Consider the following 57,671-nt stretch of genomic DNA (forward strand, 5'->3'; position numbering starts at 1 on the left):
CTGGGATGCCTTCAATCGTATCGGCCGATAATGTCGAATTGGGTTGGACGATCTCTGCCGCCCCTTTAAGGTGAATTACCCCATTCTTGTCTCGAACAATCAGATCACCACTTAAGTTTGTTGTTTCGCTGTTAGTGGCTTGCCAGCTGTTAACGTAGCTTCCCTGACAATATTGATTGAGCTGAGTTTGTTGCTCGGCAGTTAGGGATTCTCTGGGTGTCCAGTCCCATTGATCTACTTGCGCATGCGCAATAGGCAATATGAAAAGACTTTGAAAAAATAAGGTGTAGGTGCGTAAATGCTTAAACATGCAGGGTATACTTGTACCAATAGTTATTGTCCGAAATCGGATACTGCCCATAAGCGGGTCCACGTGTTGAGACAAATGATAATCTAAGCAGGCCTATAGGGGCTACCGATTCTGGAGAAATATCTTTATGTGGAAAATTGTTTGTGCAATTTTGGGTTATATATTAGCAGGCTTTTTAGGTGGGTTGCTTGGTTTTATTGTCGGCGGAGTTATTGATAAATCGCAGGCTGGAGGTACTTTCGGTGCGATTCGTAATGGCGCGAATGTTCGCCTTCAGCAAGAAACTTTTTTTCGAACATTATTTCTTTTGATGGGGCGACTGGCCAAATCAGATGGTCAGGTATCTGAAGCTGAGATTCAGTTGGCGCAGTCTGTGATGCAGCGTTTACGATTATCGCCTGCTGCTCAAGAGCAAGCTAGGCAGCTGTTTAACGAAGGTAAATCGGCTAATTTTGATTTGACCGTTGTTTTAGATACGTTTAAGCAAGTGGTTGGTCCAGGAGACTTGACGCGAACATTGTTAGAAGTGCTGTTAGTCTCTGCTTACGCTGATGGGCATTTTAGTGTTGAAGAAAAATCGTTTGTGTCTCAGGTTTGTGCTCATCTTGGTGTAACGGCTGCGGAATTTGAAGCTTTGCATATTCAGGTTAAGCAACAAGCTCATTTTCGACAAGGTTATCAATCTTCTGCGGATAGTGCAGGGTCAAAAGATTTGCTTAAGGCTGCCTATGAAGCTCTTGGTGTGACCGCAGATATGAGTGATGCTGATATTAAAAAGGCTTATCGTCGTTTAATGAGCAAGAATCATCCTGACAAGTTAAGTGCTAAAGGTCTTCCTGATGAAATGATAGAGTTAGCAAAGGAGCGGACTCAGGAAATTCAATCGGCCTATGAAATGGTCAAAAATGCTCGTAAATAGCAAGTAAGGCGAATCTAATATCAATCAACAGGGCTTTTATAAAAAAGCCCTTTTTTTATGTTGGGAAGCCGCTTTTGCTGCGTTATTTGGGTGGTATTTTGTTTTAGAAAACCACGTACGCGCTGAATGAGTAATTGTTTGCTGTTTTTGCCAGTGACTCTGTCTGGTATTGCGTCTAGTTGAATATAATCAATATCGCCTTCTGTCCTTTGGTTTGCAGCTTGTTTTCGCCAAGTAGCAAACCGCTCACTGCCATTGTTGTTTATGTAATAGTCCAGCGTTGGTTTAGCTATCTGGCGAATTTGCTGGGCGTTAGCGTAATCTGACATTGTGGTAGGCGATTCAATATCGACTAGTACTAACGCTTCGCCTGACTCTGGGTTGTTAGCTAAAAATGCAAGGGCGTAACTAGCACCAGTTTTGTAGCCAAGTAATACAAATTGCTCGATACCATCTGCCCTAGCCATATTCATAGCTGCTTCAATTCTTGCAAAGGTATTGGCTTGGTCTGGTAGCTCTAATGAGTCTTGATTATTTATATTGTCTGTTGAGATGATCTGTACAGGCGCTGCACGTTTTATGATATCCGGCACTTCTATGGCCAGCGTGCACCAACTATATTCTGGCAGCGCATTGCGCAATGGGGCAATAGCATCTGGCCAGTCAGGGTGTTCATTGTCCGAATGCAGTAAAATGACGCAGCCTTGTGTAGAGGGGGTCAGCGATGGATTGTATAGAGTTAAAAAAGACTCACCATTTGCTTCCAAGGTTTGTATTTGGTGGTCTAACTGTCTTAAAGCCAAAGAGCTTTTTAAATGCTCTATTCGCGATGCTTGTGGTTTAGGAAGGATGTATTCTTGGTCTGCCGCTTGTGGGGATGCGGGTTCAGGATTAGCATTATCGCCTGAAACTTGTGGCTCTTCCGCCAATAGGACAGGCGTGTTCAAGGAAAGAAGTGCAATGATAACGTAGAGTATGGCATTAATTTTCTTCATTGTTTTTCAATACTTCTTATAAAGGCCTTGTTAAAATGCGGTCTACATTTTCATTATGAGACCTTTATTGTGTCACTGCTGGAGTCAGATATGAATGATTTTATCATCGCCCCTTCTATCCTTTCTGCCGATTTCGCTCGATTAGGCGAAGAGGTCGACAATGTATTGAAGGCCGGAGCCGATATCATACACTTTGATGTGATGGATAATCATTATGTTCCTAATTTAACGATTGGTCCTATGGTCTGTAAAGCTCTGAGAAAACATGGTGTGACCGCAGAAATTGATGTTCATTTGATGGTGAAGCCTGTTGATCGAATGATCGGTGATTTTATTGAAGCTGGTGCTTCTATCATTACTTTTCATCCAGAAGCCAGTGAGCACATTGATCGCTCATTGCAGATGATTAAAGATGGTGGCTGCAAAGCCGGTCTAGTTTTTAATCCAGCAACCCCTCTACATTATTTAAAGCATGTGTTAGATAAGATTGATATGGTTTTATTAATGTCAGTTAACCCAGGGTTTGGGGGGCAGTCTTTTATTCCAGGTACTTTGGATAAGCTGCGTGAAGCTCGTGCTTTGATTGACGCCAGTGGCTACGACATTCGTCTTGAAGTAGATGGCGGCGTTAGTGAGAAGAATATTGCAGAGATAGCCCGAGCCGGTGCGGACACTTTTGTTGCGGGCTCGGCTATTTTTGGCAAAGAGGATTACAAGGCTGTTATTGATACCATGCGCAAAGAATTAGCGAGTGTATGTTAATGAAAACACCTAGCTATTTTTCAAAATGGTTTGAAGGTTGGCCTGAGCTGGTTTGTCTAGATCTTGATGGAACCTTGGTTGATAGCGTTCCTGATATTGCTGGCGCGGTAGATGCTTTTTTGGCTGAGTTTGGAGCTCCGCTTGCAGGTGAAGAGCGAGTTCGAGGTTGGGTTGGCTTTGGTTCGGTCAAATTGATTGAGCAGGCTCTTGAGTGGGCACAAGTTGATCCTGCTAAGCGGGAAGAGGCGTATCGTATTTTTCTAACGCACTATCATGCCCATTTGATAGATGGGACGAAGCTGTATCCAAACGTTAAAGCCTTGCTAAAGGCTCTTAAACATAATGGTGTGCCAGTGGCTTTAATTACTAATAAGCCCAGTGCTTTTGTGAAGCCTATGTTGGATCATTTCGAACTCACTGAGCAATTTGGTTGGCTGTTGGGGGGCGACACCTTAGAAGAGAAAAAGCCATCCGCTATGCCTTTACTGCATTGCAGTGAGTCTATTGAGGCTTTGCCTGAAAACTGCCTAATGATCGGGGATTCCATTACAGATTTTAAGGCCGCAAATAATGCTGGCTTTAAGTGCGCCTTGGTGACCTATGGTTATCATCAAGGTGTTGATCTTGCTGGATTAGGAGCTGATGCGATCATTGATGATTTAGCCGAGTTGTTGGTCTGATTTAATCTTTGGTGAGAAAAATAAAGGGGCCACACTGTTTTAAGTTTGGCCCTTTTTTTGTGCTTAAGTTTGTATCTTGATGGATTATTTTGAGTTCTGCTTGTTCGCAGACTGTTTTGTTGATTCTTGTTCTCTCTGTGACTGCTTTGCTGAATTTTGCTCAGGTGAGTTTGTTTGCTCTGACAACAGTGTCATTTGACTATCATTCGCCATATGAACCGTATGGGTCGGAAACGCAACTTCAGCGTCATGTGATTCAATAATCTGCATGGCTTTGAAAAGTACATCCTGTTTAACGTCATGAAAAGTTCGCCAATCTACGGTTTTTGTGTAAGCGTAAATGAAGAAGTCTAGAGATGATGGGCCGAATTGGTTGAAATTCACCATATAGATTTCGTTGGTGTCTAGATCTTCATGGTTGGAAATCATCTCTTTTATCTCAGATAGGATAGTTGAAAGAAGGCTAAAATCACAATAGCGGACACCGATCGTCTCGTTGATACGGCGATGAGACATACGAGATGGGTTTTCGACTGAAATTAACGAAAAAGTCGAATTAGGAACATATAAAGGGCGTTTATCAAAGGTGCGAATACGGGTTTGGCGCCAGCCTATGTGCTCTACGGTTCCTTCAATGTTTTTGTCAGGGGAGCGAACCCAGTCGCCAATAGCAAAGGGGCGATCTAAGTAAACCATTAACCCGCCAAAGAAGTTGGCCAGTAAATCTTTTGCGGCAAAGCCTACGGCAATACCACCAACACCGCCAAATGCTAATACCCCAGAAATGCTGTAACCTAGAGTCTGTAGCGCTACTAACACGGCAGTAATAATGATGGTTGCGCGTAAGAGCTTGCTGATTGCGCTAGCGGTTGTGTAATCAACCTTGTTAGCGATTTTATTCGAGCTTGTTAAGGTGCGCTCGCTTTCGGAGATGCAGCGTAAAATGAACCAAGTTAGTAGGGCAATAATGCCGACTTCACGGGTCGCCTTAATGAAAGATATGAAGTTAGGGTCTAGCTCTTTACCAGATATCTCTGCCGCGACACTTAACCCTGCTAACCATATGAATACACCGATTGGCTTTTGTGCTGCGTGAATTAAAACGTTGTCCCAAGGTGTTTTGGTCTTTTCTAGCTGTTTATCTATGCGCATTAAAATGCGAGTGGCAATAAAGTTGATGGTGAGAGTGATTAGTACCACTAAAAAGACTCGAACGATCCAGTGCATCTTAGTATCACCAAGACCTAAATATACTTGCATTGTTTCCCAGTTCATTTTTATTACTCTATATCTTTTATGTTCGTGAATGGCTTGGATTAAATGTTAGGCCTGTTGCGTTAAATAAGTAATAAGGTTCCTAGCCCTAAGAAGGCAACAAACCCCGCGATGTCTGTTACCGTAGTTAAAATAACGGAGCCAGAAAGAGCGGGATCAATACGTAGTTTGTCCAGTAGTACTGGGATTAAAACGCCTGATAAGGCAGCCATGATTATATTGACGATAATGGCTAAGCCGATCACCATGCCAAGCATTGGGCTTTCGAACCACCATAAGGTGACTACGCCAATGACAATGGCCCACAATATACCGTTTAGACTGCCGACTTTTAACTCTTTGGATAATAGTGACTTTAAATTGCTGCGAGTAATCTGTCCAAGTGCTAAGCCTCGGACAATTAGCGTGAGAGTCTGGCTACCAGCGATACCGCCCATAGAGGCAACAACAGGCATTAATACCGCCAGTGCAACAACTTGTTGCAGGGTGGCTTCAAACAGCCCGATAAAAGCCGAAGCTAGGAATGCGGTTAGCAAATTGATGCCAAGCCAGATTCCACGGGTTGCGGCGCTGCGTTTTACTGGTGCAAATAGGTCAGATTCTTCGTTCAGACCTGCGGTCGACATCTGCTGTGCTTCATGCTCTAAACGCCAAGTTTCCATGGCGAGCCCTGCGTGAAAGCGACCTAATAAAATTTGGTTGTCATCCACAACGGGTAGAGCAGAAAGTGATGAGCGTTCAAGTTGCTCCGAGGCTTTTGTAAGTTCGGTGCTAGCGTTGATGAATGAGCATTCTTCATCAATTAGACTAGAGATAGCTTCATGGCCTTGAGCTTTAAATAGTTGGTCGAATTTTACGCAACCAACCCAGCGCCCTGTTCTATTCACCAGATAAATCATGTCTGTGTAATTTGGTGTGCTTTTTTTTAGGAGCCTCATTACTTCAGAAGTCCGAATGGACTGAGATGCAATCAATAACTCGTGATCGATCCAACGACCAACAACGTCATCATCGTAAACGATACCTTGTTGGTAATATTCACGTTGCTTGGTGTCCATTTGCTTCAGCGCAATGTCTACGAGTCGATCTGGTAGAGAATCGGTTATTTCAAGTAAATCTTCCGCATCAACATCTGTGAACAGTGTTTCTATCTCTGAATCATCAAGCTCCTTGAGCAATAGTTGACGAGATTCGCCACGCATCTCAACTAGGATGTCCAGTCGATTGGCTTGTTTGATGTTTGCCCATGCTTGTCGTCGTTGCACAAGTGGTATGGATTCAAGTGCTAGCGCTACATCGTCTGGCGTTAGCTCTGAAATAGCGTTGTTAACGGACTCGGGAGAGTGTTCGTCATGAATGAGGGTTTCTATGAGGGCGGCGACTTGGCTATGCACAGAGCATCCTTAAAACACTGAAAAATGATATTTACAATAACATGCTTTTTAGTGTCTGACATAGCTGAGCGTAGATCAAGCAAGACTTTGTTTTTACAAGATTTTATTGAAAACCTTTCATATTTTTGAATAACTTTGTCAAATTGTGATGATTAATTCCTCGGCTGGGGTGCTGTTTGGGTGACTTTGAGAGTACGCTCTGGCGAGACAGGATCTTTCTGACAGTGTAGAATTTAGCGCACTTAAAATGCAGGTTCGTGTTACTTGTAAATGTGTTTTGTTTTTTGTGCCAGTTTCTGCGGATTATGGCATTGGTATAGGTCAGCATTATTTTATAGGCGCGTCCCTTCTTTATGTTATTGATGATCGATAATTATGATTCTTTTACTTACAACCTTGTGCAGTATTTTCGTGAGTTGGGTGCGGATGTGCGAGTGTTTCGTAATGACGAAATTAGTGTTGAGGAAATTGAGCGCCTTGCGCCTTCTCATTTGGTGATCTCTCCGGGCCCTTGTACGCCAAATGAAGCGGGGGTTTCTATGCCTGCAATAGCGGCATTTGCAGGAAAAATTCCTATATTGGGCATTTGCTTAGGCCATCAAAGTATTGGTCAGGTCTTTGGTGGGGAGGTGATTCGTGCTAAAAATGTCATGCATGGCAAAACATCCTTGATTTACCATCAAAATACCTCGGTATTTTCTGGATTGCCAAACCCTCAAACCGCAACACGTTATCATTCTTTAGTGGTGTCTGCTGACTCTTTGCCGGACTGCCTTGAAGTGACGGCGTGGAGTCAAAATGCGGCTGGTGAACGAGATGAAATTATGGGGATTCGACACAAAACGCTTGCCGTTGAAGGGGTGCAGTTTCATCCTGAGTCGATTCTGACAGAGTCAGGTCATGCTTTGTTGGCCAATTTCTTAACGCGATAGTTTTAACAAGATAGGAGAGGCTGGTGGATATTCAAAGAGCAATTGCTGCAGTTGTTGAGCGCCATGATTTGAGCGGCGACGAGATGCGAATAGTGATGAATGACATCATGACGGGAAAGGCCACTCCAGCACAAATAGGCGGTTTTTTAATTGGCCTTAGAATGAAAGGTGAGACTGTCGAAGAGATTACGGCAGCAGCGCAGGTGATGCGAGAATTATCCAGCAAGGTAAACTTGAACCTTGAGCATGTTGTTGACACTTGTGGTACGGGTGGCGACGGTGGGAATTTGTTTAATGTGTCTACCGCGTCTGCTTTTGTTGTTGCTGCGGCTGGCGGTAAAGTGGCAAAGCATGGTGGCCGCTCTGTTTCTTCTAAGTCTGGTAGTGCTGATGTGCTTGAGCAGGCTGGTATTTACCTTGGACTCAATGCGGAGCAAGTTTGCCGTTGTGTTGAAGAAATTGGTTTGGGCTTTATGTTTGCCCCTAATCATCACTCTGCGATGAAGTACGCAGTGGGGCCTCGAAAAGAGATGGCGGCACGTACTATTTTTAATTTGCTTGGCCCTCTAACAAATCCTGCAAATGCAAAGTGCCAGGTAATGGGAGTGTTTCACCAAAAATGGGTTCGTCCTATTGCTGAGGTGTTAAAGGCTTTGGGTAGTGAGCATGTTATGGTTGTGCATTCAGAAGATGGTTTGGATGAGATTAGTATTGCTGCCCCAACCTATGTAGCAGAGCTAAAAAATGGGGAAATTCTAGAATATAAGATCTCTCCTGAAGATTTTGGTATCCCTTTACAATCAATTGATTCGATTCAGGCTGTAGATGCGACGGAAAGCTTAGCTTTAGTGAAAATGGCATTGGATGGCAAGGGGAAAATTAATCCCGCTAGAGATATTGTGGCTCTTAATGCTGGTGCGGCAATTTATGTCTCTGGTATTGCAGACACGTTAGCTGAAGGTGTGAATATTGCGGAAGATGTGATTGGTGGTGGTACGGCCAAAGTTAAAATGTCTGAGCTTGCTAGTTTCACGCGTTGTTTTATGAGTTCTGACTCACTGTAGAAAATAGGAGCAGTAGCCTAATGCAAATAGAAACCCCGACAATTCTTAAGAAAATTGTGGAGCGAAAGTATGAGGAGATTGCTGAGCGTAAATCTCATACGCCGTATGGAAACTTAGAGGTCGCGGCCTCAGTAGCAAATGTTCATAACGCGCCACGTGGCTTTGCTCAAGCCTTAAGGCATAAAGTTGCCATAGGAAAAGCGGGTGTCATTGCAGAAATTAAGCAAGCCTCGCCTAGCAAAGGAATTATACGCGCCCCCTTTATTCCTGCCGATATTGCTCGTTCCTATGAGCGATCTGGAGCAGCTTGTTTATCTGTTTTGACAGACAGTGACTTTTTTAAAGGGCATGAAGATTACCTAGTGGAAGCTCGTGCAGCTTGTAAGCTGCCAGTGATTCGAAAAGACTTTATTGTCGACGAATATCAGGTGTTAGAAGCGAGGGCGATAGGTGCTGACTGCATTCTTTTAATTGCAGCTTGCCTTGATGGTGAGAAATTGCGTGAGCTGGATCGAATGGCGCGAGATCTTGGAATGGATGTGCTTGTTGAAGTACACAATCGCCCTGAATTGGAATTGGCTCTGGAGTACACTGAGACAGAGTTGTTTGGTATTAATAACCGTGATTTACATACGTTTGAGCTTAGTTTGAATCACACGTTTGAATTGATGGGTAGTGTGCCTTCCGATCGTCTTATTGTTACGGAAAGTGGAATCCATACTCGAGATGATGTTGCGATCATGCGTGAAAAAGGCATTCATGCCTTTTTGGTTGGTGAGGCCTTTATGCGTGCTGACGATCCAGGTGAAAAATTGGCAGAACTGTTTCAGTCTTAGTGGTGATGGTTTTAGTCTTGGCAAATTGAAGTAGGGTTGAATAATGAAGACAAATGTAAGTTGGCAAGAAGATGTGCATTTTACCGCTGAAACTGGCTCTGGTTTTAAAATAGAGATTGATGGTAATCAGACTGCTGGGCCAAGACCAATGGAGCTTTTACTTGCAGGTTTGGGTGGCTGTACTTCTTATGATGTAGTTGGGATTCTTAAAAAAGCCCGTCAAGATGTGACGTCATGTGTGGCTCAAATTGATGCGGATCGAGCGGATGCAGTTCCGGCTGTATTCACAGAGATTCGAGTGCATTTTGTTGTGACAGGTCGCAACTTAAAAGAAAGCGTGGTGGCGCGTGCAGTGAAATTATCGGCTGAGGAATATTGCTCTGCTTCTTTGATGTTAGAAAAAGGCGGAGTGAAGATAGTTCATAGTTTTGAAGTGGTTGAAGCTGAGTAAGACGACAAACTAAAAGCGTGGATTTAGAAAGAGCCGTAAGGCTCTTTTTTTGTGTCAGTTTCTAGATGTTTGGTGTCCCCACCAGGACTCGAACCTGGAATAGCTGCTTAGGAGGCGGCCGGTATATCCTGTTTACCTATGAGGACGTATTTGAAGAAGTGTTTTATACATTATTTGGGTTTGGAATACAAATGTATGGTCAATACGATGTTGATTTGTATGGTTTTTTACGCTCTACCAAGTGTGTGTTTGCTACTTATTGGGTGTGTCGAGCCTCTGGAGGTATAGACTTTATTTTTAGTGCTGTGGCCCTGTAGTAATTCAAAAAGATGCTTATTACGCTTTTGAAGTGTGTTGAGTACGCGTGCGTTAGTGTTGTTCTTGGTTTTGCACTTGTTGAGGAGTTCTTCGCACTCTTGCATGAGTAGGCGTACATTATCTAATGAACTGTCTTGAAGGTTAAGCCAGCTTTTAAATTCTTCTTCGGTTGGTTTTTTTCGGTCTACGATGTCAAATTTAATGAGAATGTTGACTCTTGTCTCATTAAGTTGATTCATTTCATCAAGGAGGGTTTGTTTCTGTTCCGCTATGCTAATGATGGTATCGCTGTCTAATTCGCCATAAGCAGAGCGTTCTTCATCAAGAAGCGCAGATAGTTTTTCTAATACCTCTTTGCTTCTGATGAATATTGGGGCGATAGGAATCATAAGGCAAACCGTTTGCTCGATGCATTGAGTTCATAGCTTAGAATAATGAATCCATAGAAGCCATGTTATTTGCTAACTTTTGCGTGTCGATTTTGTACTCGCCAGAAGCTATTGCGCTTTTAATTTGCTCTACTTTATCCATATCAACATCTGGTAAGTTGTTGATTTTAGATTGCTGGCTCTGTAGCGTTTGAGCTGTACCGCTTAATTTCACGGTATCTTCAGCAAGTGTGCCACCGCTTTGTACTGGGGTGTTTTTTGCTGTTACATTGCCCGCTACATCGTCTTTCTGCGATCGCTCACTTTTGTTTATCGTGTTCTGATTTGATAGACCTGTAAAATGTATTGCCATTGGGTTTTCCGCCCTTAAATAATTTGCCTGTCTATATTGTCGGCAGAGTCTAGAAGAACTTTAGTAAAAACTTTGGTGTAAAGAGTTTATAAGTTAAGCTGCCGAATAATCCTTATTCAATAGTTTACAAGAACTTCACTGTTAGTTACAACTTTGCCGTATATAATTCGTTCAGAACTTGTATTTTTAACTCGAATTTGTTGGCCTTTTACACCATTTTCTAAAGCAACGCCGTTCATCCTTACTATAATAGTGCCACTGCTTGCGGTAATGAGTACAAGGTCTCCTTTTTTTACCAGGGTTGGCAGGCTAGTTAGGTCATCTGTAATAAAGGTGTTGATCCGTAGGTTTCGAGAGGCAATGAGGCCGTAAGGTGGCTTTTTTAGTGTGAAGACATCGCCTCTTAGGGTGGATATGTCGACCTCGCCAACATCTGTGTTGGATTGGCTGATAACTTGTCCGCGGTTTATTGGTGTGGTGGTCTTGATCGCGGGGATCGAGATACTTTGTGTAACTGGTATGTAGGATTTCCAAGTTGGTGATTGGCAACTTATTTCATAGTTTGTACGTTTGATAGCGTCTGGTCGTTGATTATTTATTTGAATTGATCCACTTTCGCAGTCCGGCAGATAGTTTAAAGCGGCGAGGTTGTTTAGTGAAATACTGATGGCTGCATCAGGGTATATTTCTGACAATCGAGGAATCTCTACTTGGTTGATATAGAGGTTAATTTGCTCTTCTATGGAGGCTGCAAAAGTTAAACCTGCTTGGAAACAAATGAAGGCTATACTTAGCCTTATGATTCGCATGATTCGCTCTCTTTGTTTATTATTGCGTGATTAGTAAGATAGTTAGTAAAAAAATCGAATTCACTTTATCATCGGACGATGCATTTTAACAATTTTGAGGTAATACCTCAGTATATGTTTATACATTTTGGAGGCGTTTATGGCTGGAGTTTTGGATACTGTTAACCAACGTACACAGCTTGTAGGGGAAAACCGACTTGAATTGCTGTTGTTTCGCTTAAATGGTAAGCAGATTTACGGTATTAACGTCTTTAAGGTAAAAGAAGTACTGCAGTGCCCTAAATTGACCACTATGCCTCATAGCTCACCAGTCGTTAGAGGGGTGGCTCATATTCGTGGTGGCACGATTCCTATTTTAGATTTGGGCTTGGCTACAGGTGCAAGTCCTATTGAGAATATTAGTCAGTGCTTTGTTATTATTACTGAGTATAACCGCCGAATTCAGGGGTTCTTGGTGCGAGGTGTTGAACGCATTGTGAATATGAATTGGAGTGATATTCAGCCACCTCCAAAAGGCCTATCAAATGACAACTACTTGACGGCAGTTTGTCAGGTAGATAAAGAGATGGTTGAGATTATTGATGTAGAGCAAATTCTTTCTGAGGTTGCACCGACGCGCCAAGATATTTCAGATGGCATTGTTAATAATGGCGTCACTGAAAATGCCCAGAAGCATCATATTCTTATCGTAGATGATTCCTCTGTTGCCCGTAAGCAGATTAAGCGTTGTATGGAGCAAGTTGGCTTTGCAACAACCGTATTGTGTGATGGACGAGAGGCGCTGGATTATCTTCAGGCTTTGGTGGCAGATGGAAAAGATGTAACGAAAGAGTTTTCAATGGTCATTTCTGATATTGAAATGCCAGTGATGGATGGTTATACATTAACGACCGCCATTCGTAATGATAGCCGCTTACAAGATCTCTTTATTCTTCTTCACACTTCTTTAAGTGGTGTCTTTAATGAGGCAATGGTTAAGAAAGTTGGTGCTGACGGATTTTTAGCGAAATTTCAACCTGATGAGCTTGCCCGATTGGCAATAGAAACTGTTCAGGTGCAATCGGAATAACATTTAGTCTCTCTTTAGATAGGCTTTATTTATTGAATCTGGAACGTATGGAGTTTTAATGCTCAGTAGTACAAATACAATTACGCCGAATGGTTATATCAGGTTCAGGGACTATCTGCAGAAAGTTTGCGGAATTTCGTTGAGTGATAATAAGCAGTACTTGGTTGCCAGTCGTTTGGGGAAAATCTTAGAAAGAGAGGGTTTTTCTAAAATAGAGCAGCTTGTAGATGCTTTGGAAAAATTTGGTGGCTCCAAATTGAAAGAAGAAGTCATTAATGCAATGACGACAAATGAAACCTTATGGTTTAGGGATACTCACCCGTTCACTATTTTGAAAGAGAAGGTGTTGCCAGAAATGACGGCATCCCCTTTGAGAATATGGTCGGCCGCATCCTCAACTGGTCAAGAACCTTACTCAATTAGTATGGTGATTGAAGAGTTTAAATCTTCTCGACCAGGTGTTTTAAAGGCAGGTGAAAAAATAGTTGCCACAGATATTTGTACTAATATTTTGAAGCATGCCAAGCAAGGTGAATACGATAGTTTGGCAATTGCTCGAGGTCTCGGTGCAGATCTACAAAAGCGTTACTTTGACAAGATAAATGATGCTACTTGGAAAATTAAGTCGAATTTAGGCGCACGCGTTGAGTTTAAGTATTTGAATCTAATTGAGTCTTTCTCAATGTTAGGCAAATTTGATGTGATTTTTTGTCGAAACGTACTGATTTATTTTACCGTCGATCTTAAGTTAGATATTTTGAAAAGAATGCATGCCTCTTTAAAGCCGGGAGGGTATTTGTTTCTTGGTGGCTCAGAGGCGCTAAGTGGTCTTTCTGACTATTTCGAAATTGTGCAATGTCACCCAGGGATTGTTTACAAAGCTAAGGCTTTATAAGTTACCTTAATTTTTTGCTTTTCAAATAGCCTGTCCTGTTTATGGATGGGCTTTTTTGTATCTTTTGTCCTACCTTTAAGTTTGCCGCTTTTTGCCGTTTAGCAGTATTTTTTATGTAAATCATTGAAAAACATAAGCTTTATTTATTGGCATCATAATTGCTTTATATGTTTTATATTGATTAAAACTCGTTTTTATTGAGGGTTAAATGGCTATTTCTTTTTCAAACGCATTTGCAGGACATGACAAAACGCTTGAGTTCCGAAGCGCGAGAGCTGCCGTGCTTGCAAATAATATTGCGAATGCGGATACGCCAAACTACAAGGCGAGAGATATCTCGTTTGATTCTCTTTTAAGCGATGAAAGTAATAAGTTGAAGCTTGCAGGTACTAATTCTCGCCACATGGCTGGAGAAGGGGTTGCGGGTGAGCCTGAGGGGTTGCTTTATAGAAACGCTAACCAACCTTCTTTAGATGGTAATACAGTGGATATGCAAAGAGAGCAAGCTGAATACGCACAGAACTCTATGCAGTTTGACACTAGCTTTATGTTTTTAGACCGAAAAATTAGCGGCATGAAAAAAGCACTTATTGGGAACTAATAGCGATGTCTTTGAGTAATATTTTTACAATTTCTGGATCTGCAATGAGTGCTCAAACTGTACGTTTGAACACAATAGCGAGCAATATGGCTAACGTCGACAGCGCGGCAAGCTCAGCAGATCAGACATATCGTGCCCGTAAGCCGGTTTTTTCACAGATGATGAATGACAGTATGCGTGAGCGTGGCTGGGGAAATGTTAAAGCAGATAATAGCGGTGCAGGTGTTGGTGTGAAAATTGATGGTATTGTGGAGTCTGATGCGCCTTTACAGCCGCGATATGAACCAGATCATCCAATGGCCAATGACGACGGTTATGTGTTTTATCCGAATGTAAATCCGATGGAAGAGATGGCTGATATGATGTCGGCTTCTAGATCTTTCCAAACGAATGTAGAAATTATGAACTCCGCAAAAAGCATGATGCAGAAAATGCTAACGCTTGGGCAGTCATAGGAGCTGATATATGGCAAATATCTCTGATACAAAAGGTCTTGGTGGTCTGATCTCTCAATATGGGACGGATGCCGCTAAGTCAAAAGCTGGTATTGAGAAGCCTGAAGTAACAAAGGAAGAGGCTGCATTAGCAGATCAAAATGTCTTCTTGAAATTATATATAGAGCAATTAAAAGGTCAGGATCCAACGGCGCCACAGGATACCAATGACATGGTGGCCCAAATGTCTCAATTTAGCTCTCTAGAAAGGCTAACGAGTATATCTGATCAGCTGGAAAATATGGCGACTTCATTGACCTCCAATCAAGCATTGAGTGCTTCGACGCTGGTTGGTAAGTCGGTTTTAATGGAAGGTAGTAAGGCGAAAGTAACGGAAGGCTTGGAAGAGGTGCCGCTAAGGGTTGTCATACCTGAAAACTCTCAGACTGCAACGTTGAAGATCTTTGATGCAGATAGCCGTCTTGTGCGTACAGCAACACTTAATGGTGCCGACTATAAGTGGGATAAAAAAGATGATGACGGAAATGTTTTGCCGCCTGGGGAATACCGTTTCTCAGCTTCCTCTACAAATGATAAAGGGGAGGTCTCTGCGATGAATACTCGTTTGCCTGCTCGTATTCAGGGGGTCACCATTAATGGTGAGAATGGGACAGCTTTGAATGTAGAAAACCACGGCAAAATTAAACTCACAACTGAATTAGAAATATTAGGGTGATTGGAGAGCATTATGGGATTCAATACTGCACTATCTGGCATTAAAGCGTCTGCCGATTATTTAAGTGTTACGGGTAATAACATTGCTAACGCCGATACGACGGGCTTTAAAAAATCGCGTATTGAGTTTGATGACCTCTACAATACAAGTGTTCTTGGTGCTGGTAGCGGTAACAGTATTGGTTCTGGTGTCAGTGTGAGTAAGGTTTCTCAAGAGTTTGCTCCTGGTAACTTGTCCTATACAGACAATAACCTTGATCTGGCTGTTGATGGTACTGGGTTCTTTGTTTTGGATGCGGGTGTGGCTCAGTCTTACACACGAGCGGGTAACTTCAAACTGGACGAGAATGGCTTTCTGGTGACAAATACAGGGAGTAATGTTCAGGGTTATAACGCTGTAGATGATGTTGTTGGTGGGAATTTGGAAGACTTGAAAATTCCTACGGACCGAATCGCTCCAGAAGCGACATCCGCAATGGAATTAAAAGTGAATTTGAATTCAGACAGCAAGGATGTGCCGCCATTTATTAGTGCCGACTTCGATCCAATGAATCCGGATTCCTATAATTATACCCAGACACAAGGTGTTGTTGATGCTAACGGTCAAACGCACGTTGTTACCTATTACTATTCTAAGAGTGAGTTGCCTAATACTTACAAAGTTAATGCGACAGTAGACGGTAATATGACTGATGACGCTGGTGTTCCTTTCTTGGCAGAGACTTTTGCTACGTTTAATACAGCAGAAGGTGGTGTCGATTATAATGGCGACGGTACTCCAGAGCAGCCAAATCAGCTTCTATATATTGGTGCGACTGAGCCTGGGGCTGGAGATATCGCGGCTCTAACTCAAAACCCTGTGACGGTTAATGGTACCTTAGGTGGGGTTGCGATTACGGCCACGCTTGCTCCTGGGGATGTGCGTAATAATAGCTCTGTTGCCCGTGAGGCATTCGATCCTTTAAGCGTTGAATCGTATACCTATGGCAATACAAGGACGGTATACGACTCTTTGGGTGGTGCTCATACAATGGGGTATTACTTCATCAAACAGGGCGAGGACAATAATTACGAACTTCGCGTCACTTTGGATGGTGAAGAGAGTTATACCGATCCGCTTACTGGTAATGACACTCGTTTTTTGAAAGAAAATACAACTGTTAGTTTTGATGCTGCAGGTAATTTGATGGGCACATATCGTGGTATCGCTCCTTATGATATTGCGCAACCTATTGCTTTAGAAATTACAGGGTTGGACCCATCTAATCGCGGTAAGGTTGTTGAGTTGGATATGTTTGGATCAACTCAATTTGCGCTGGAGAACACAGATACGTTTGAACAAGATGGGTTCTCGGCAGGTGAGTTGCAGGGAGTTTCATTCGATGATGACGGCATGCTAACGGCAACTTATACCAACCAACAAACGGCAACACTTGGCCAAGTTGCTCTGGCAACATTTGATAGTACGGATGGACTTGTCCCTAACGGCCATTCTGCATGGCTTGCAAGTAAAGGTTCTGGGCCAGCTGACATTGGCCGTCCTAATAGCGGTACGCTAGGACGAATTCAAGGTGGCGCGTTAGAGGAATCTAACGTTGACCTTACGTCTGAATTGGTTGCGCTCATTGAGGCGCAGCGTAATTACCAAGCAAACAGTAAGACATTAGAAACAGAAAATACTGTGACTCAGACGATAATAAACCTTCGTTAATTTTCTGGAGAGAGAAGATTTAGGCCGGATCAGCAATGCTGTTCTGGCCTTTTTTTTGCCTTTTATAAAGGGATTTTTTATGGTTTTGATAAGTTGGTATGCTTTTTGAAAGGTGTATTATCTAGTGGTTATTTTTTTCTGGGAGAATCGTAGTGGATAAGGCTTTATATTTGGCAATGAGTGGCGGTGTTCAAACGATGAATGCGCAAACTATTCACGCTAACAATCTTGCAAATGTCAGTACGACTGGCTTTCGCTCAGATTTTGAACAAGCCCGCTCCATGCAGGTCTATGGGGATTACTATCCTAGCCGTGTTTACGCGATGACAGAAAACCCAGCTACACGCTATACGCAAGGCGATATGATACAAACTGGCCGAAATCTAGATGTTGCTGTATCCGGTGATGGTTTTATTGCTGTCTATGACGATAGTGGTCAAGAAGCATATACCCGTGCAGGAGACTTTCAGATTAATGCGACAGGCCAGTTGGTAACCGGACGAGGTTTGCCTGTTGCTGGGGTGGGAGGGCCTATTTTTTTGCCGCCTGCGAACAGCATTAATATTACCGCGGATGGTTCAATTTCTATTGTTCCGCAAGGTGGCGCTGATAATGAAGTGGCAGTGCTGAACCAGATTAAGTTGGTCAATCCAGATAGACAGAATTTACGCAAAGAAGAAGATGGTTTGCTCCACACCAGAGATGGTCAGGAATATGAGGCAGACCCTAATGTTCAGTTGGTTAGCGGTTTCATTGAAGGCAGTAATGTTAATGCTGTGGAAGAAATGACGCACATCATGAATTTATCTCGTCGTTTTGAGATGAATGTCAAAATGATGGATACCATTCGAAATAATGCAGACTCTTCGGCAAGAATATTACAGCGTACATCATAAGTATGATGGCTAAACACATATCAATGAATTAAGAGGTTTTTATGAATTCGGCATTATGGGTTAGTAAAACGGGTTTGAGTGCAATGGATAAGCAGTTGAACGTTGTGGCCAACAACTTGGCGAACGTTTCAACCACAGCTTTTAAGAAAGATAGAGCAGTATTTGAGGATCTAATGTATAAAACTGTTCGAGCACCTGGTGGGTTAAGTGCTCAAAACGCCGAATTGCCTTCAGGCTTGCAATTGGGTACGGGTGTGAAAGTTGGCGCTTCCCAAAAAGATTTTTCTAATGGCGACTATAATATGACCGATCGTCAGCTTGATGTTGCTATTCAGGGTAAGGGCTTTTTACAAGTGCTACAGCCTGATGGCACGATTGCTTATACTCGCGATGGTAGTCTTCAGTTGAACAGTCAAGGTCAGCTATCAACATCAGGTGGTTTGGTTGTGGAGCCTGGTATTCAAATTGATCCAGATACCATCGAGATCATGATCGCAGAAGATGGAATAGTTTCTGTACGTAAGAATGGTGATACAGATGCGCAGCAAGTGGGTGCTATCAATATTGCAGGGTTTATTAACCCTACAGGATTAAATGCTGCGGGACAGAATATATTTACTGAAACCAATGCGAGTGGGCCGCCGTTAGTTGGTGTACCTGGAACAGATTCATTGGGAACGATTGCTCAAGGTATGCTTGAGGCTTCTAATGTTAATTCGATCGAAGAGCTTGTTAATATGATTACGACACAACGAGCTTATGAAATGAACTCAAAAGTCATTGCTTCTGCAGACGGCATGATGAGCTTCGCAATACAGCAGTTATAGTAATATGTGGAAGATGATGAAGATTAAATTTGCCTTATTAATTTTATTTAGTGTTAGTTTGTCTGGTTGTCTCACTTGGGATGTCAATCAGCAAGCGGTAGCTAATGCGGCGGCAGCTGGAGCGGCGGCTGCCGTAACGGAAGCTGTCATTGATGCTGTAGCTGATGAAAATGATGAGGATGAATCTTCATCGGAAGAGGCTCGAGCTGGCTATGTGCCTGATCCGAATGACCCTTTAAATGGTCCTAATATTAGCCAATCGATTCAATCTGATGATCCATATTATACTCCAGTTTATCCCAGTGGTATGACGCCTTCTCAAGCCCCAACGGGTGGTATTTATCAGGCGAGCATGGGGGATGTATTTTTTGGGGATCAAAAAGCGAGTAAGGTTGGTGATATTTTGACCATCAATCTAAACGAGACAACAACATCTACAAAGGCTAATGCGGCCACGGTTTCAAAATCTTCATCAGCGACAATAGAAAACCCAACGGTTCTTGGTCAGGAGTTGAGAGTGGATACAACGCTGCCTCAGCAGGGAACTGATTTTAGTGGTAATGCTTCTGCAAACCAAAATAATAGCTTGAGTGGTACGATTTCAGTGACTGTATATCAGGCATATCCTAATGGTTTGTTGGCGGTTCGTGGTGAAAAATGGCTGCGCTTGAACCAAGGTGATGAATATATTCGTTTCTCAGGTATGGTTAGAAAACAGGATATTTCCCCTGAAAACACGGTTGAATCTGAACGTGTGGCGGATGCAAGAATTACCTATTCTGGTACAGGTGATGTTGCGGCTGGAAGTGAACAAGGTTGGGTGAGTCGTTTGCTTAATACTAGCAACATGCCATATTAATTTAATGAGCTAACTGCAGGGGACTGGTTCCTCGTAAATAGGTGATGTGATGAAGCACATAGCGCTAATTGTCTTATATTGTTTATCGTTTTCTGTTCAGGCTGAGCGCCTGAAAGACATTGCTAGTGTTCAGGGGGTTCGAGAAAACCAATTGTTTGGTTATGGTTTGGTAATCGGCCTTAATGGAACGGGTGATAGTACGGCTTTTACCAATCAGAGCTTTGCGAGTATGTTGTCTCGGTTTGGTGTGACCTTGCCGGATGGTGTGAATGCTACGTCTAAGAATGTTGCCGCGGTTTCTTTGACGGCCACTTTGCCAGCTTTTTCTAAACCGGGTCAAAAAATCGATGTGACAGCTTCATCGATTGGTAATGCGAGTGCATTGCGTGGTGGTACACTTTTACTTTCTACATTGAAGGGGGCAGATGGTGCTGTTTATGCTATTGCACAAGGTAACCTTGTTGTTGGTGGATTAGGCGCTGATGGCTCAAGGAACTCTGTCAACGTGCCTACTGTTGGGCGCATTCCTAATGGTGCTAGTGTTGAGCGCGTCGTGCCTAGTAGTTTTAATACTGGTGACACCTTAACGTTTAATTTGAATCGCCCAGATTTTACAACGGCTAAACAAGTATCAGATAAGATTAATGATCTCCTTGGACCTGGTGTGGCAACAACTTTAGACGCAACGTCTATTCGTGTGTCGGCGCCGAGAGATCCAAGTCAGCGTGTGACCTATTTATCTATTCTTGAAAACCTAGATGTCGAAGTAGCTGAAGAGCGAGCTCGTATTGTGGTGAATTCGCGTACTGGAACCATTATTATTGGTCAGCATGTTAAGGTCTCACCAGCAGCCATTACTCATGGTAGTTTAACTGTGACTATTCAAGAAGTGCCTCCAGTGGTTGGTCAGGATGGCACGGTAACGGGTGGAGAGACGATACTATCACCACGCGAGGGTATTGAAATAGCGCCTGATAGTGGGCGAATGTTTGTTTTTGATCCGGGTGCGTCATTGAATGATATTGTGCGTGCTGTTAATCAGGTTGGCGCAGCGCCTGGTGATGTTATGGCAATATTGGAAGGCTTAAAGCAGGCCGGTGCGATTAATGCTGATTTAGTGGTGATATAGCTTTGGTTATGAATTCGGTGCCGCCTAAACAAGACTTTTTCGCCGATTTTTCGACGTTAACTGATTTGAAGACTAAGGCGCAAAAAGACCCTGATGGCGCGTTAAAAGACGTAGCTCAGCAGTTTGAATCTATTTTCATTAATATGCTACTAAAGAATATGCGTAGTACTAATGAAGCAATCGGTGGTAGTTTGTTTTCCAGTGCGCAGACGAAGCAGTATCAGGAGATGATGGACTCTCAGATGTCGCAGAGCATGGCTAAGTCCGGCGGTATTGGTTTGTCCGATGCGCTTATTCGTCAGTATCAAACTCAGCAGCAGGCTCGCATCAGTTCGCCTGAAGCAAAGCAGCGTGGTGATACGGACTTCCTGAATCAAGTGGCAAAACAGGACTTAGTTCGAATTCAAGCGTTAGCACACCGCGCTTCGACGGAATTTATTGAGTCTGTACAGCAAGAAGTCAAACAAAAGAATCTGAGTGAGTCGGTAGGAGAGTCTTCTGTTTCCGCTCTTTCTGTGGTGTTTGGTTCTCCGCAGGAATTTGTTGATAATCTTTGGCCGCATGCCCAACGTGCAGCCGAAAAACTAGGCGTGAACCCTAAGGCAATATTAGCGCAAGCAGCGTTGGAAACAGGTTGGGGTAAATACCCAATTGCTAAAGAAGACGGCGCTGCCAGTTTTAATTTATTTGGCATCAAAGCTGATAATCGTTGGCAGGGTGATAGAGCTGTGGTTAGTACATTAGAGTTTCGTGATGGTGTTGCTAAACGTGAAAGAGCAGCGTTTCGTGCCTACGACTCTTTTTCGCAAAGCTTTGAAGATTATACGAATTTTTTATCCTCTAGTGAGCGGTATAAAGATGCCATTGAGGCTGGGGATGACGCGTCAATGTTTGCCGCTTCTTTGCAAAAAGGCGGCTATGCTACTGACCCTAAATACGCTGAAAAAATTGATAGTATCCTTTCTAGTGAATGGTTTAAGCGACTTTAGGGCGCTTTTTAGTATGCACTCGATGGTTTTTAATTTCGCCTAAAATCATCTAAAAGTTAGGTTTTTGTCGTTAAAATCTGTTTCTTTAATGTTTTTTGTTGTTTGAACTTCCCTCCATAAAAAATATTTCGAAATTAAATTCCTTTAAATCTCAGTGTTGGTAAAATTCTTGCATCTATAGTCGTTAGAGCTAGGTTAGAAATATAGCTATTTTTGAAAAACGTACTAGAGGTGTGAGCAATGGGCTCAAATTTATATTCAATTGGTTTGTCTGGACTTCAGTCTAGTAATGCCCGTATTAATACGACAGGGCAGAACACATCCAATGTGGATACTGAGGGCTATAGCCGTCAAAGAACCGACACCACTAGTTCGCCTGTAGGAGGCGTAGTTCTTCGTGACACCTCGCGTCTTGTCGATAATTTTGTTAGTAAGCAAGTTCGTACGGATACTTCGACGCATTCTTACTACGATGCTTATCATTCGATGATATCGACTTCCGACAATTTGTTGGCCGAAGATAGCATTTCTTTAAACACATACCTCAATAAATCCTTTGATGCATTACAGACGGTTAATAATGACCCTACTTCATCATCGTTGCGTCAGCTAGCACACTCAAGTCTTGCGAATCTAGTTCAGCAATACCATGTATTGTCTGGTGTTGTGAGTGATCAAGAAGGGTTGGTTGATGCACAGCTTTCATCTTCTTTGAAGGATGTGAATGCTATCACGTCAAAAATTTCAAATTTGAATAAGCAGATCCTAAAGCAAGAAGGCCTTTCAATTTCGCCAGCTAATGAACTCCGAGATCAACAAGAATTATTGGCGAAGGATCTTTCCAAATACCTAGATGTTAACGCTCAATTTAATGATAAAGGATTGATGACAATTCAGTTGGCGAATGGGCAGCCGTTGGTTATGGACAAGAATCCGACTGAAATCAAAGTTAGGCCTAATCAATTGGAGCCAAAGAAAATTGATTTGGTTGTTAGTTTTGGTGACTACGAAGTTGCTTTAAAAACACAAGGTCTAGGTGGAAGTGTCGGTGGTCTTGTAGATTATAGATCTGAATTTAGTGTGTATGCAGATAGAACCTTAGGTCAGCATGCTATTGCTTTAGCGGATGCCATGAATACCCAGAATAAAAAAGGGATTGATGGCGATGGTCTAGTAGGTAAAAATCTATTTTCTTTAGGAGAGATAAAGGTTTACTCATCATTGGAAAATATCCACAAGACTAAGGATATTTCTATCAAGGTATCGGATGGTGAAGCCGCTAAGATCACGAAAGAGACCTTTGAGTTAAGCAGAACGGATGATAATAGGTTTTCTATCAAAAGAATTGATGAAAAGGGCAATGCAACAGAACAGAATATTATTTTTGATCCGTTGTCCTTAGCAAAGGACAGTGGTGGTTATGTTAAAATAGACGAACTGGGTATTGATATTCGTCTTGATAACCTTAGTGCAATTGATGATAACGATGTATTTCGATTTACACCCACGGAAGGTGCTGCTGCTGGTTTGTCGCTATTTGCAAAAAATGGTGAGTCGCTTGCTTTGAGTGCTCCTTTGAGTGTGAATACAGGCTCTGGTAATTTATCTGATGCTCGAATTTCATTGACGTCTATAATGAATACAAACCCTGAAACATCGGCCTTTTCATCTGATGGGCCTCTTTATCCAAGCGCGCCGCACCAAATTTACTTTACTTCTCCAAGCTCGTACGTTGTGCGTGATGCATCTGGAGTAGAGATTGCTTCAGTGAGTAATGTGACTCAGTATACTAAATTGCTTGAGCAAGCTGGGCTTTCTGATGAAGCGGGGTTTGATGTATCAGTTTCATCGAAACCTCAAAAAGGTGATGAGTTTTCTATTGGTACCGATAACATAGGTGTATCTGATAACTTTAATGGTCTTGCTTTGGCTGATTTGCAAAATAAATCCCTAGTGGCTGGTGAAGATACTTTGATGAAGTCATTTTCTGGCTTCATTTCATACGTTGGTAGTAAAACAGCAGAAATAGAAGGGCACGCGGACGCGAGTGAGATAGTGTTAAATGAAAGTCTTGCTCGTCGTGATCGATTGTCCGCGGTAAGTCTTGATGAGGAGGCAGTGAATCTTTTGAAATATCAACAATCTTATTCCGCTTCTGCTCAAGTGGTGACTGCCGCTCGTACAACGTTTGAAACTTTGCTTGGGATCATGAGGTAAGATTATGCGTGTAACGAATAATTTAATTTACGGTCAAGCAAACCGATCTATTAGCCAAGCGAATGAAAAAATCCTAGATGTTCAGGGTAAAATATCTTCGCAGACTAATATCTTAAAGCCAAGTGATGACCCTGTTGGAGCTAGCCAGATTTTGCTCTATGACGGCAATAATCGAACGCTAAAGCAATATGACGAAGCGATGAAAATGGCCAAGGGAAACTTGGAATATCAAGAAGTTGCTTTAGACAGTATGAATGACTTTTTAGATACGGCTAGAACTCTGTTTATACAGGCTCAGAACGATATTAATACTCAAGCTGATATAAATGCTATTGCCCAAGAGATTGCTTTGATAACGGAATCAATGGCAGATCTTATGAATTCTAAGAGTGCAGATGGCAGTTATATTTTTGCAGGTACGGACTCTCAAAGTCCTGCCTTCACTCTAGGGAGTGATGGGCGTTATCATTGGTCTGGTAATGAGGGGCAGAAATTTGCCCAGATTTCAGAGGACATCAGAATTCCTGTTACTAATTCAGGTAAAGTGCTTTTTCAAGATATTTGGACGAATAGATCTTTTAACGCCAAAATTGCAGAAGGTAATGTGCTATTAAAATCCAAAGTGCAGGATCAGGCTGATCTTGATACTTTTATGGCTAAAAATTATGATCCTGAAAACCCTAAAGCAAATCGCTATTATTTGACGACTTCCTATTCTGAGGATCAAAAGCCTGTTGACGCAGAAAGACCAAATGGGAAAGGTAGTAAGTCGAAAGAAGAGTTAGATAATTATCACCTATTTACAGGAATGCCTGCCCAGTATGCTGTTACAAATAGTGATGGTGAGATAGTTGAATCTGGTGAGTATAGTGTGGGTAAGCCGATTGCGTTTGCTGGAATGTCTTTTATTGTAGAGGGGGAGCCAGGTGCTTCTATTGATATTTCACTTAAAAAGCCAGAAAAAGATAACGTGCTTAACCAGATAAAAAGCTCCTTAGCTGTGTTGACTGACAAAAACAGCACCTATAGTGACCGAGAGGCTGCATTTTTTAGTGCTACCTACAGTATTAATAATGCTCAGCAGCGAATTGGCGAAGGGCGGTCTGAAATCGGCGCAAGGCTAAATATGATTGAGGACAGAGAGGATTATAGTTCTGCCAACCAGCTGTCTAATACGATTGCTCAAAGTAGGGAAGGGGAGTTGGACATGGGGGCGGCTGCAACCGAGCTATCAATGAAAGAGTCTGCGCTAACTGCATCGCAGAAGGTCTTTTCTCGTATGAGTAATTTGTCTCTATTTAACCAAATGTAATTTTTTAAGGTATAAGGTAAAAAATGTCAGCATTTAAAATGGAGTCCTGTTTTGGGGCTGATATTAATGTCGGGTACTTTAATATACTTGAAATACTCACTATCCTAGAAATTAAAAGCAAGGTTGTTGAGAGCAAACGGGTAAAGAGTCTGATCGGGATGCATGGTAAAAAAGACCGTATTGTCGGTGTGGCCATGCGCCAAATTGCATTTGATGTATTGCGCTCGACCTTAGACTCTGAATTTTTGCCTTACGATCCGTACTTCTCTGATGACAAACTCTTGAATACTCGACGTGAGCGTTTATATGATGCACAAGAGAGGTTTCTCATCTTGTGCATGTCTATCGCTAGTGGGCGCTCTGTTGTAAGTCTTAGAAAACTCAACCCTGATTTAAATACCAAAGAGCTACGAAGTAAGCATACTCGTGGTAAAAGCCTTTTTCGCTATTTCAGGCAAGAGCTAAATGACAATACAAGAGACTATATTCTTAGCTATAAGTCGTCCCAAGATAAAAAAGGGACGAATGACGCCAATATTACTGATACTTCTGTAGAGTCTGATCAGCAAGTTAAAAAAGTGGAAGTAGCTAAAAAAGACGTGGTTGATCATAAATTAATCCCGACTTCGTTTGACACTGAAACTGTTACTGCACTAAAGATATTTCAAGATGGCCACAATTTATTGTCTTCTCAAGTGGAGCGCTTTAAGCGTGGTGAGCAGCTTGAAATGCTTGAGTTGATGAAGCTTTGTCGTCGACTGATAGAGTCCCATACTCGTAATAATTTTTCCCTAATGGCAATACGCCATATAAAAGACCCCTCAACATATTTAGAGCAGCATGCTATGGGTATGGCTGTTTTGGCCATTCATTTTGCGAAAGCGTTACAGTTATCATCTGCATACATTGAAGTGATTTCTCTTGGCGCTTTATTGTTTGATTTGGGGCGCTTTAAATTGCCGATGGCGATGGTAACAAAAAGTACAAAAATGACGGAAGGAGAGTTTGATTTATTCCGTAAGCATATACAGTTCGGGGAGCAGATTTTACAGAAGTGTGCAGGTGTCCCGAAGGCTGTGTTTCAAATGTTGTCCGATCACCATGAAAAAATAGATGGCTCTGGTTATCCTGAAGGTAAACAGGGTCAGGAGATTTCTGTTTATGGGAAAATTGCTGCGATAATCGATGCTTATGATGCAATGACCTCTGAACAACCGCATAAGCATTCTATGGGACCAATTAAAGCGTATCGGCAAATGCAAAAAGAATCTGGTTTGGCATTTGATCAAAAATTATTGTCTGTGTTTTTAAATAGTATAGGCTCAATCCCTGTTGGTTCCTGTGTTTCCCTTTCTAATGGAAGAGTTGGGTTTGTTTTGACACTGAATAAATCTTTTCAACCTTCCTTGGTTCGTCAGGTTTACAGTGTAACGAACAAGGTGTTTGTAGAGGCTTCAGATATTGAGCTGAATAAATCTGCAAACCTAAGAACAGAAGTGACGATTGAAAAAGATGTTGACCCACAATCATTCGGACTTCAATTTATCAATCACCTTTCATAAATCATAGTAACAAGTTCCCCCTTCTTCTAGTTTTCCCCCTCATACACCTTTCCTCGTGGTTTACAGAGTAAGTGATCTGTAAGCCGTTACGTAGTTTTTCCTCTTAAATTCCCTGTTTTCCTCGTTATTTTTACCTTTATTCTAAAGTTCTCAGAGCTTTGTTCGATAACCGTTCTAGCACTTAATTTGTCAGAACAAAAAATAAAAAAAGTCTAAAAAAAGTGCAAAAACAATTAAAGGTTATCTTATTAGTGTCGATAACTTTATTAAGAGACAAAAACCCAAAAAAACTAATTAAATCAGAGGGTTGTCTTGATTTTCAAAATTCTTAGGAGAGAAGAAAATGGCTTTATATGTAAACACAAATGTGTCATCGCTGAACGCCCAGCGTCAGCTTACGAGTAGCGGTAAAGTGCTGGATACAGCGTTCCAAAGATTGTCATCAGGCCTTCGTATTAACAGTGCGGGTGATGATGCTGCGGGTCTTCAAATATCCAACCGTTTGACGTCGCAAATTAATGGTTTGAACCAGTCTGTTCGAAATGCTAACGATGGTATTTCATTGGCTCAAACTGCTGAAGGTGCCTTGGAAGAAACAACAAGCATGCTTCAACGTATGCGTACTTTGTCTATTCAGTCCGCTAACGGCTCGAATGCTGACGAAGACCGTATTGCCTTGCAACAAGAGATGGGGCAATTGGCGTCAGAGATTAACCGAATTGCTGATATCACAACTTTTGGTGGTCGAAACCTTCTTGATGGGTCATACCAAGGTATTTTCCAGGTAGGTGCTGATGCCAATCAGACGATTAGCTTTTCAATGGAGTTTGGTGGAATCAATAATTCCATCAACTTGGCAGGTAATGGTGGCTTTACTATTTCTGGCCTGACTTCAGGTGTTGCTTATGTTGAGCCAGAAGAAGAGCCGATACAGGTTATTGCTACTGAAGAAGGCGGCTTTGTTAACCAATATGGTGATGCTGTTAACGATCAAGGGCACCTAATTAATGAAGAAGGTGAGTTGATCAATGAAGACGGGCTGCGAGTTAATGAGAACGATGTTCTTATTGACGAAGAAGACCGTCCGATCAATGAAAATGGAGTGTTGATTGATGAAAATGGCACGCCTATTAATGAAGATGGCTCCATTAGAGAAGATGTTGTTAACGAAGACGGCACAATTCTAAATGCTGATGGAACTACGACAGGCTTAGATGGCAGTATCTCGTATCCTGATGGACGAGTTATGCAGCCGGACGGTTCTATGGTTCACCCAGATGGGACAATTAATCACCCAGATGGAGCAGTAACTCAGCCTGATGGTACCTATATCGAGGCAGAGAAAAAATACGGTCAGCCGTTAATTACTGCAGAATCAGTGTCTATTACAGATATTAAGAACTCGCAAAGTATGATCGCTATGTTGGATACCATGATTCAAGCGGTTGACTCCAAACGAGCGGAGCTAGGTGCAGTACAGAACCGTTTTAGTTCTACTGTGAATAACTTGTCTAGCATCTCTGAAAACGTTGCGGCAGCCCGATCTCGTGTAAGAGATGCTGATTATGCAGCTGAAACAGCTTCATTGACAAGCTCTCAAATTATTCAGCAAGCGAGTTCTACTATCCTTGCTCAAGCAAATCAAAGACCACAGGCTGCATTGCAGTTACTAGGATCGTAAGTGGTTGAACACGGCTGAAGCTCGTATAAAAAAGCGACTTCGGTTAGAAAAAATTCGAGATCTTCTCGGAATATAGGCTACTTCTCTCTCCTAGAGGTGCCTTTTCAGCCGGGTGAATTTTCACCCGGCTTTTTTTTGCCTAAATAATGCTGATTGATAGTGTTTTTTCGGCTTTTGGAGAGGGTTCTAGGCTTATGCCGTAGGTGTTTTCTTGCAAATTAGAGGGGCTTGTTTTGGTTTCTTCTTGGTAGAGAGCAGCTGTGAGATGGGCTTCTAGTGGGTGGTGGATTTTGACTACTGCTTTATGAGTTGTTGAGAGGCTGTTTGATTTTGATGTTTTTGGAAAATGAACGCTACCAAGTGAGCGATGAGGTCATTAATTAAATGATGATGGCTTCCTTCTGAAGCTTGCTTTGCTAGTGACACAGTGAGAGCGATGCCCTGGTTTGAGTGGTATTCGATTTTTAAAAGTAAGGTGCTGCTCTGATGAGTTTGGTTTTGCTGAAGATATTGGCGCTTTTAAATGGTGAGTTGTGCCTTTTGGGGCTGTTTCAAAAGCCTAATTTTCTTACGGCATCTCTGTGTACAAGTAAAAAAGATTGTAGGGCAACTCAATCTTCAAGAGCAGGGCTCGATTCACATGTGTATAGCTATGTCTTCATCTTGTTCGTTAGGTAGAAGTACTACATGAGAGTGATGAAGTCGTTTGGTGAGTGAAATTTATAGATTTGTGGTGCCAGTAATGCACAGCGATAAAAGTGAGGTAGTTGGTTGGTTTTAATTTGTTGAAAGCGTTGGTCGTTTTATTTGATCCGCAGAGGTGTTGATTATCGGATAGTTAGCTCTGTCATATAGGGCTTGCCTGTGGGGATGTAATTTGAAGCGTCATTTTATACGTCACAGTTGTGTCTTTATTTTAAGTGCCGAGGGGATAAGAGTAGCGGTTAGCTCCGTATTCCTCTGGCTGATGAGCTGTGTCCTTTGAAAAAAGACTTCTTAAATTGAAAGTGGCCGGGTGGAGTTATTGCTGCAAGGCTTGGTTGTGTCGAATTGATTTCTTAGGAAGTCGTATGTGTGCTGAGAGCTGCTTTTGATCGCAATCGTTTCGAGTTGATGTTTATTCGCTTCGCTTGCGCGTAGCTGAAAATTTTTTGGGTTATTTAGTGGCACAGTTGCGTCTTTATTTTGATTGCAGAAGAAGCTTGCAGCGCTTGGTGACGTGGAGTGTGTCAGTTAAAAGGTGCTTTAGTTAGTTGAAAATGGCTGATGCAAAAAGAAGCATTGCTGGGATTTCTCTGTATCGAAGCGGTTGTTGAGGTGAGTCTATTTGAATTTATTGCTGTTCTTAGTGATTAACGTTTGGGGTTGTATTGCTACTAAATTTGTTTCTCTTTGCGTACGCCTGTTTGAAAAGAAATCCCGTTTTCTAGTGGCACAGTTGCGTCTTTATTTTGACTGCAGAAGAAGCTTGCAGCGCTTGGTGACGTGGAGTGTGTCAGTTAAAAGGCGCTTTAGTTAGTTGAAAATGGCTGATGCAAAAAGAAGCATTGCTGGTATTTCTCTGTATCGAAGCAGTTGTTGAGGTGAGCCTATTTGAATTTGTTGCTGTTCTTAGTGATTAACGTTTGGGGTTGTATTGCTACTAAATTTGTTTCTCTTTGCGTACGCCTGTTTGAAAAGAAATCCCGTTTTCTAGTGGAACAGTTGCGTCTTTATTTTGGCTGTGGCGAGCGGGTTTGTGTTGCACCTAAGAATAGCTTGCATCGAACGAAAGAGAGGGGGGGGAGGCTGCAATAAAAACACATTGCTGGGGTTTTGCTGTGTCGAATTGATTTTCGAGGAGGGTGCTTGTGCCTAGAGTAAATATGACAGTTAGCGTTTTAAATTATTTGGCCACTGGCCTTGTTTGTTTGTGCTTACGCATGCTCGAAAAAAGATTGGATTGTTTATTGGCACAACTGCGTCTTTATTTTGAGCCAGTCTTTGAGAGCTAGAAACGCTTTATTAGTGATGTGTGTCGGCCTCTTTGTTTGGAGGCGTTTAAGTGAGTCATGTGTTCACTTGCAAATGCAGTTTGGTTTTATGTTTTTGATAACTGTCTTGTTGCTACTTGTTTGTGGAGGCAATGTGGCTCCGACTGCGGCTGTGGTCAGCCGATTTGTGGCAACGCAGCGTCTGTTTTTTTAAGTGTTTGTTGCCTTAGTGGCAACGCATTGTATTGGTGCTATTTGGGTGTTGTTGGGGGAATGGGTGTATTGAATGTCAGTATTCTGCCAAGACTCAGCATTATAAGGCGCTTGGAGTGGTTTTTTTGGACTTTTTGTTCATAAAACACACACTTTAGAAGGAAAGCGCAAAAAAATTTAATTGTTCTTTAATTCAGTTAAAACAATTAGTTAGGCATTAATTTGCCGCTTCATGGGATGTTTTTTTCCACTTCGAGGAAAAAATATTCCGAAATTGACTAAAGGTTTTCAATTAATTGTCGAAAACCTTATACGATCTGCTTTTTTGCGGAGTTTAATGAAACCTAGGAGGCTATAATGGCTCTATACGTTAATACGAATACTTCATCTTTAAGCGCACAGCGTCAGTTGATGAACTCAGGCAAAACTTTAGATACGTCCTTTCAGCGTCTATCTTCTGGTTTGCGTATCAATAGTGCAGCAGATGATGCCGCAGGTTTGCAGGTTTCTAACCGATTAACTTCTCAGGTTAATGGTTTGAATCAGGCGGTCCGTAACGCCAACGATGGTATCTCTGTAGCTCAAACTGCTGAGGGTGCGTTGGACGAAACAACAAACATGTTGCAACGTATGCGTACACTGTCTATTCAGTCTGCCAACGGCTCTAACTCTGACGCAGACCGTAAAGCACTACAGCAAGAGATTACGGCACTGTCTACAGAGATTGACCGTATCGCTTCTGATACTACTTTCGGTGGTCGTAGTTTACTTGACGGTTCTTATGATGGTGTTTACCAAGTTGGTGCAGATGCGAACCAAACAATTAGTTTTGATTTGAGTTCAGGTGAAAACCAAGATTACGCAAGTAATGGCGGTTTCACTATGGCTGGTTTGTCTTCTAATGCGGCTGAAGAAGCTAAATACCAAGAAGAAGTTGCTGCTTATAATGATTACTTCGTACAGAAAGATGCGGCAAAAGCACAAGCAAGAGCTGAAGCTGAAGCTAACGGCGATGATTATGAAGACCCAGAATTAGAAGCGATTGCTGCTGCTGAAGAGCGTGGTGAAGTTTATGTGGACCCAAATGCGCCAGCAATGCCACAGCCACCAGCGAGCCGTTCAAGCAGCTTTGGTGACACTGAGCAAGGTTTTGGTTCTCCATCGGTTACATCTATTCAAAATGCGCAAAGCATGATCTCTATTTTGGATAATATGATTTCTGCTGTAGGTTCTAAGCGTGCTGAGTTGGGTGCGATTCAAAACCGCCTAGGTTCTAGTATCAGTAACTTGAGTAATATCTCTGAAAACGTATCTGCTGCACGTTCTCGTGTACGTGATGCTGACTTCGCTGAAGAAACTGCTAAACTAACAAGTTCTCAGATTCTACAGCAAGCAAGTTCATCTATATTGGCTCAAGCGAACCAACGTCCACAAACTGCTTTGTCTCTTTTGGGCTAAAATTATTAGTGTTAACGAAAAGCTGGGACTTTGTTCCAGCTTTTGTTTCATTTAGAGGGTTAATGATATGTCAATTAATTCCAGTGATTTTTCAAAACAGTCTATGGGAGTGGTGACAACTAGGCAGGATCAGCGAGCGGATGAACAATTTAGAGCATTGCGTGAAGCAAATGCTAAAGTAATACAGAATTCAGCCGATAGTAACAGAGCGGATGCTAATAGTAGCAATAGTCAGGGGTCTTCAAACTCTCCTAGCGTAGATCCTAAACAGATTGAGAATGCGAATATTAAAATGTCTCAATTGAATGTTCATTTATCGTTTGAAATGACTGAAGATCGCAAGAATAATATTGTTAAAGTGTTAGACCAAACGACAGGGGACGTGGTGCGTCAAATGCCCACAGAAGAGTTCCTGAAGATGTCAGAAAGAATTGATGCTATCATGAATCAGCTAAGTGACGTAAAAGGTACATTAGTGAATAGTGAAGTGTGATTTTGTTATAAATGTTATGTTGTAAACTTGGGGAGTTGCTATGGCTATTGGCTCATTAGGTGCTGGGTCTGGACTAGATCTTGAATCCCTAGTAAGTGATATGGTGAGCGCAAGAAGAGATACAAAAGTAAAGTTGTATCAAGACAAACTCGCTGGATATGAGGCGGAACTTTCTGCTCTCGGTTCAGTTGGCTCCGCAATTGATAACTTCAAAACATTTGTAAGCACTTTGAATAATGCCGACCTTTTTTCTGGTCGTAATGCTTCCATAGAAGACACGGATGGCAAACAGTCATTTTCTGTTGTCGCAGACAAAACCGCTTCCACCGATAAATATTCTATTCAGGTTGATCAGCTAGCAAAAGGCAGTCGTCTTGTTTCTGATATCACATCCTTTACCTCTAGAGATGAAAAAGTAACCTCTTCAGGCGGCGAGCTTAGATTAACTGCGGGTGATCAAAAACTTGTTTTAGATGTAAAGCCAGACACTACTTTGTCACAGCTTCGTGAACAGATAAATGCCGAAGGAAAAGACTTTGGTGTATCTGCTAATTTAGTTGATGATGGTGATGGGCATATGTTTTTCACTATTACTTCAACCAAAACCGGCGCTGGAAATACCTTAAAAATTGATAGCAGTAACTTAACATTAGACAGTGTAGGCATTGGTGGTTTTTTCCCAGGCTTAAGTGTTCCTGTTGGTGGTGAGGCGCAAGACGCCATGATAACGGTTGATGGTATTAAAGTACGCAGCGACTCTAATGATTTTGATAGTGCGATTGCCGGCTTAAATATCAAAGCGTTGGATGTCTCTGCAGAACCTGAAAAGGTTGAAGTTAGCTATAATAAAGAAGAAGTAGAGAATACTATTCAAGGCTTTGTTAGTTCTTATAATGAGCTGATCGCAGTATTTAAGCAAAGTACAGCTAAGGGTGCCGTATTAAACGGTAATAGCATGATACGTAACTTGAGCTCATCTTTAGCGAGTAATTTAATGTCCAATTACGCTGAAGTAGGTAGCCCTTTTACTTCCATTTTTGACGTAGGGGTAGAGTTCCAAGACAACGGAACATTATCTTATGATAGTGATAAGTTTAATAAAGCCGCCGAAACAAACTTTGATGCCGTAGCGTCACTGTTTACTGGTAAAAATGGCTTAGCAACCTCACTTGATTCATTGTTAGAAAGTTATGCAGGTCCAAGGGGGATGAATAGCACTCTTAAGGATTCTGTATCAAAATCAATTGGCAGCACTGAAGAGTCACTTACTGACTATGAAGATCGGATGGCCAAATATGAGGCGTCTTTACGCAGCAAATTCACGAATTTAGATACACAGCTTGCTAATATGAATGCTCAAGGTAACTATCTGAATTCGATGTTAAACCAGCTATAATTTTAGCTTGAAAAATTAGTAAATTTATTGAGGTTGCTTTATGTACGGGAAAAAAGGGATTCAGGCCTATAAAAAGGACTCGATTAAATCCGATTTAGCCTCGGCAGATCCTCATCGAGTTATTCAGCTTCTACTGCAAGGTGCAATCGAAAGATTGGCCCTGGGTAAGGGTTGTATTGAACGAGCTGACTGGGCAGGCAAAGCGGCAGCTTTTACTCGAGCAATAGAAATCATTAACGCTTTGAGAGATTCGTTAGATAGAGATGCAAACCCTGAATTAGTGGATAATTTGGAAGGGTTGTATGACTACATGACGGTGCGTATAAATGAAGCGAGTGTGTCTAAAGATTGCGCTATCATAGACCAAGTTATTGCTCTTCTTTTGCAGATCAAAGGTGCTTGGGATCAAATATCTGAAGCGGATAAGCAAGATGCATATAACCGTGAAAGTGAGATTCGAGCTGGGGCTGTGAATGCTTGATCTGGTGCGGCTGACCAAGTTAACTGAAGACTTAAAACAAGCTGTATTGTCGGAAAATGTTGATGAAATTCAACGATTGTGTTCGGAAAACAATGATTTTATTTTTTCTATCCAACCTGAAAAAAAAAACTCTACAGCCAATCAGCAATTAAAATCCTTCATTGATATCCATCAATCAGCAACTCTTTTGGTAAAAAACACTCATCAAACTGTACAAGGCCAACTCTATCAATCGATAAAAGTTCGTAAGAGTGTTAGTAAATACAAAGGCGTAAAGCATGCAGAATAAAGACCCTTTTTCTAACCTTGAGCATGCGGAAGCATTTCTTGATTCTTTCAAAATGGGCGCTGAAAGGCTAAAAGAAAGAGATCAAGAATTGACAGAGCGTTATGTAAAAAACATGACCGTTTTTTCTCAGGTTATGCCCCATATATATGAAGAGTTACAAGGCTATGTACCAAAGAAACGCTTTATCTATATGGAAGAGTCAGGTGACCTAAATATTTTTAGGGAAGATATTGGTTTTCCTTTGTTTTCAACAGACCCGCGAACCCAAGCCCAAGAAAAAATCCATCATGCTCTTTCTCACCCCACAAAAACACTTCTCAATTTAGAGCGTTCTACTAACAACGACAGTCGTCATGTGTTCTACAGTAACAAAATTCTTGACGAAATTGAGAATCAATCAGAAGGTCTGAAGGAACAAAAAGAGTGGCCTCAGTTTGTGGGGGCTGCCATTGTGTTTGGGTTGGAGTTTGGTTATCAGCTTGAGCTATTGTTACAGCAAAGAGAAATTAAACACCTTTACCTCTATGAAAGTGACTTGGATTTTTTCCACTATTCTTTATTTGCCACAGATTGGGAAAACATCTTAGATACCTTTAACAAAGATGGCCGTACTGTGCATTTCTTTTTAGGGATACAGCCGGACGAATTTACTGATACTTACCTTGTACAGTTACAAGAGAATGGCTACTTCTTGGCTCCTGAAACCTACCTTTATATGGGCTATTCTAGTCCTGAAAACAACAAAGTATTTGATTATTTCAAAAAGCACTATGCGCGCCAAGTTATGGGGTGGGGGTTCTTCGATGATGCCCTGATTGGTATCGCACAGGGGCTCAGGTCACTGCCAAAAACCAAAGTAGCACACTTTCAAGGGCGTGATGTATTGCCTAAATGGGTTACTAATGTCCCTGTGTTTATTCTTGGTAACGGCCCATCGCTAGATCAAGGTGTTGAGCTGATCAAAGAAATTCGTGATCAAGTATTATTGATCTCATGTGGCTCTACTATTAATACCTTAAGTAAACTGGGTATTACCCCTGATATTCACGTCGACATTGAAAGAATGAAACAGACCGTCGATAAGTTTTTGTTTTTAGATAAAGAGTACCTAAAAGGAATTTGGGGACTCAGTGTTAATGTTATGCATCCAGAGTATTTTGATTATTTTGATCGTTCTGGAATGGGTATGAAGCCGGGTGAGGCAATTACTTCGCTTATTCTTTCCCATGCTCGTGCCAATGGTGATGATAAGAACTATGTGCAACTGAATTACTGTAATCCCATTGTTGCCAATTTGGCTTTATCTTACGTCCACTTATTTGGCTTTAATAATGTGTATTTTATGGGGGTCGATAATGGCTTCAAAGATAAAGGAACTCACCATTCAGTACACAGTGGTTACTATAAAGATGGCAAAGAAACCGGCTTTCAAACGTTTCAGGAAGCTAAATTGGTTGAGCGTGAGGGGAACTTCGGTGGGAAAATTTATGCAACTGGCATAATGGATACATCGAGAGTTCAGCTTGAATCTCTGATACGTTCTTTAAATAAACGTAGAAATTTTGAAAGTTTTAATTTATCTGATGGCGCTAAAATAGAAGGTGTGACTCCACTTTCTATTGATGATGTTCTGATTACCGACCCTGTTATCGAGCAGCAACGAGTGATCGATTTACTAGAAGAGGCCTTCTTTACAGAATCTCCCGAAGCTGTTTTGCATCAAACACCAGACCAACTTCTTTCTGTAGTGGATTTTCAAAAAATAAGCCGGACTCTACAGCAGGGTTGGGATGAAAGTATCAAAACGCGAGAAGACGTCTGTAACTTACTTTGGTCATATCATCGAGAAATTTATTTCTTGAGAGGCAGTGTTTATCGACATATTCACGACCTTTTGATTGGATCTTTTACCTATTCAGCTTTCTTGATTGTACAGTTCCTATTTAAGTTTGAAGACGAAGCTGAAACTGTCGCTCGTGCCCGTCATTTATTTACGCCTTGGTGTGAGTTCCTGGATGAAATGCCAAGCATGCTCCAGCAAGCATCAGAGTATGTGGATCAAGGCAACGATCACCTAATTACTTTTTATAATGGTTAATTATGTTCGAACAAACGCCTTTTATTATCGCTGAGTTATCGGGCAACCATGACCAAGACTTTGAGCTTGCTAAAGCAATGATTCATGCAGCGGCTGACGCTGGTGTGGACGCCATTAAATTACAAACTTATACGCCAGATACCATGACGCTAGATGTTCGTCATGGTGAGTTTATGGTGTCTGAAAGTGACAGTTTATGGCGCGGGTCTAATCTTTATGATCTATACCAAAAGGCCTCAACACCTTGGGAATGGCATAAACCTTTGTTTGAGCTGGCTGAGTCTTTAGGCTTAGTGGCGTTTAGTTCACCTTTTGATTTGAGTGCCGTGGCGTTTTTAGAATCCATTGACGTGCCATTATATAAAATCGCCTCTTTTGAGATGACTGATATTCCGCTGATTCAAGCTGTCGCACGAACTGGTAAACCAATTATTATGTCTACAGGCATGGCAAGCGAAGAAGAGATCGCGGAAGCGGTAGCAACCATTCGAGCCATTGGAGATAACCCGTTAACCTTGCTTAAATGCACCAGTACATATCCTTCTAAAATAGAAGACTCTAACTTAGTTACCATGGCGGATTTGGCTGAAAAAACAGGTTGTCCTGTTGGTTTGTCCGATCATACTCAAGGCCTAGGCGCGGCGGTTGCAGCAACGGCGCTGGGTGCCACAGTGATTGAAAAACACTTTGTTTTGGATCGTAGTGCTGGCGGTGTGGATGCTGAGTTCTCTATGGAGCCTGCGGAAATGAAAGCGCTGGTGGTTGCTTGTCGTGCGGCAAAGGCCGCGCTTGGAACTGTCACTTATGGTGGTTCAGATGCCGAGCAAGCAGCGAAAAAATACCGTCGTTCTATTTATGTGGCAGTGGATTTACCCGCTGGCACCATATTGACTGAAGAACACTTGAAAATCATTCGTCCATCGTTTGGCCTTGCGCCCAAACATTGGCCAGCAGTATTAGGTAAAACATTAGTGGCAGATGCGCAAAAAGGCCAGCCCCTTGCTTGGGATATGATAGCGTGAAACTCTTGGTGCGAGCCGATGCCTCTGTCGAGATCGGCATGGGTCATAGAGTTCGCTGTCAAGCCTTGATTCATGCGTTTACTCAATTAGGTTGGCAATGTCAGTTTGTGGTTGATCGTCGTTACCAAGCCTTTGCTTCTCAGCAAGATTGTTTTATCGGTGGACAGTCTGAACAAGAATGCAAGTCTGAGTTTTTAGCTTTGGCGAGACAAGCTGATTTAGTGGTATTGGATCATTATGGCTACAGTGCCGATGATATTGCTCAGCTTTATCAGCATCAAACCAATCTTTTAGTATTGGACGACATGAATGACAGAGGGGAATTCCCCGCCAAATGGTTGCTTAATCCTTTGCAACAAGATTATTCTAAGCTGGTTGAGTTCTCATTAACGGGCAGTCGTTATGCGCTATTAAGGCCTACTTTTCATCAACAAGATGAAAACCAAAGCGCACCAGAGCAACTGCTTATTACCCTTGGTGGAACCGATCCGCTTGCTTTAACCTTGCCTATACTCAATGCCTTATTGGTGTCCAATTTTCCTACAAAATATATTCAAGTGTTATTGGGGGGGAATGCCAAAAATGCCGATCAAGTGATCCACTTTTGTCGAGTGAATAATATCGCTTTTGAGCAAGGTTTGGTGGATGTCACGCCGTTAATGAAGCAAGCCAAGATGGCGATCTCTGCCGCGGGTGGCACCTTGTTTGAGCTGGCTTGCATGGGCGTTCCAACGATTTTTGCTCAAGTGGCGGATAATCAAACTCGTTCTTTAGAGCAACATGTTCCGCTGGGTTGGTGCCGTTCAATTCGGTTCGATAATGTATCTGAATATGCCAGACATCAAGGAGTTGAGCTTCTGGTGGAAGAGGTGAATCGCCTTTGGTTAGATATTGAATGGCAACAAAGTGCTCGTAGGGTTGCTCGAAGCTTAGTTGATGCTAATGGTGTAAACCGCGTCGCGAAAACCATTAACTCATACTTTTCAGCGCCATGATTTGCGCTAAACGCAACCAATCTTCTTCTGTGTCCAAATCCTGAATTCTATGTCTTGGTAGTAACAAAGGCTTGGATTTAGGACCAAATATTTCTTCATCAAACCAATTTTGAATACTTGCCCAATAGAATTGTCCCGCATCATGAATAGTTTCGGTCAAATCTTGTGAGCGCTTGCTAATATGTTCAGGAAACATAGGTGCTAGTTCACCATTCTCTTGAATATGAAGCGCACGCTGAATAGGGAAAGCAAACGTCGTAGCGGAAAAACAAAAGGCTGTGGATTCGTCAAGCTGTGCCAAACCTTGTTGTAAATCATCAGGCGTTAGCAGTGGACAAGTTGCATAAATTAAACAGGCTTGATCGGGTGTTTTACCTTCATCGATTAAACAACGTAACGCGTGTTGCATAACAGGTGTGGTGCCTGTCATGTGATCGGCCAAATCAGCTGGGCGAAAGAATGGCGTTTCTGCGCCAAATTTGCGTGCTACTTCTGCAATTTCAGCGTCATCGGTAGACACAATCACGCGATCAAATAACTCTGAATCAATCGCTGTTTCGATGGAGTAACCGATCAAAGGCTTGCCATCCAGCAAGCGAATATTTTTCCTTGGAATGCGTTGAGAGCCACCACGAGCTGGAATCACAGCAACTCGATAGGGTGTATAATCGCCTTGGTTACTTTGCAGAAGAGACGTGTCTTTCATTGCTTAGGCTCTCATCACGCGATTTGCTATTAAGGCGTGTTTCAGGATCAGCGCCACTCGCTCTTGCTGGGCATGAGTTAAGTCGGCAAAAAGCGGCAAACTCAGAGTGCGAGCATAGTAATCTTCCGCAATAGGGAAATCGCCTTGTTTGAAGCCTAGTGCTTGGTAATAAGGTTGGGTGTGCACTGGAATGTAATGCACCTGAGTGCCTATGCCTGCTTGACGTAAAATATCAAACACGCCTTTTCTAGCTTCCTTGTTGTGCTCAGGTAAGAGAATCGGAAACAAATGCAGTGCTGAATAATTATCATCTGCTTGATAAGGCAAAGTGATTGGTAAGCTTTTTAATAGAATCTCGTAGTTAGCAATTTGTTTATGTCGACACTCGATAAAGTCATCCAAACGAGATAGCTGAGATAAACCCAAAGCAGCCTGTAATTCCGTCATGCGATAATTAAAGCCTAATGTGTGTTGTTCATAATACCAATCCCCGGGCATTTGCGTTAATTCATCAGGTGATTTGGTTGTGCCTTGTGAGCAATGAGTGCGCATGTGCTTGGCGAGCTGTTCATCGTTGGTAATCGCCATACCGCCTTCCGCAGACGTGATGATTTTCACTGGGTGAAAGCTGAAAATACAAATGTCGCTGAATGCTCCGTTGCCCACGTAGTTGTCTTGGTATTTCGCACCAATTGCATGGGAAGCGTCTTCTATAATACGAAAGCCATATTCTTTGGATAGTGCGTGAATAGCTCGCATGTCGCAAGATTGACCCGCAAAATGCACTGGAATGACGACTTTTGGTAAATTGCCTTTGGTCTTGGCTCTGGCTAATTTTTCAGCCAGTTTATCTGCGCACATGTTATAAGTGCGAGGATCAATATCGACAAAATTGACATTAGCGCCGCAATAGCGTGCGCAATTAGCGGAAGCGATAAAAGTGTTAGGCGATGTCCAAACCGTATCATCAGTGCCAACACCTAGTGCCAAGCAGGCAAGGTGTAAAGCTGAGGTTGCACTGTTTGCTGCTACGCCATAATGAGCTCCGACCTTTGTACAAATAGCCTGTTCAAACTCAGTGACGCAAGGACCCTGAGTTAAGGTGTCAGAGCGTAGCGATTTTACAACGGCTGCAATGTCGTCTTCGCTAATAGATTGGCGGCCGTATGGAATAAAATCATGCGTCATCGAAGGTCAAAATCTCTTCAATACTTAAAAAATGTGGGTTGCTTCCAGATTGATATTCATAACCTGGTTCAACCAGTTCGCCCGTTTCGCCTAGGCGATTGTGAGCAAAATCCATATCGTCTTGATAAAATTTGATGCTTGGCGAAATCACATAATGATCGCTAAATTCATAGGTGTGGAAAGAGTCATCCCCAGGGCACATGACTTCGTGAAGCTTTTCGCCTGGGCGAATACCAACATCTTTGGTCGGAATATTTGGCGCATAAGCTGCTGCCAAATCCATGATGCGTACAGAAGGAATTTTAGGAACGAATATTTCGCCACCATGCATGCGGCGGAAGTTTTTCAATACAAAATCCACGCCCATTGGTAGGGTGATCCAAAAGCGCGTCATGTCTGGGTGAGTAATTGGAATGGATTCAGCGCCATCGGCAACCAGTTTTTGGAAGAAGGGTACAACTGAACCACGCGAGCCAACCACATTGCCGTAACGGACCACTGAGAAACGCGTACGGCCTTGGCCGACCATGTTGTTGGCAGCAACAAATAGCTTGTCAGAAGCAAGTTTGGTTGCGCCATAAAGATTGATAGGGGCTGCCGCTTTGTCGGTGGATAAAGCAATGACTTTCTCTACGTCATTGGCAATGGCGGCTGCGATTACATTTTCGGCGCCATGGATGTTGGTTTTAATACATTCCATTGGGTTATATTCAGCAGCGGGGACTTGCTTGAGAGCGGCAGCATGGATAACAAAATCTACATCGCGCATGGCTTGCGTTAGACGGTCTTTGTCGCGCACATCACCAATGAAATAGCGCATACAAGGTGCATCAAAGTCTTGCTGCATCTCATATTGTTTCAATTCATCACGTGAATAAATAATCAGTCGTTTAGGTTGGTAATTGGCCAATAGAGTTTTCACATACTGATGGCCAAAAGAGCCTGTGCCACCAGTAATAAGAATGCTTTTGTTGTTAAACATGTTTTTTACCAAACTAAATAATGGAATTTGAAAGCCTAATGAGCATGGCCATTGTACAAATAATCTTTTTACTATATCGACTACTTTAGGCTAAACATTAATGAAATCAAGGAACTGCTGCCAGCTTTTAGGGCTTTTGTATTATTCCCTCCCCTTGGCATATAGCTTTTAACCCCCTCCCAACCTCCCCCTTGGCAGGGGGAGGAGCTAAGTCCGTTTTTTGTTCCTTCCCCTTATCTTCAAGGGGAAGGTTAGGATGGGGTTGTAAATGTTTTTAAAATATACTTCCACCTAACCTCAGGAGCTAAGGGCTTTATATTATCCCAATTCCCTCTTAACAGAGGAGCAAGTAGTGCGCGAGACACAGTCTGCAATATGATCATTCACCATGCCCGTGGCCTGCATAAACGCATAACAAGTTGTGGCGCCCAGGAATTTGAAGCCTCGTTTTTTCAAGTCTTTGGAAAATCGAGTGGATAATTCCGTCACCGCAGGTGCGTCAGTATGATTGCGGATGGGATTATCAATAATTTTGTTATCGCTAAAACCCCAATAATATTGGCTAAAGGAGCCAAACTCGTCGGCAATTTTCAAAAAGGCTTTGGCGTTGTTAATGGTCGCTTCGATCTTTGCGCGGTGCCGCACGATTCGCTCATCTAATAATAATCTCTCGACGTCGGCTTCGTTCATATTAGCGACTTTTATGGGGGCAAAATTATGGAAAAGGGCACGGTAGCCTTCTCGTTTACGTAAAATAGTAATCCAGCTTAGACCTGCCTGAGCGCTTTCTAGTACAATACACTCAAATAGGGATTGATCGTCATAAACGGGAATGCCCCATTCAGTATCGTGATAATGAATGTATTCAGGAGATCCTAAACACCAAGCGCAACGTATGTTTTCCATGAATGACACTCCAAACTTGTAACCGCGACATGCCTAATTGCGAATTAATCATATCAGACATTATTTTAAATAGTGCCCTGCTTAGGACGAGATAATATGAAGTTTAAACCGACTTACAGTAAAAAAGATGTCGAGATCTTGGCAGACGAATGCCTTTATAAAGGCTTTTTCGAAATGCGTAAGCTGACGTTGAAACACAAAAAATTTAATGGCGAGTGGAGTCAACCTATGACTCGTGAAATGATGGTGCGCAACGATGCAGTATGTGTGCTTTTATTTGACCCAGTGGCCGATAAAATTTTATTAATCGAACAGTTTCGTCCTGCGGTATTAAATGGTGAATCGCCTTGGTTGCTCGAATTAGTGGCAGGCATGGTGGAAGAAGGTGAAAGCGATGAAGATGTGGCTCGTCGTGAAGCATTCGAAGAGGCAGGTGTGACAGTAAAGCGCCTTGAATACATGTTTAAGTTTGTGCCTTCACCAGGCGGTTTAGTGGAGTACTTGCGCATGTATGCAGGCGAATTCGATTCTAGCCTTGTCGATACCTCGCAAGTTCATGGTTTAGACGAAGAGAATGAAGACATTAAACTTCATCTTGTGTCGTCCGACGACGCTATCGGTTTGCTTAAAAATGACGTAGAAAATGCCAGCACCATCATGGGGCTGCAATGGTTTGCATTAAATAAAAATGATCTTGTAAAACGTTGGTGTGCTTAAGCTGATGAAGATGGGGATGTCTGTCTTTATTAATAAGAAAACCTGGCTACAGCCTTGTGTTGGCGTCGTTTCTTTTGTGTTTATGTGTGGGAATGTTCTTTTCTGGGCCTTGCTTGTACACCTTATTTCGCCTTTATTATTGTTGAAAAGTACTCGTTACGAGAGCCTAGCTGAACATTGTGTTAACCGCTTGTATTATGGATGGCTGGCTTCTTGTGAATGGTGGTTTCAAAACATTTTAGGTGTGAAGTGGGAGCTTGATGAAGCCATGAAAGCGGACTTTGATCACTGGCATTTGATCATTGCGAATCATCAGTCTTGGGTAGATGTGTTTGCAATTTTTGCTCAGCTTAAAGATCGTCGCCCTTTGCCAAGAGTGTTTATGAAGCAAGCCTTGTTTTGGATGCCGTTTGTGGGAACCGCAACCTATATAATGGGGTTTCCGTATATGAAGCGTTATACTAAAGCTCAGATCGCCAAAAAACCTAAACTGGCAGGTAAAGATCTGGCAACCACAAAACGTTCTTGTAAGCGGCTGCTTAAACGCCCAAACTCTATTATGAGTTTTGTTGAAGGAACGCGTTTTTCACAAAAAAAGCATCAGCAGCAAGCATCGCCTTATCGTTGTTTGCTTAAACCAAAGGCTGGCGGCATTAGTTTTATATTGCAGACGATGCCGCAGAAAATAAAAAGTATTACAGACATCAATGTCTTATACGAGAAAGAAGTAGTCACTGGATGGGATTTACTTTGTGGTCGTATTGGCAAAGTAAAAGTCATGGCGCGAGATGTCGCTATTCCTGACGCCATGTTAACGCCAGAATACCAAGCTGCCGGAAAGGATAGAGAGCACTTTTTTGCTTGGTTTAATCTATACTGGCACGATAAAGATACACGTATAAGTCATCAGCTTGCCGCTTTGAAACAGGCAAAGGCTGTAGGATTAGAGCAAGAATTTTCAAAAGGAAACACGTCACAAGAATGACGAATGCTATGAAGACAGAGAAAACATCGAAACAATATGTGCCAGATTTGGTGAGTTTACAGCTGCTTGGTGAGTTAAATTATCGCCGACTAGGTAAACTTATGCGTGGTCATGAGGAGATGGATTCGTGGAATTTTTCGATTCATAGTGCTGGTGACCAAGAAAGTCGTCTACGCCTTACCTTAGGCAAAGAGAGTCGTTTTACCTCTGAAATAGCGCTAGAATTTGGTCCAGAGATTCCGAAAGAGCTGCTTTTTAAAACCACCCTGTCTATGACGGTGCGTTTGTATCATGATGTTGGGATTGCGGAGATTACTGATGGGCATCGCCAATACAGCGGAGCGTATCCTTACCCAAATGATGCCATGCTTCATCGAGATGAAAAGTTTCGCCTTAACCAGCAGTTAGCGGATTTATTAGAGTTGTGCCTAAAGCATGGTCATAGACTGAATAATACCTTGTCTTTTCAGTTTGCCTGAATTTAGTTTTTTTAATCGTAAATTGCTTGATAAAGAAGGCCACCTTTGACTGTTTTACTGTATATCCATGGTTTTAATAGCTCTGAGCTGTCCCATAAAGCTACAGTTCTTGGCAATGCTGCAAAAAAAATAGACTTACCTGAAGCTGTGATTTCTCCACGTTTATCTTGGCAACCGGCGCAAGCAATTAAACAGTTAGAAGCCATAATTGAAGCGAATTACGAAAGAGGCATAACATTAATAGGTAGTTCTTTGGGCGGTTTTTATGCTGCATATCTAGCTGAAAAATATCGACTGAAAGCCATACTGGTTAACCCCGCTGTTCAAGCTCCTATATTGCTACAAGGCTATCTAGGCCCCCAATTTAACCCTTATACCAATGAAGAATACGAATTAACTCAAGATCACATGATTGAGCTTGAGCAATTAGTGGTGACCAAGCCGACTGCCGACTTATACTGGCTAATGATTCAAGAAGGTGATGAAGTGCTGGACTACAAAGAAGCCCTCAAAGCTTTTCCTAAAACAGCACGACTTACCCATGAAGAAAAAGGCGACCACAGTTTTGTTGAATTTGAACGATTTTCTACTGAAATCCTTCGTTTTGCCAAAATATTAATCGAGTAAACTACTGCTTTTGTTAGACTATTTCACACTAAGTAAAACCAGTGATAGACTCTAGCCAATCTAATTTACACTCGTACGTAATACAATATTTGAACCCTGTATTGCACGATCAACTTGGAAGTAAAAACACGCATGTCTGCAAAAGAATATAACGCCGGATCGATAGAAGTTCTTAGTGGCTTAGAACCTGTACAAAAACGCCCAGGAATGTATACGGATACCACACGGCCAAACCATCTAGCGCAAGAAGTTATTGATAACTCAGTGGATGAGGCCTTGGCTAATCATGCGGATCGTATCGAAGTCATCTTATACAAAGACGGTTCATTGAGTGTCGAGGACAACGGTCGAGGCATGCCAGTGGATATTCATCCAGAAGAGGGAATATCTGGTGTTGAGTTGATTCTGACTAAGCTTCATGCGGGTGGTAAATTCTCCGGCGATAATTACCAATTTTCTGGTGGTTTGCATGGCGTTGGTGTTTCTGTTGTTAACGCCTTGTCTACATCGTTAGAAGTCTGGGTACGTCGTAATGGTGCTCACTATCATATTGGCTTCGAGAATGGTTTTAAAACATCAGAACTAAAAGAAATTGGTACGGTAGGTAAGAAGAATACCGGTACGAAAGTTAAATTCACTGCAGATACAAAATACTTCGACAGCCCTAAATTTTCTATTTCGCGCCTCAAGCATTTATTGAAAGCCAAAGCCGTACTTTGTTCTGGACTTCATGTTGTCTTTATTGATCAAAGTGGCAGCGAAGAAGCCCGTGAAGAATGGTTTTTTCAAGATGGTTTAAAAGACTACTTAGCACAGGCCAATAAAGGTTTTGTATTGCTACCAGAGGAACCTTTCATTGGTGGCATGACTGAAAAAACGCAAGGTGTTGATTGGGCGGTTCAATGGTTGCCAGAAGGTGGCGAGTTAGTGACAGAAAGTTATGTCAACTTGATCCCAACAGCGCAAGGCGGTACTCATGTGAACGGTTTACGAACCGGTTTGTTAGAAGCCATTCGCGAGTTCTGTGATTTCCATAATATCTTGCCTCGAGGTGTTAAGTTAACGGCAGAAGACGTATGGGATCGTTGTAGCTATGTCTTGTCAGCGAAAATCCAAGAGCCTCAGTTTTCGGGTCAAACGAAAGAGCGTTTGTCTTCTCGGCAAATAGTGGCCTTTATTTCAGCGACGGTAAAAGACTCATTCAGTCTTTGGTTGAACAAACACGTTGAAGACGGTAAAAAAATTGCCGATATCGTGATTAACAGCGCGCAAAAACGCCTAAAAGACAGCAAGAAGGTCGTACGTAAGCGTATTACTCAAGGTCCTGCATTGCCGGGTAAATTGGCCGACTGCTCTGGACAAGACTCATCTCGAAGTGAACTCTTCCTTGTGGAAGGGGATTCTGCGGGCGGTTCTGCGAAGCAGGCTCGCGAAAAAGACTTCCAAGCTATTTTGCCGCTGCGAGGGAAGATATTAAACACTTGGGAAGTAGACTCTAACCAAGTACTTGGCTCTCAGGAAATTCATGATATTTCTGTTGCTTTAGGTGTTGACCCAGGAGATGACGATTTAAGCGGTTTACGCTACGGCAAAGTTTGTATCTTGGCCGATGCTGATTCGGATGGTTTGCACATCGCAACGCTAATTTGTGCTTTGTTTGTTCGCCACTTCCCAGCCCTAGTAAATAGCGGACATGTTTTCGTAGCTATGCCGCCTTTGTACCGAATTGATATCGGTAAAGAAGTTTACTACGCCCTTGATGATGAAGAAAAAGACATCACCCTACATAAGATTGCCGCTGAAAATAAACGTGGCACACCAAACGTACAGCGATTCAAAGGCTTGGGTGAGATGAACCCATCCCAATTACGTGAAACTACTATGGCGCCAGATACGCGTCGTTTAATCCAATTAACCATGGAAGATAAATTGGATACTGATGAGCTTTTAGACAAACTGCTATCGAAAAAACGTGCAGGAGACCGTAAAAGCTGGTTAGAAACATACGGCAACTTGGCGATTATTGATTAACCTACTTTGTTTTTATTAAGCCAAGCTAGAATATAAGTATCGCTCAACAAAATGGAAATGAATGAATGTCTGAAGAAAACGGCGATGATGTCATCAGCGAAGAAGTCCTTTACGAAAAGATTGATCACTATTTATTGACGTTCGGCACAGATCGTTCACTGATGTGTGTGTCCGAATTAGATGGCTTTTTAACCGCGTTGGGCTGTTCGATAAAAGAGTTGGAGCCAGATGTATGGCTCAATGCAATATGGGGAGCGGATGAAGATCAGCCGACCTGGGACTCAACAGAACAGGAAGACGAGTTTCTAAGCCTTGTACTTATCATGTACATGGAAACCATGAACAGCTTGCTATTTGGCGACTTTTATCCTGTTTATTTAGAGCAAGAAGTGGATGGTGAATTTACGATATTAGTTGAAGAATGGTGCGTTGGCTTTATTCGTGGCGCTAAACTGATTGGTTTGGGGATTGGTGGCGATAGAGAGTTTTTTGATGAAGTGCTTGCGCCAGTTCGTCTATTTGGCACAGAAGCCGGATGGGATAAGTTGGAAGGTATGGTTGATGAAGAAGTTAATTTCTGGAAAGAGACCTTAGAACCTTCGATCCTGCGCTTGGTTAAGCATTACCATCCGGAAATGCAAGCGACGAGCAAAGCAGAAGAGAAACGCACATTGCACTAATCACGCAATAACTAGTTTGCTTGTTCAAAGCTTATTCCGTATAAAAAAAACGTGATGCTTGTTAAGCATCACATTTTTTTTGCGGAGCTGAGAGTTAGGGATTAACCTACTACTTTAGCGATGCTTTCACACAAATAATCAATGTTGCTGTCACTCACGCCTGCCACGCTCATACGACCAGTATCGGCAATGTAAATTGCGTATTCACTGCGCAATGTACGAACTTGTTCTAGCGTTAAACCAGAGTAAGAGAACATACCGCGCTGATCTTTGATGAAGCTGAAGTCTTTGCTTACGCCAGACGCTGCCAATTTAGCCACTAGTTTTTCACGCAAACCGTTAATACGATCACGCATTGCAGCCACTTCTAATTCCCATTCAGCTTTTAGTTCTGGACTGCTCATAATGGTATAAACCACCGCGGCGCCATGAGCTGGTGGCATAGAGTAGTTAGCGCGAATGGCTTGGCCAATAATAGAAAATGCTGCCGTTGCTTCATCAGCAGATGCGGCAATAACGCTTAAACCGCCACAACGTTCACGGTAAATACCGAAGTTTTTCGAGAAAGAGTTCGCGATCAACATGTCTTGAACATTGGCTGCCATGTAGCGTAAACCAGCTAGATCTTCGTCTAAACCGTCACCAAAGCCTTGGTATGCTGCGTCAACCAAGGGTAATAATCCACGCTTATTCACGAAGTCTGTTAGAACTTTCCAGTGATCGAATTGCAAATCGATACCTGTTGGATTGTGGCAGCAAGCGTGCAGTAACAACAGATCGCCTTCTTTCACTTCAGCTTCTAACGTCGCCATCATGTCGTCAAAACGTAGGCCGTTTGTTGCTGGATCGTAGTAAGGGTAGTCTTTTACTTCCACACCAGCCGAATCAAAAATAGATTTATGGTTACCCCAAGTCGGATCACTTACCCAAAGACGAGCGTCTTTCAAGTTCGCACTGATAAAATCCGCAGCTACTTTTAATGCGCCAGTTCCACCGGGCGTTTGGGTAGAACGAATACGGCCAGAAGTGATCAGTTCATTGCCTTCACCCAAGATCAAATCTTTGATAATGGCTTCAAATTCAGTCGCACCATAAATACCTAGATAGCTTTTAGAATCTTCTTGTTCAAGCAAAATAGCTTCGGCTTTCTTTACCGTATTTAAAATCGGTGTATGACCATTATCGTCTTTATAAACGCCGACACCCAAATCGATTTTCTTTGGGTTCGTATCTTGCTTATGTGCAATGATAAGGGCTAAAAGAGGGTCGCCAGAAACAGCTTTAAGATGCTTGAACATGATATTTACAGGGTCCTTATGGTGTGCCACAGGAAAATCGCTGTGGTTATAATCGTTGCTTAAATAGCTTCTTCATTTTGCCGTTTTTATGACAAAATACAATGCAACATAAAGTGAAATTTCCGCAACACTGTAAAGAAATAAAGACACTTCGTTTTCCTGCTTTCAAGAGCCGACTTATGACCACTTTTCAACACCGCTTTCAAGCCCTCGATACTTGGTTAAAAGCACATACTCGACTCTGGCAATTCGACACCTTTACCCGCTTAGATAATCCTTGGAAAAATGCCTATCCAGAGTTGGCTGCACTCTTGGCTCGAGAAAACCTAGAAATAGAAAGCGAGGATTTTTATGCGGAAGTGTTTCGAGTCTGCCCAGATTTAAAAACAACGCTTAACTTTTCAAAGTCTGATTTACTTGAGCAATCACCGCAGCGAACACTTACTGACGATTTACCGAGTTATGTCTCTGTGGGAATAAAAGGCCGAAAGTGGTCGCAAATCCAAGCCTTTGTTGCACACACGCCTAAAGCCAATAGTTATGTGGAGTGGTGCGCGGGAAAAGGTCATTTAGGTAAGTTGTTAGCCTTTGAAGATGACAAGCCAGTCCACAGCCTAGAATGGCAAGAAACACTGTGTGAAGCGGGAGAACAAGAAGCTAAACGGCTAAAAATACCGCAAACCTTCATTCACGCTGATGTGCTAAAAGGCGAAAGCCGCCCCGCGTTAGCAAACACTCACTGTGCTGTGGCACTTCACGCTTGTGGAGATTTGCATCGTGAACTGATTAAACAAGCTGTCGCCGCGAACACTGCAATGCTATGTATTTCCCCTTGCTGCTACCACCTGACAAAAGACAGCCACTACCGACCATTTTCAAAGACCGCGCAACAATCTGGCCTTAACTTGCGCCAAGCCGACCTCAAACTGGCCGTCAAAGAAGTGGCTACCGCAGGCGCTCGCGAGCAACGACTCAAACAACTCGAACTGACTTACCGACTTGGCTTCGACGCATGGCAAAGATCAGCTCGTCAGCAAGATGAATATCTTACTGTTCCTTCTATTCAAAAAGCGCTACTAAAGCAAGGCTTTGCTGTTTTTTGCCAGTGGGCCACCGAGCAAAAAAATCTCACAGACTTGATCGCCCACACCCCATTTGAAAACTTCGAAGCCATCGGCCAATCTCGTTACCAACAAATTCAAAAACTCGAAGCCATCAGCCAACTCTTTCGATCCGCCCTCGAACATTGGCTCGTCCTCGACCGCGCCATGTACCTAGAAGAGCACGGCTATCAAGTCGACATCGGCACCTTTTGCGGAAAAGCGCTCACGCCAAGGAACTGGATGATAAGGGCGGGGCGCTAATCAATAAGCAAACATACAGCGACAAATTTATTGATCTGACTACAAAAACACCACAATTGTGGTTTGGTTATCGCAGAAAACTGCGTTACATTGCTAGACCATCAAATGTAAAGGAATGGTCAGAATGGAAGTGGCGCAACGTTATTGGATGATAGAGCTACTGGCTTTTTGGGAAGGGCAGATTAACACCACCCCCTTAATCAAGAGCTTCGGCCTATCGCGTCAAAGTGTCAGCGCATTGTTTAAGCAATACCAAGAAGCGACGGGTAATGACTTTGTTTACGATGCCAAACGAAAAGCGTATCCAATCGACGATCACTTCAAACCGCATTATATCGACCAAACCGTCGATGAATATTTTGATTGGCTAAACTACGGCAAAATCCCCACATTTTCGAATACCGCCACGCAATCCACTCAACACAGAATAGAAGCCCTAGCACGCTTCGTCTCGCCACAAGTCATGCGGCCCTTATTAAAAGCCGTCAAAGACAAAACCGCGGTAGACTGCGAATACCTCTCTGTTTCCAGCAGCGACCCGCAAGGTCGATTACTCTATCCCCATAGCTTCGTGAAAACCGCTGGACGTTGGCACGTACGCGCCTACTGCGACATGCGAAAACACTACCTCGACTTTGTCTTGAGCCGCTTTCAGCATGTCGACTACGACGGCAAAGCCAGCGAACACACAGAACAACAAGACACACTGTGGAATACCCAAGTGACCCTCATTCTAGCCCCAGATTCCCGCCTTACAGACAAACAAAAACACGTATTGGAAAACGACTACGGCATGACGGATGGGCAACTCAACATCACCACCCGCGCCGCCCTCGTCAAATACACCCTCGATGACTTACAAATCAAAACCAAAATGCTCGAAGCCAACCCACAGGCTCAACAACTGGTGTGTGTTAACTATACCGACATAAAACAATGGTTATATGACTGATTAAAGCGTGAACAACATGATTTCACGCAAAACCTGTCAAATAACTTTACCTGTGCAAAACAACAGGATTGTGAGACAGAAGAAAGCAAGGCACAGTGGAAGCAAGCTGGATAACTAGAGCAAAATAGACAAAAGCGAGAAGGTAAAGACAATGGAACAGTTCTCACCATCAGACATGAAAACCATATTGCACTCCAAACGGGCGAATATGTATTACCTCGAATACTGTCGTGTCTTAGTGAAAGACGGACGAGTGGAATATGTGACGGATGAAGGGAAGCAATCTCTTTATTGGAATATTCCCATTGCGAACACGACTTGTTTGTTGTTGGGAAATGGTACATCTATAACACAGGCTGCCGTTCGAGAATTAGCAAAATCAGGTGTACTGATTGGTTTTTGTGGCGGCGGTGGTGCGCCATTGTTTTCGACTAATGAAGTTGACTTTGACGTGTCATTTTTTAGTCCACAAAGTGAGTATCGTCCCGTTGAATATCTACAATCTTGGGTGTCGTTTTGGTTTGATGAAGATAAGCGCTTAGAAGCCGCTAAACAAATTCAGGCTCTTCGTATCGAATATACAAGACAGCAGTGGACGAACAATTCTGCTTTAAAAGACGCTGGTATTGTGATCAGTGTGGCCGATTTAAATAAAGCGTTAGACAGTTTTGAACAAGCTGTTAGCAAAGTGTCTCATACTCAAGAGCTTATGTTAGCGGAAGCGCGATTAACCAAAACTCTCTACAAAATTATTTGTGCAGTTACAGGCTATAATGATTTCAAACGTGTAAAACAGGGGGCAGGAGTCGATTTTGCCAACCGTTTTTTGGATCATGGTAATTATCTCGCCTATGGCTTAGGTGCCACGGCGACTTGGGTATTAGGTTTACCTCATGGGTTATCTGTTCTTCATGGGAAAACTCGCCGTGGCGGCTTGGTGTTTGATGCTGCCGATTTAATAAAAGATGGCATCATTCTTCCGCAGGCTTTTATTAGTGCTATGAATGGCGACAGTGAGCAAGAATTTCGTCAAGCCTGTATTACCAATATTCGTCGATGCGAAGCCCTCGATTATATGATCGATAGCCTCAAGCAAATTAGTGAAACGCTTGGGGAAAAGAAATGAACATCCTTCTTGTCTCCCAATGCTCTAAAAAAGCCTTAAAAGAAACTCGGCGAGTCATTGATCAGTTTGCAGAACGAACTGGAGATCGAACATGGCAAACTGCCATAACTGAGCAAGGCTTAGCCACGTTACGTAAATTACTCAAAAAGACCGCGCGTCGGAATACTTCCGTGGCGTGCCACTGGATTCGGGGGCGTAACCGAACCGAATTGAAATGGTTGGTGGGTAATCCGCGTCGTTTTAATGAATGGGGTAGTGTGCCGACGAACGTAACGGGTCGAGATATCTTGCGCTCAGGCGATGAAAATACGTGGCAAACCGCAGAAGATATTCGCGTACTCGCGGGCATTGCGGCACTGTTTCATGATTTTGGTAAAGCCAATAAAGCCTTTCAAGAGAAATTAAAACCTTCTTCAGGTAAAAAGAAAAAAACTTACGAACCTTATCGTCATGAATGGGTGTCGGTGAGACTATTTGAAGCTTTCGTGCTGCACGCGATAGAAGGTGTTGATAAGGGTAAGCAAGACGCCGCATGGTTGACCTTGTTAAGTGACCTACCAGACGATATTGAAGGCAGCGTTATGGCGCGCCTTAAAAAAGATGGAATAGACGTCAAAGTTTCTTCTCCTTTTAAATATTTGCCGCCTGTTGCCAAAGCGGTGGCATGGCTTATTCTCTCTCATCATAAATTGCCAGAGCCTGTGAAAGATGACACTGAATTTGTGAATTCTCCAGAAACTATTATTGATGAAGGTTATATCTGTGCAAACTGGAATTCACCTCAATGTGACAACAAAGAGTGGAAATTAGCTGAAATCGCAGCGGTTTGGTTTTTTGAAAAGGGCTCACCATTTTGCAGTAAAGTCTGGCGTGAGCGAATTAGCCGTATTGCATCGCAAGGTGCTAAACGTACACAGCTACTGGCTCAAGACTGGCTCAATCAGCCTTTTTCCTTGCATCTCGCTCGTTTGAGTTTGATGTTAGGTGATCATTATTATTCTTCACAAAAGTCCATTGGACCTAAGAGTCCGTGGCATGACGATAAAGGCTACAAAAAGGTCTACGCTAACACATGGCGTGAACGGGGTAGTCGAGACAATGGAAACTACAATCAAACTTTAGATGAACATTTGATAGGCGTGTATCGTCATAGCCATCAAATAGTACGATCTTTGTCATCGTTAAAAGAATCCTTGCCTGTTATTACTCGGCATCCTGAATTGAAGAAACGCACGCTAGACAGTCGTTTCGCTTGGCAAAATAAAGCCTACGAATTAGCGGTCAGCGTGCGAGATAAAGCAAAACAGCATGGTTTTTTTGGCATTAATGTCGCGTCCACTGGAAAGGGCAAAACCTTTGCGAATGCGCGCATTATGTATGGTCTTGCTGATGATAGAAAAGGGTGTCGATTCAGTGTTGCGCTTGGGTTGCGAACCTTAACCTTGCAAACAGGGGATGCTTTTAAAGAATTACTGCGACTGGATGACGAAGACCTAGCGGTTCTTATCGGCTCTAAAGCCGTGAAAGATTTGCATGAACAGGCGAAAACCAAGCAAACTTTAGAAGAGGACAGTCAGCAGGAAGTCTTACTGGGTTCAGAATCCGCCAATGATTTCAGCGACCAAGATAGCTATGTCAGTTACGAAGGTATGCTAGGTGATGGGCCGTTATCGCGTTGGTTAGAACACTCTCCTAAGAATAATAAATTGGTCAATGCACCTGTGTTGGTCAGCACGATTGATCATTTGATACCATCAACCGAGGGCAGTCGAGGTGGCAAACAAATAGCCCCCATGCTGCGTTTGCTGACCTCTGATTTAGTGCTTGATGAACCTGATGACTTTGGTTTGGAGGATTTACCCGCTCTGTGTCGATTGGTGAACTGGGCCGGTATGTTAGGATCCAATGTATTGCTTTCATCGGCGACGTTGCCACCTGATTTGATCAATGCTTTGTTCGATGCTTATCTTGCTGGCCGCAAGCAGTATGAAGCATCGGTAAAAATAAACCCAAGTCAAACGCCCAATGTTGTGTGTGCTTGGTTTGATGAATTCCGCAGTGATTCCATTCAGGCCAGCGAACGCTCTGCGTTTTCTGAGCATCATCAACAACTCATGATAAAACGTGCCGAAAAACTGCTTGAACAACCTGTCAAGCGTCGTGTCGAGTTGGTTGAGTGTAATATCGAAGCAAATGGGTCTAGTGTTATTCAAACCGTCGCTCAGTGTGTTCATCAAAGTATCTTGGCACTCCACAATGTACATCATCATAGACATCCGACCTTGCCCGCTAAAGCCAGTTTTGGCCTTGTGCGTATGGCCAATATCATTCCGTTAGTCGCTGTGGCTAAAGCTCTAATGAATACACCAAGCCCTAAAGGCATTCAGATTCATTATTGTGTTTACCACAGTCAGTTTCTTTTACTGCAACGCTCTTCTATTGAGCAAATGTTGGACACAGTGTTAAATCGCAAAGACCCGAATGCCATTTGGCATCAGCCAAGTATTCGCGCTGCGTTGCAAGCTCATCCAAATGATCAGCATATTTTTGTCGTGCTCGGAAGTCCTGTAACAGAGGTGGGTCGGGATCATTCTTATGACTGGGCCGTTGTAGAGCCGTCGTCGATTCGTTCCTTGATTCAGCTAGCGGGACGAGTGTTGCGCCACTCAGACACAACGGTGGAAAGGTCGAATATTCACTTGCTCAACCAAAACGTGAGAGCCATGAAAAATGAAAAAGCCGCCTACGCAAAACCAGGTTTTGAAGGCGGTGCATTTTTGTTAGACAGTCATAAGCTGCAAGACGTATTAGAGACAAATGAATATCAAACCATCAATGCTTTACCGCGAATTCAAAAGCGTGATTCGTTAACGCCAACCAAGCGCTTTGTGGATTTAGAGCACGCGGCTCTGCATTCCCAGCTGTGGGGCAAGGACAAAGAAAACGGTGAAGCCTTTGCCAGCTTATGGTGGAACAAACCCTGTCATTGGACGAACCATTTACAACGCAAGTTGCCATTTCGTCGTCATACACCGGATGAATCCTATTGCTTCTATCTAGTGGAAGAATACGACGAACCCACTATGCATCGCTGGCACGACAACGGTGAATTAAAAGCCGATGACAAACAAAGCTTTCAGCGTGATCAAACGCATACATTCGCCATTGGCGTTCATAACTGGATAAAAGACTTTGATTATAAAAATGCATTAATCGATTTAGCGGAAAAGCTTAATCTAGAGCTTAGTGACGCATCTATACAATTTGGCACGATTAGACTGCGAAAAAGTGGCGAAAATGACGTGTGGCAACAGAGTGCTGTGTTAGGTTTTTATAAAAATATTTAACAAAAGGAAGAGGATATGACGTTGGAAGAAATATCGTTATCCGACAAGATCCGCGATTACATCGACAGTCGCAAGCAGGATCGGCTAGACAAGTTCGATAAAGACACACAAAAAGGCGTGCTAGCGGCATCGGTAGAAAATGTCGCGGCATATGAAATGGAGCGGGCCGCTTTACGAGTCAGTGAAGAAGACCGCTTTAAACCAGCTAACTGGCTGAGTGACGCGGCAAGTCGTGCGAATAATGTGCATATAGCAACTCATGTTGCTAAATTTACCTATTCGTCTGCAAAAAAATGTACCAACGTATTTAAACCTCCAATGTTAAGTCAAGGGGCTGGTTATATCTCGACTTTGTCTCTGAAAGACTATAGCTACGATGTAGCGGTTGACGATGCTAAGCATATGGACGTGGCTAATTTAGTAACTTTAAGTGGAGGTGATATAACTTTTTTATCATTGCTTTACACTAATCGGGATGATTTTTTTTGTGAACTAGGACTTTCGAAAGAGCAGTCTAAATATTGTTTAGATTGTTTCAAGTCGACAATTAAGATAGGTATCCCAAGGTCTCATTTTTTACTAAAGCAAATATATTGGCCTATTCAAGAAAATTGTTATCACTTGTTGCTCCCTATGTTCGCGTCGTCATTGACTCAAGAAATATATGAACGTGTACAACATGCGCGTTTCTCAGAAGAGCAACAAGAAGCGCGTGCTGCACGTCGCAGTGAAAAAGAGTCTGACCTTGCCACGATCGAATTCCCAAATATAGCGGTTCAAACATTTGGTGGGAATCAGCCGCAAAATATTAGCGCTTTAAATAGCAAGTCTAAGCGAGCAGGTCGAGCCTATATGCTTAGCAGCGCACCACCAATGTGGCAAAGCCAAGAAAAACCACCGTTAAAAGTGAAGTCCATTTTTCGTGGGCCGTTTTCTCGTAAGGTTTATGGGCATCTTATTGGATTGAAGACGTTCTTAGTCGCCAATTTGAATAAGCGTAGTGTTTGGGAAACACGGGCGGAAAGAGCACATCGTATCGATGACATTGTCGATCAGCTGGTGGCTTATGGGGCTAGTGTTCGGTCTTTTCCTGCGGGTTGGTCTTCTCATCCAGATTGTCATTTGCCACTTCATCAAAAGCTTTGGCTAGATCCGAATCGACGAGCCTTCGATAAGGAATTTGAAGACGAATTTGATAAAAAAGAGTGGCAAGGTTTAGTCGCTGCCGATTTCGCTCGTTTCTTAAATGCAGAGCTAGAGAAAAACTCCGAGATCGCCACAGGCGATGTTGAGTTTGTGCAGTGGAAAGTGCTCACCGCTCAAGAGCTTAGACTGGTGCAAGACGACGTGAAAGGAGCTTTTTGATGGATAAATTACTGGTCATTAGACACCTTAAAGTGGAAGGAGTGAATGCCATCGCAGGTTTAACGTGGGGCTTCCCTTCCATGACGAGCTTTTTAGG

At 42.7% G+C, this 57,671-nt stretch carries 53 protein-coding genes, 1 tRNA gene and 2 pseudogenes (2 of these 56 cut by a window edge); 43 read left to right on the plus strand and 13 right to left on the minus strand.

All coding sequences use genetic code 11. The annotated features are described in order from the left end of the window. Positions 1–310, minus strand: the beginning of a protein-coding gene (locus DFP77_RS03895) for an LPS-assembly protein LptD (protein WP_114410983.1). Its footprint begins 1,943 nt before the window's first position; only the first 310 of its 2,253 coding nucleotides appear in the window; its start codon is at positions 308–310; its stop codon lies off the left edge, out of view. A 127-nt stretch (positions 311–437) separates the two neighbouring features. Here DFP77_RS03895 and djlA point away from each other — a divergent pair, with 127 nt between their 5' ends. After that, a complete protein-coding gene (gene djlA / locus DFP77_RS03900) occupies positions 438–1,229 on the plus strand; it encodes a co-chaperone DjlA (RefSeq protein ID WP_114410984.1) in 792 nt (263 codons plus the stop codon). A gap of 20 nt (positions 1,230–1,249) precedes the next feature. Here djlA and DFP77_RS03905 read toward each other — a convergent pair whose 3' ends face one another. Next, positions 1,250–2,224 carry a DUF3530 family protein gene (locus tag DFP77_RS03905; protein WP_114410985.1) on the minus strand — a complete coding sequence of 325 codons (975 nt, stop codon included), beginning with the start codon at positions 2,222–2,224 and terminating at the stop codon, positions 1,250–1,252. A gap of 90 nt (positions 2,225–2,314) precedes the next feature. On the opposite strand from DFP77_RS03905, the gene rpe reads away from it, so the two are divergent. Both rpe and DFP77_RS03915 read left to right on the plus strand, forming a co-directional pair. Further along, the gene (gene rpe, locus DFP77_RS03910) at positions 2,315–2,986 is read left to right on the plus strand and encodes a ribulose-phosphate 3-epimerase (RefSeq protein ID WP_114410986.1); all 672 of its coding nucleotides are present in this window, start codon (positions 2,315–2,317) and stop codon (positions 2,984–2,986) included. Further along, a complete protein-coding gene (locus DFP77_RS03915) occupies positions 2,980–3,666 on the plus strand; it encodes a phosphoglycolate phosphatase (protein WP_258861061.1) in 687 nt (228 codons plus the stop codon). The genes rpe and DFP77_RS03915 overlap by 7 nt, the downstream gene beginning before the upstream one ends. 84 nt (positions 3,667–3,750) lie before the next feature. On the opposite strand, the gene DFP77_RS03920 is transcribed toward DFP77_RS03915, so the two are convergent. Beyond that, positions 3,751–4,941: a mechanosensitive ion channel family protein gene (locus DFP77_RS03920; RefSeq protein ID WP_181858492.1), complete on the minus strand. Its 1,191-nt coding sequence runs from the start codon at positions 4,939–4,941 to the stop codon at positions 3,751–3,753. Positions 4,942–5,003: 62 nt separating this feature from the next. Then, positions 5,004–6,335, minus strand: coding sequence for a magnesium transporter (locus tag DFP77_RS03925; RefSeq protein WP_114410987.1), 1,332 nt, complete (start codon positions 6,333–6,335; stop codon positions 5,004–5,006). Between the two features lie 353 nt (positions 6,336–6,688). On the opposite strand from DFP77_RS03925, the gene DFP77_RS03930 reads away from it, so the two are divergent. From DFP77_RS03930 to DFP77_RS03945, 4 genes are read left to right on the plus strand one after another with little or no spacing between them, the layout of a single operon-like run. After that, the gene (locus tag DFP77_RS03930) at positions 6,689–7,267 is read left to right on the plus strand and encodes an anthranilate synthase component II (protein ID WP_114410988.1); all 579 of its coding nucleotides are present in this window, start codon (positions 6,689–6,691) and stop codon (positions 7,265–7,267) included. 23 nt (positions 7,268–7,290) lie between these two features. After that, positions 7,291–8,331 carry an anthranilate phosphoribosyltransferase gene (gene trpD / locus DFP77_RS03935; protein ID WP_114410989.1) on the plus strand — a complete coding sequence of 347 codons (1,041 nt, stop codon included), beginning with the start codon at positions 7,291–7,293 and terminating at the stop codon, positions 8,329–8,331. A gap of 20 nt (positions 8,332–8,351) precedes the next feature. After that, positions 8,352–9,167, plus strand: coding sequence for an indole-3-glycerol phosphate synthase TrpC (trpC, locus tag DFP77_RS03940; RefSeq protein ID WP_114410990.1), 816 nt, complete (start codon positions 8,352–8,354; stop codon positions 9,165–9,167). A 43-nt stretch (positions 9,168–9,210) separates the two neighbouring features. Beyond that, positions 9,211–9,618 (plus strand): OsmC family protein, encoded by a 408-nt coding sequence (locus DFP77_RS03945; protein ID WP_110575287.1) that lies wholly within the window; start codon positions 9,211–9,213, stop codon positions 9,616–9,618. A gap of 70 nt (positions 9,619–9,688) precedes the next feature. Here the strand turns inward: DFP77_RS03945 and DFP77_RS03950 are convergent. From DFP77_RS03950 to flgA, 4 genes are all read right to left on the minus strand, one after another. Next, positions 9,689–9,764 (minus strand) — tRNA-Arg (locus DFP77_RS03950). Between the two features lie 81 nt (positions 9,765–9,845). After that, positions 9,846–10,325 carry a flagella synthesis protein FlgN gene (locus DFP77_RS03955; protein WP_114410991.1) on the minus strand — a complete coding sequence of 160 codons (480 nt, stop codon included), beginning with the start codon at positions 10,323–10,325 and terminating at the stop codon, positions 9,846–9,848. Between the two features lie 37 nt (positions 10,326–10,362). Beyond that, the gene (gene flgM, locus DFP77_RS03960) at positions 10,363–10,677 is read right to left on the minus strand and encodes a flagellar biosynthesis anti-sigma factor FlgM (protein ID WP_114410992.1); all 315 of its coding nucleotides are present in this window, start codon (positions 10,675–10,677) and stop codon (positions 10,363–10,365) included. Between the two features lie 116 nt (positions 10,678–10,793). Next, complete coding sequence (flgA, locus tag DFP77_RS03965) at positions 10,794–11,486, minus strand: flagellar basal body P-ring formation chaperone FlgA (RefSeq protein WP_114410993.1); 693 nt, start codon at positions 11,484–11,486, stop codon at positions 10,794–10,796. A gap of 139 nt (positions 11,487–11,625) precedes the next feature. Here flgA and DFP77_RS03970 point away from each other — a divergent pair, with 139 nt between their 5' ends. The 24 genes and pseudogenes from DFP77_RS03970 (at position 11,626) to pseG (ending at position 38,821) form a co-directional block, all read left to right on the plus strand. Next, positions 11,626–12,555 carry a chemotaxis protein CheV gene (locus DFP77_RS03970; RefSeq protein WP_114410994.1) on the plus strand — a complete coding sequence of 310 codons (930 nt, stop codon included), beginning with the start codon at positions 11,626–11,628 and terminating at the stop codon, positions 12,553–12,555. A 58-nt stretch (positions 12,556–12,613) separates the two neighbouring features. After that, positions 12,614–13,450 carry a CheR family methyltransferase gene (locus DFP77_RS03975; RefSeq protein ID WP_114410995.1) on the plus strand — a complete coding sequence of 279 codons (837 nt, stop codon included), beginning with the start codon at positions 12,614–12,616 and terminating at the stop codon, positions 13,448–13,450. 208 nt (positions 13,451–13,658) lie between these two features. Further along, positions 13,659–14,051, plus strand: coding sequence for a flagellar basal body rod protein FlgB (flgB, locus tag DFP77_RS03980; RefSeq protein WP_114410996.1), 393 nt, complete (start codon positions 13,659–13,661; stop codon positions 14,049–14,051). A 5-nt stretch (positions 14,052–14,056) separates the two neighbouring features. Next, a complete protein-coding gene (flgC, locus tag DFP77_RS03985) occupies positions 14,057–14,506 on the plus strand; it encodes a flagellar basal body rod protein FlgC (RefSeq protein WP_114410997.1) in 450 nt (149 codons plus the stop codon). A gap of 10 nt (positions 14,507–14,516) precedes the next feature. Then, positions 14,517–15,221, plus strand: coding sequence for a flagellar hook assembly protein FlgD (locus DFP77_RS03990; RefSeq protein ID WP_114410998.1), 705 nt, complete (start codon positions 14,517–14,519; stop codon positions 15,219–15,221). A 12-nt stretch (positions 15,222–15,233) separates the two neighbouring features. Next, a complete protein-coding gene (locus DFP77_RS03995; RefSeq protein WP_114410999.1) occupies positions 15,234–16,931 on the plus strand; it encodes a flagellar hook-basal body complex protein in 1,698 nt (565 codons plus the stop codon). A 152-nt stretch (positions 16,932–17,083) separates the two neighbouring features. Beyond that, complete coding sequence (gene flgF / locus DFP77_RS04000) at positions 17,084–17,827, plus strand: flagellar basal-body rod protein FlgF (RefSeq protein WP_114411000.1); 744 nt, start codon at positions 17,084–17,086, stop codon at positions 17,825–17,827. Positions 17,828–17,868: 41 nt separating this feature from the next. Continuing rightward, positions 17,869–18,654, plus strand: a complete 786-nt coding sequence (gene flgG / locus DFP77_RS04005) for a flagellar basal-body rod protein FlgG (RefSeq protein WP_114411001.1) — start codon at positions 17,869–17,871, stop codon at positions 18,652–18,654. Positions 18,655–18,667: 13 nt separating this feature from the next. Beyond that, positions 18,668–19,513: a flagellar basal body L-ring protein FlgH gene (locus tag DFP77_RS04010; RefSeq protein ID WP_114411002.1), complete on the plus strand. Its 846-nt coding sequence runs from the start codon at positions 18,668–18,670 to the stop codon at positions 19,511–19,513. A 49-nt stretch (positions 19,514–19,562) separates the two neighbouring features. Next, complete coding sequence (locus DFP77_RS04015) at positions 19,563–20,642, plus strand: flagellar basal body P-ring protein FlgI (RefSeq protein ID WP_114411003.1); 1,080 nt, start codon at positions 19,563–19,565, stop codon at positions 20,640–20,642. Positions 20,643–20,650: 8 nt separating this feature from the next. Further along, on the plus strand, positions 20,651–21,631 hold the full coding sequence (gene flgJ, locus DFP77_RS04020) for a flagellar assembly peptidoglycan hydrolase FlgJ (RefSeq protein WP_114411073.1): 981 nt from the start codon (positions 20,651–20,653) through the stop codon (positions 21,629–21,631). A 240-nt stretch (positions 21,632–21,871) separates the two neighbouring features. Then, the gene (gene flgK, locus DFP77_RS04025; protein WP_114411004.1) at positions 21,872–23,848 is read left to right on the plus strand and encodes a flagellar hook-associated protein FlgK; all 1,977 of its coding nucleotides are present in this window, start codon (positions 21,872–21,874) and stop codon (positions 23,846–23,848) included. Between the two features lie 4 nt (positions 23,849–23,852). Next, entirely contained in the window at positions 23,853–25,160 is a 1,308-nt protein-coding gene (gene flgL / locus DFP77_RS04030; RefSeq protein ID WP_114411005.1) for a flagellar hook-associated protein FlgL, read from the plus strand. Between the two features lie 23 nt (positions 25,161–25,183). Next, complete coding sequence (locus tag DFP77_RS04035) at positions 25,184–26,722, plus strand: HD-GYP domain-containing protein (protein WP_114411006.1); 1,539 nt, start codon at positions 25,184–25,186, stop codon at positions 26,720–26,722. A 343-nt stretch (positions 26,723–27,065) separates the two neighbouring features. After that, a pseudogene (locus DFP77_RS19640) lies at positions 27,066–27,546 on the plus strand (flagellin N-terminal helical domain-containing protein); the annotation flags it as partial. 581 nt (positions 27,547–28,127) lie between these two features. Beyond that, a pseudogene (locus DFP77_RS19740) lies at positions 28,128–28,403 on the plus strand (flagellin); the annotation flags it as partial. Between the two features lie 2,543 nt (positions 28,404–30,946). Continuing rightward, the gene (locus tag DFP77_RS04045) at positions 30,947–32,047 is read left to right on the plus strand and encodes a flagellin N-terminal helical domain-containing protein (RefSeq protein ID WP_114411008.1); all 1,101 of its coding nucleotides are present in this window, start codon (positions 30,947–30,949) and stop codon (positions 32,045–32,047) included. 67 nt (positions 32,048–32,114) lie between these two features. Beyond that, complete coding sequence (locus DFP77_RS04050; RefSeq protein WP_114411009.1) at positions 32,115–32,540, plus strand: flagellar protein FlaG; 426 nt, start codon at positions 32,115–32,117, stop codon at positions 32,538–32,540. Between the two features lie 40 nt (positions 32,541–32,580). Next, the gene (gene fliD, locus DFP77_RS04055) at positions 32,581–33,936 is read left to right on the plus strand and encodes a flagellar filament capping protein FliD (protein ID WP_114411010.1); all 1,356 of its coding nucleotides are present in this window, start codon (positions 32,581–32,583) and stop codon (positions 33,934–33,936) included. A gap of 40 nt (positions 33,937–33,976) precedes the next feature. Beyond that, a complete protein-coding gene (gene fliS, locus DFP77_RS04060; protein ID WP_114411011.1) occupies positions 33,977–34,417 on the plus strand; it encodes a flagellar export chaperone FliS in 441 nt (146 codons plus the stop codon). Further along, positions 34,410–34,706 (plus strand): hypothetical protein, encoded by a 297-nt coding sequence (locus tag DFP77_RS04065; RefSeq protein WP_114411012.1) that lies wholly within the window; start codon positions 34,410–34,412, stop codon positions 34,704–34,706. Before fliS ends, DFP77_RS04065 begins: the two co-directional genes overlap by 8 nt. Further along, positions 34,696–36,804, plus strand: a complete 2,109-nt coding sequence (locus DFP77_RS04070) for a motility associated factor glycosyltransferase family protein (RefSeq protein ID WP_114411013.1) — start codon at positions 34,696–34,698, stop codon at positions 36,802–36,804. The genes DFP77_RS04065 and DFP77_RS04070 overlap by 11 nt, the downstream gene beginning before the upstream one ends. 2 nt (positions 36,805–36,806) lie before the next feature. Continuing rightward, positions 36,807–37,826, plus strand: coding sequence for a pseudaminic acid synthase (gene pseI / locus DFP77_RS04075; RefSeq protein ID WP_114411014.1), 1,020 nt, complete (start codon positions 36,807–36,809; stop codon positions 37,824–37,826). Next, positions 37,823–38,821, plus strand: coding sequence for a UDP-2,4-diacetamido-2,4,6-trideoxy-beta-L-altropyranose hydrolase (gene pseG / locus DFP77_RS04080; RefSeq protein WP_114411015.1), 999 nt, complete (start codon positions 37,823–37,825; stop codon positions 38,819–38,821). Before pseI ends, pseG begins: the two co-directional genes overlap by 4 nt. Here the strand turns inward: pseG and pseF are convergent. The 4 genes from pseF to DFP77_RS04100 form a co-directional block, all read right to left on the minus strand. Continuing rightward, a complete protein-coding gene (gene pseF / locus DFP77_RS04085; RefSeq protein WP_114411016.1) occupies positions 38,796–39,527 on the minus strand; it encodes a pseudaminic acid cytidylyltransferase in 732 nt (243 codons plus the stop codon). The two genes, pseG and pseF, sit on opposite strands and share 26 nt — an antisense overlap. A 3-nt stretch (positions 39,528–39,530) precedes the next feature. Continuing rightward, on the minus strand, positions 39,531–40,715 hold the full coding sequence (gene pseC, locus DFP77_RS04090) for a UDP-4-amino-4,6-dideoxy-N-acetyl-beta-L-altrosamine transaminase (RefSeq protein ID WP_114411017.1): 1,185 nt from the start codon (positions 40,713–40,715) through the stop codon (positions 39,531–39,533). Then, positions 40,705–41,697, minus strand: a complete 993-nt coding sequence (pseB, locus tag DFP77_RS04095; protein WP_114411018.1) for a UDP-N-acetylglucosamine 4,6-dehydratase (inverting) — start codon at positions 41,695–41,697, stop codon at positions 40,705–40,707. Before pseB ends, pseC begins: the two co-directional genes overlap by 11 nt. Before the next feature lie 318 nt (positions 41,698–42,015). After that, positions 42,016–42,603, minus strand: a complete 588-nt coding sequence (locus tag DFP77_RS04100; RefSeq protein WP_114411019.1) for a DNA-3-methyladenine glycosylase I — start codon at positions 42,601–42,603, stop codon at positions 42,016–42,018. Between the two features lie 96 nt (positions 42,604–42,699). Here DFP77_RS04100 and DFP77_RS04105 point away from each other — a divergent pair, with 96 nt between their 5' ends. The 6 genes from DFP77_RS04105 (at position 42,700) to DFP77_RS04130 (ending at position 48,122) form a co-directional block, all read left to right on the plus strand. Then, on the plus strand, positions 42,700–43,320 hold the full coding sequence (locus DFP77_RS04105) for an NUDIX domain-containing protein (protein ID WP_114411020.1): 621 nt from the start codon (positions 42,700–42,702) through the stop codon (positions 43,318–43,320). A gap of 16 nt (positions 43,321–43,336) precedes the next feature. Continuing rightward, positions 43,337–44,305 (plus strand): 1-acylglycerol-3-phosphate O-acyltransferase, YihG family, encoded by a 969-nt coding sequence (gene yihG / locus DFP77_RS04110; RefSeq protein WP_258861062.1) that lies wholly within the window; start codon positions 43,337–43,339, stop codon positions 44,303–44,305. Next, entirely contained in the window at positions 44,302–44,784 is a 483-nt protein-coding gene (locus tag DFP77_RS04115; protein ID WP_114411022.1) for a DUF1249 domain-containing protein, read from the plus strand. The genes yihG and DFP77_RS04115 overlap by 4 nt, the downstream gene beginning before the upstream one ends. A gap of 45 nt (positions 44,785–44,829) precedes the next feature. Further along, positions 44,830–45,411, plus strand: a complete 582-nt coding sequence (locus DFP77_RS04120) for a YqiA/YcfP family alpha/beta fold hydrolase (RefSeq protein ID WP_114411023.1) — start codon at positions 44,830–44,832, stop codon at positions 45,409–45,411. A gap of 132 nt (positions 45,412–45,543) precedes the next feature. After that, positions 45,544–47,442 carry a DNA topoisomerase IV subunit B gene (parE, locus tag DFP77_RS04125; RefSeq protein WP_114411024.1) on the plus strand — a complete coding sequence of 633 codons (1,899 nt, stop codon included), beginning with the start codon at positions 45,544–45,546 and terminating at the stop codon, positions 47,440–47,442. A 65-nt stretch (positions 47,443–47,507) separates the two neighbouring features. Continuing rightward, complete coding sequence (locus DFP77_RS04130) at positions 47,508–48,122, plus strand: UPF0149 family protein (RefSeq protein WP_114411025.1); 615 nt, start codon at positions 47,508–47,510, stop codon at positions 48,120–48,122. Positions 48,123–48,223: 101 nt separating this feature from the next. On the opposite strand, the gene DFP77_RS04135 is transcribed toward DFP77_RS04130, so the two are convergent. Then, positions 48,224–49,420 carry an amino acid aminotransferase gene (locus DFP77_RS04135; protein ID WP_114411026.1) on the minus strand — a complete coding sequence of 399 codons (1,197 nt, stop codon included), beginning with the start codon at positions 49,418–49,420 and terminating at the stop codon, positions 48,224–48,226. Positions 49,421–49,599: 179 nt separating this feature from the next. Between DFP77_RS04135 and DFP77_RS04140 the strand changes: the two genes are divergently transcribed. The 6 genes from DFP77_RS04140 to csy2 all read left to right on the plus strand — a co-directional run. Then, positions 49,600–50,784 (plus strand): methyltransferase, encoded by a 1,185-nt coding sequence (locus DFP77_RS04140; protein ID WP_258861063.1) that lies wholly within the window; start codon positions 49,600–49,602, stop codon positions 50,782–50,784. A 124-nt stretch (positions 50,785–50,908) separates the two neighbouring features. Next, positions 50,909–51,736, plus strand: a complete 828-nt coding sequence (locus tag DFP77_RS04145) for a BrxR family helix-turn-helix transcriptional regulator (protein ID WP_114411028.1) — start codon at positions 50,909–50,911, stop codon at positions 51,734–51,736. Positions 51,737–51,887: 151 nt separating this feature from the next. Beyond that, the gene (cas1f, locus tag DFP77_RS04150) at positions 51,888–52,862 is read left to right on the plus strand and encodes a type I-F CRISPR-associated endonuclease Cas1f (protein WP_114411029.1); all 975 of its coding nucleotides are present in this window, start codon (positions 51,888–51,890) and stop codon (positions 52,860–52,862) included. Then, positions 52,859–56,209: a type I-F CRISPR-associated helicase Cas3f gene (gene cas3f, locus DFP77_RS04155; protein ID WP_114411030.1), complete on the plus strand. Its 3,351-nt coding sequence runs from the start codon at positions 52,859–52,861 to the stop codon at positions 56,207–56,209. The genes cas1f and cas3f overlap by 4 nt, the downstream gene beginning before the upstream one ends. Before the next feature lie 15 nt (positions 56,210–56,224). After that, positions 56,225–57,574: a type I-F CRISPR-associated protein Csy1 gene (gene csy1, locus DFP77_RS04160; protein ID WP_114411031.1), complete on the plus strand. Its 1,350-nt coding sequence runs from the start codon at positions 56,225–56,227 to the stop codon at positions 57,572–57,574. Beyond that, positions 57,574–57,671 carry the 5' end (the start) of a type I-F CRISPR-associated protein Csy2 gene (csy2, locus tag DFP77_RS04165; RefSeq protein ID WP_114411032.1) on the plus strand. It continues 856 nt past the right edge of the window, so the window shows 98 of its 954 coding nt (coding positions 1–98); it begins with the start codon at positions 57,574–57,576; its stop codon lies beyond the right edge, outside the window. Before csy1 ends, csy2 begins: the two co-directional genes overlap by 1 nt.

Origin of the sequence: Marinomonas foliarum, assembly GCF_003337275.1 — a bacterium.
GTDB classification, from domain to species: Bacteria; Pseudomonadota; Gammaproteobacteria; order Pseudomonadales; family Marinomonadaceae; genus Marinomonas; species Marinomonas foliarum.

Coding starts and splice junctions, on each gene's coding strand:
- DFP77_RS04015 (WP_114411003.1), top strand. CDS start 19,563: ATGAAGCACATAGCGCTAATTGTCTTATATTGTTTATCGTTTTCTGTT.
- pseF (WP_114411016.1), bottom strand. CDS start 39,527: ATGAAAGACACGTCTCTTCTGCAAAGTAACCAAGGCGATTATACACCC.
- DFP77_RS03915 (WP_258861061.1), top strand. CDS start 2,980: ATGTTAATGAAAACACCTAGCTATTTTTCAAAATGGTTTGAAGGTTGG.
- flgL (WP_114411005.1), top strand. CDS start 23,853: ATGCGTGTAACGAATAATTTAATTTACGGTCAAGCAAACCGATCTATT.
- cas1f (WP_114411029.1), top strand. CDS start 51,888: ATGGAACAGTTCTCACCATCAGACATGAAAACCATATTGCACTCCAAA.
- flgJ (WP_114411073.1), top strand. CDS start 20,651: ATGAATTCGGTGCCGCCTAAACAAGACTTTTTCGCCGATTTTTCGACG.
- DFP77_RS04010 (WP_114411002.1), top strand. CDS start 18,668: ATGATGAAGATTAAATTTGCCTTATTAATTTTATTTAGTGTTAGTTTG.
- trpC (WP_114410990.1), top strand. CDS start 8,352: ATGCAAATAGAAACCCCGACAATTCTTAAGAAAATTGTGGAGCGAAAG.
- DFP77_RS04070 (WP_114411013.1), top strand. CDS start 34,696: ATGCAGAATAAAGACCCTTTTTCTAACCTTGAGCATGCGGAAGCATTT.
- DFP77_RS03995 (WP_114410999.1), top strand. CDS start 15,234: ATGGGATTCAATACTGCACTATCTGGCATTAAAGCGTCTGCCGATTAT.
- pseB (WP_114411018.1), bottom strand. CDS start 41,697: ATGTTTAACAACAAAAGCATTCTTATTACTGGTGGCACAGGCTCTTTT.
- flgC (WP_114410997.1), top strand. CDS start 14,057: ATGTCTTTGAGTAATATTTTTACAATTTCTGGATCTGCAATGAGTGCT.
- DFP77_RS03920 (WP_181858492.1), bottom strand. CDS start 4,941: ATGAACTGGGAAACAATGCAAGTATATTTAGGTCTTGGTGATACTAAG.
- pseI (WP_114411014.1), top strand. CDS start 36,807: ATGTTCGAACAAACGCCTTTTATTATCGCTGAGTTATCGGGCAACCAT.
- DFP77_RS04045 (WP_114411008.1), top strand. CDS start 30,947: ATGGCTCTATACGTTAATACGAATACTTCATCTTTAAGCGCACAGCGT.
- fliS (WP_114411011.1), top strand. CDS start 33,977: ATGTACGGGAAAAAAGGGATTCAGGCCTATAAAAAGGACTCGATTAAA.
- DFP77_RS04135 (WP_114411026.1), bottom strand. CDS start 49,420: ATGTTCAAGCATCTTAAAGCTGTTTCTGGCGACCCTCTTTTAGCCCTT.
- flgG (WP_114411001.1), top strand. CDS start 17,869: ATGAATTCGGCATTATGGGTTAGTAAAACGGGTTTGAGTGCAATGGAT.
- DFP77_RS04105 (WP_114411020.1), top strand. CDS start 42,700: ATGAAGTTTAAACCGACTTACAGTAAAAAAGATGTCGAGATCTTGGCA.
- fliD (WP_114411010.1), top strand. CDS start 32,581: ATGGCTATTGGCTCATTAGGTGCTGGGTCTGGACTAGATCTTGAATCC.
- parE (WP_114411024.1), top strand. CDS start 45,544: ATGTCTGCAAAAGAATATAACGCCGGATCGATAGAAGTTCTTAGTGGC.
- pseC (WP_114411017.1), bottom strand. CDS start 40,715: ATGACGCATGATTTTATTCCATACGGCCGCCAATCTATTAGCGAAGAC.
- flgB (WP_114410996.1), top strand. CDS start 13,659: ATGGCTATTTCTTTTTCAAACGCATTTGCAGGACATGACAAAACGCTT.
- yihG (WP_258861062.1), top strand. CDS start 43,337: ATGTCTGTCTTTATTAATAAGAAAACCTGGCTACAGCCTTGTGTTGGC.
- DFP77_RS03930 (WP_114410988.1), top strand. CDS start 6,689: ATGTTATTGATGATCGATAATTATGATTCTTTTACTTACAACCTTGTG.
- rpe (WP_114410986.1), top strand. CDS start 2,315: ATGAATGATTTTATCATCGCCCCTTCTATCCTTTCTGCCGATTTCGCT.
- DFP77_RS03955 (WP_114410991.1), bottom strand. CDS start 10,325: ATGATTCCTATCGCCCCAATATTCATCAGAAGCAAAGAGGTATTAGAA.
- flgK (WP_114411004.1), top strand. CDS start 21,872: ATGGGCTCAAATTTATATTCAATTGGTTTGTCTGGACTTCAGTCTAGT.
- DFP77_RS03990 (WP_114410998.1), top strand. CDS start 14,517: ATGGCAAATATCTCTGATACAAAAGGTCTTGGTGGTCTGATCTCTCAA.
- DFP77_RS04050 (WP_114411009.1), top strand. CDS start 32,115: ATGTCAATTAATTCCAGTGATTTTTCAAAACAGTCTATGGGAGTGGTG.
- DFP77_RS04145 (WP_114411028.1), top strand. CDS start 50,909: ATGGAAGTGGCGCAACGTTATTGGATGATAGAGCTACTGGCTTTTTGG.
- csy1 (WP_114411031.1), top strand. CDS start 56,225: ATGACGTTGGAAGAAATATCGTTATCCGACAAGATCCGCGATTACATC.
- DFP77_RS03970 (WP_114410994.1), top strand. CDS start 11,626: ATGGCTGGAGTTTTGGATACTGTTAACCAACGTACACAGCTTGTAGGG.
- DFP77_RS04065 (WP_114411012.1), top strand. CDS start 34,410: ATGCTTGATCTGGTGCGGCTGACCAAGTTAACTGAAGACTTAAAACAA.
- flgM (WP_114410992.1), bottom strand. CDS start 10,677: ATGGCAATACATTTTACAGGTCTATCAAATCAGAACACGATAAACAAA.
- DFP77_RS04115 (WP_114411022.1), top strand. CDS start 44,302: ATGACGAATGCTATGAAGACAGAGAAAACATCGAAACAATATGTGCCA.
- flgA (WP_114410993.1), bottom strand. CDS start 11,486: ATGCGAATCATAAGGCTAAGTATAGCCTTCATTTGTTTCCAAGCAGGT.
- DFP77_RS04035 (WP_114411006.1), top strand. CDS start 25,184: ATGTCAGCATTTAAAATGGAGTCCTGTTTTGGGGCTGATATTAATGTC.
- djlA (WP_114410984.1), top strand. CDS start 438: ATGTGGAAAATTGTTTGTGCAATTTTGGGTTATATATTAGCAGGCTTT.
- cas3f (WP_114411030.1), top strand. CDS start 52,859: ATGAACATCCTTCTTGTCTCCCAATGCTCTAAAAAAGCCTTAAAAGAA.
- DFP77_RS03945 (WP_110575287.1), top strand. CDS start 9,211: ATGAAGACAAATGTAAGTTGGCAAGAAGATGTGCATTTTACCGCTGAA.
- DFP77_RS03975 (WP_114410995.1), top strand. CDS start 12,614: ATGCTCAGTAGTACAAATACAATTACGCCGAATGGTTATATCAGGTTC.
- DFP77_RS04130 (WP_114411025.1), top strand. CDS start 47,508: ATGTCTGAAGAAAACGGCGATGATGTCATCAGCGAAGAAGTCCTTTAC.
- DFP77_RS04140 (WP_258861063.1), top strand. CDS start 49,600: ATGACCACTTTTCAACACCGCTTTCAAGCCCTCGATACTTGGTTAAAA.
- DFP77_RS04100 (WP_114411019.1), bottom strand. CDS start 42,603: ATGGAAAACATACGTTGCGCTTGGTGTTTAGGATCTCCTGAATACATT.
- DFP77_RS03905 (WP_114410985.1), bottom strand. CDS start 2,224: ATGAAGAAAATTAATGCCATACTCTACGTTATCATTGCACTTCTTTCC.